Source organism: Cryobacterium sp. Sr3, assembly GCF_004402835.1.
GTDB lineage: Bacteria > Actinomycetota > Actinomycetes > Actinomycetales > Microbacteriaceae > Cryobacterium > Cryobacterium sandaracinum.
Map to the genome: position 1 here is coordinate 1 of NZ_SOFA01000041.1, position 56960 is coordinate 56960.

At 67.5% G+C, this 56960-nt stretch carries 51 protein-coding genes (1 of these 51 running past the window's edge); 17 read left to right on the top strand and 34 right to left on the bottom strand.

All coding sequences use genetic code 11. From position 1 onward, the window contains the following. Positions 1-224: 224 nt before the first annotated feature. The 3 genes from E3N94_RS13125 to E3N94_RS13135 all read right to left on the bottom strand — a co-directional run bounded on the left by E3N94_RS13125 (position 225) and on the right by E3N94_RS13135 (position 3640). Positions 225-1718, bottom strand: coding sequence for an amino acid permease (locus E3N94_RS13125; protein ID WP_134342634.1), 1494 nt, complete (start codon positions 1716-1718; stop codon positions 225-227). A gap of 141 nt (positions 1719-1859) precedes the next feature. Beyond that, the gene (gene manB, locus E3N94_RS13130; RefSeq protein ID WP_134570382.1) at positions 1860-3365 is read right to left on the bottom strand and encodes a phosphomannomutase/phosphoglucomutase; all 1506 of its coding nucleotides are present in this window, start codon (positions 3363-3365) and stop codon (positions 1860-1862) included. Beyond that, a complete protein-coding gene (locus E3N94_RS13135) occupies positions 3362-3640 on the bottom strand; it encodes a DUF3499 family protein (RefSeq protein ID WP_104099183.1) in 279 nt (92 codons plus the stop codon). The genes manB and E3N94_RS13135 overlap by 4 nt, the downstream gene beginning before the upstream one ends. A 43-nt stretch (positions 3641-3683) precedes the next feature. Between E3N94_RS13135 and E3N94_RS13140 the strand changes: the two genes are divergently transcribed. Both E3N94_RS13140 and E3N94_RS13145 read left to right on the top strand, forming a co-directional pair. Next, positions 3684-4136, top strand: a complete 453-nt coding sequence (locus E3N94_RS13140; RefSeq protein ID WP_104099184.1) for a metallopeptidase family protein — start codon at positions 3684-3686, stop codon at positions 4134-4136. Positions 4137-4335: 199 nt separating this feature from the next. After that, positions 4336-5025, top strand: a complete 690-nt coding sequence (locus E3N94_RS13145; protein ID WP_104099185.1) for a hypothetical protein — start codon at positions 4336-4338, stop codon at positions 5023-5025. A 651-nt stretch (positions 5026-5676) separates the two neighbouring features. Here E3N94_RS13145 and E3N94_RS13150 read toward each other — a convergent pair. After that, positions 5677-7146, bottom strand: coding sequence for a glycosyltransferase family 87 protein (locus E3N94_RS13150; RefSeq protein ID WP_166790111.1), 1470 nt, complete (start codon positions 7144-7146; stop codon positions 5677-5679). A 111-nt stretch (positions 7147-7257) separates the two neighbouring features. Between E3N94_RS13150 and E3N94_RS13155 the strand changes: the two genes are divergently transcribed. Together E3N94_RS13155 and E3N94_RS13160 are read left to right on the top strand one after the other, a co-directional pair. Further along, entirely contained in the window at positions 7258-8547 is a 1290-nt protein-coding gene (locus E3N94_RS13155; protein ID WP_104171422.1) for a molybdopterin-dependent oxidoreductase, read from the top strand. 11 nt (positions 8548-8558) lie between these two features. After that, complete coding sequence (locus E3N94_RS13160) at positions 8559-9059, top strand: hypothetical protein (protein ID WP_104099189.1); 501 nt, start codon at positions 8559-8561, stop codon at positions 9057-9059. Here E3N94_RS13160 and E3N94_RS13165 read toward each other — a convergent pair. The 3 genes from E3N94_RS13165 to E3N94_RS13175 are packed head-to-tail and all read right to left on the bottom strand — an operon-like array spanning position 9008 to position 11003. After that, the gene (locus tag E3N94_RS13165; protein ID WP_104099190.1) at positions 9008-9700 is read right to left on the bottom strand and encodes a methyltransferase domain-containing protein; all 693 of its coding nucleotides are present in this window, start codon (positions 9698-9700) and stop codon (positions 9008-9010) included. The two genes, E3N94_RS13160 and E3N94_RS13165, sit on opposite strands and share 52 nt — an antisense overlap. Beyond that, on the bottom strand, positions 9697-10338 hold the full coding sequence (locus tag E3N94_RS13170) for a DUF2064 domain-containing protein (protein WP_134401194.1): 642 nt from the start codon (positions 10336-10338) through the stop codon (positions 9697-9699). The genes E3N94_RS13165 and E3N94_RS13170 overlap by 4 nt, the downstream gene beginning before the upstream one ends. Further along, entirely contained in the window at positions 10335-11003 is a 669-nt protein-coding gene (locus tag E3N94_RS13175) for a glycosyltransferase family 2 protein (RefSeq protein WP_104099192.1), read from the bottom strand. Before E3N94_RS13175 ends, E3N94_RS13170 begins: the two co-directional genes overlap by 4 nt. Before the next feature lie 120 nt (positions 11004-11123). Between E3N94_RS13175 and E3N94_RS13180 the strand changes: the two genes are divergently transcribed. Next, positions 11124-11876 carry a response regulator transcription factor gene (locus E3N94_RS13180; RefSeq protein WP_233191092.1) on the top strand — a complete coding sequence of 251 codons (753 nt, stop codon included), beginning with the start codon at positions 11124-11126 and terminating at the stop codon, positions 11874-11876. Continuing rightward, positions 11873-13039, top strand: coding sequence for a HAMP domain-containing sensor histidine kinase (locus E3N94_RS13185; RefSeq protein WP_134570384.1), 1167 nt, complete (start codon positions 11873-11875; stop codon positions 13037-13039). The genes E3N94_RS13180 and E3N94_RS13185 overlap by 4 nt, the downstream gene beginning before the upstream one ends. A 117-nt stretch (positions 13040-13156) precedes the next feature. Here E3N94_RS13185 and E3N94_RS13190 read toward each other — a convergent pair whose 3' ends face one another. The 9 genes from E3N94_RS13190 to manA form a co-directional block, all read right to left on the bottom strand. After that, positions 13157-14221, bottom strand: a complete 1065-nt coding sequence (locus E3N94_RS13190; RefSeq protein WP_134570385.1) for an NAD-dependent epimerase/dehydratase family protein — start codon at positions 14219-14221, stop codon at positions 13157-13159. Continuing rightward, entirely contained in the window at positions 14218-15168 is a 951-nt protein-coding gene (locus E3N94_RS13195; protein ID WP_134570386.1) for an MTAP family purine nucleoside phosphorylase, read from the bottom strand. The genes E3N94_RS13190 and E3N94_RS13195 overlap by 4 nt, the downstream gene beginning before the upstream one ends. A gap of 25 nt (positions 15169-15193) precedes the next feature. After that, complete coding sequence (locus E3N94_RS13200) at positions 15194-16651, bottom strand: DUF5719 family protein (protein ID WP_134570387.1); 1458 nt, start codon at positions 16649-16651, stop codon at positions 15194-15196. Next, complete coding sequence (locus E3N94_RS13205) at positions 16641-18983, bottom strand: glycosyltransferase family 2 protein (protein ID WP_134570388.1); 2343 nt, start codon at positions 18981-18983, stop codon at positions 16641-16643. The genes E3N94_RS13200 and E3N94_RS13205 overlap by 11 nt, the downstream gene beginning before the upstream one ends. Then, on the bottom strand, positions 18889-19689 hold the full coding sequence (locus E3N94_RS13210) for a glycosyltransferase (protein ID WP_134570389.1): 801 nt from the start codon (positions 19687-19689) through the stop codon (positions 18889-18891). Before E3N94_RS13210 ends, E3N94_RS13205 begins: the two co-directional genes overlap by 95 nt. A gap of 144 nt (positions 19690-19833) precedes the next feature. Next, entirely contained in the window at positions 19834-20154 is a 321-nt protein-coding gene (locus E3N94_RS13215) for a WhiB family transcriptional regulator (protein ID WP_104100299.1), read from the bottom strand. A 158-nt stretch (positions 20155-20312) separates the two neighbouring features. Further along, complete coding sequence (gene galE / locus E3N94_RS13220) at positions 20313-21287, bottom strand: UDP-glucose 4-epimerase GalE (protein WP_134570390.1); 975 nt, start codon at positions 21285-21287, stop codon at positions 20313-20315. Positions 21288-21599: 312 nt separating this feature from the next. Beyond that, complete coding sequence (locus E3N94_RS13225) at positions 21600-22556, bottom strand: hypothetical protein (RefSeq protein ID WP_134570391.1); 957 nt, start codon at positions 22554-22556, stop codon at positions 21600-21602. A gap of 257 nt (positions 22557-22813) precedes the next feature. Beyond that, positions 22814-24166 carry a mannose-6-phosphate isomerase, class I gene (manA, locus tag E3N94_RS13230; RefSeq protein ID WP_134570392.1) on the bottom strand — a complete coding sequence of 451 codons (1353 nt, stop codon included), beginning with the start codon at positions 24164-24166 and terminating at the stop codon, positions 22814-22816. Positions 24167-24299: 133 nt separating this feature from the next. Here manA and E3N94_RS13235 point away from each other — a divergent pair, with 133 nt between their 5' ends. Further along, positions 24300-25478, top strand: a complete 1179-nt coding sequence (locus E3N94_RS13235) for an acyl-CoA dehydrogenase family protein (protein ID WP_134372213.1) — start codon at positions 24300-24302, stop codon at positions 25476-25478. 192 nt (positions 25479-25670) lie between these two features. Here E3N94_RS13235 and E3N94_RS13240 read toward each other — a convergent pair whose 3' ends face one another. Then, positions 25671-25961, bottom strand: a complete 291-nt coding sequence (locus E3N94_RS13240) for a metal-sensitive transcriptional regulator (RefSeq protein ID WP_134570393.1) — start codon at positions 25959-25961, stop codon at positions 25671-25673. Then, complete coding sequence (locus E3N94_RS13245; RefSeq protein WP_134570394.1) at positions 25958-27634, bottom strand: FAD-dependent oxidoreductase; 1677 nt, start codon at positions 27632-27634, stop codon at positions 25958-25960. The genes E3N94_RS13240 and E3N94_RS13245 overlap by 4 nt, the downstream gene beginning before the upstream one ends. Positions 27635-27714: 80 nt before the next feature. Between E3N94_RS13245 and E3N94_RS13250 the strand changes: the two genes are divergently transcribed. Beyond that, positions 27715-29019 (top strand): O-antigen ligase family protein, encoded by a 1305-nt coding sequence (locus E3N94_RS13250; RefSeq protein WP_134570395.1) that lies wholly within the window; start codon positions 27715-27717, stop codon positions 29017-29019. A gap of 19 nt (positions 29020-29038) precedes the next feature. Next, entirely contained in the window at positions 29039-30343 is a 1305-nt protein-coding gene (locus E3N94_RS13255) for an O-antigen ligase family protein (protein WP_134570396.1), read from the top strand. A 24-nt stretch (positions 30344-30367) separates the two neighbouring features. On the opposite strand, the gene E3N94_RS13260 is transcribed toward E3N94_RS13255, so the two are convergent. Further along, on the bottom strand, positions 30368-31402 hold the full coding sequence (locus E3N94_RS13260) for a glycosyltransferase family 2 protein (protein WP_134401202.1): 1035 nt from the start codon (positions 31400-31402) through the stop codon (positions 30368-30370). Beyond that, a complete protein-coding gene (locus E3N94_RS13265) occupies positions 31402-32571 on the bottom strand; it encodes a glycosyltransferase family 2 protein (RefSeq protein WP_241976776.1) in 1170 nt (389 codons plus the stop codon). Before E3N94_RS13265 ends, E3N94_RS13260 begins: the two co-directional genes overlap by 1 nt. Positions 32572-32629: 58 nt before the next feature. On the opposite strand from E3N94_RS13265, the gene E3N94_RS13270 reads away from it, so the two are divergent. The 3 genes from E3N94_RS13270 to E3N94_RS13280 are packed head-to-tail and all read left to right on the top strand — an operon-like array spanning position 32630 to position 35753. Further along, entirely contained in the window at positions 32630-33505 is an 876-nt protein-coding gene (locus E3N94_RS13270) for a hypothetical protein (RefSeq protein ID WP_134570397.1), read from the top strand. After that, on the top strand, positions 33502-34659 hold the full coding sequence (locus E3N94_RS13275; RefSeq protein ID WP_134570398.1) for a hypothetical protein: 1158 nt from the start codon (positions 33502-33504) through the stop codon (positions 34657-34659). The genes E3N94_RS13270 and E3N94_RS13275 overlap by 4 nt, the downstream gene beginning before the upstream one ends. Then, positions 34656-35753: a glycosyltransferase family 1 protein gene (locus E3N94_RS13280; RefSeq protein ID WP_134570399.1), complete on the top strand. Its 1098-nt coding sequence runs from the start codon at positions 34656-34658 to the stop codon at positions 35751-35753. The genes E3N94_RS13275 and E3N94_RS13280 overlap by 4 nt, the downstream gene beginning before the upstream one ends. On the opposite strand, the gene E3N94_RS13285 is transcribed toward E3N94_RS13280, so the two are convergent. Genes E3N94_RS13285 through E3N94_RS13315 form a run of 7 tightly spaced genes read right to left on the bottom strand, consistent with a single transcriptional unit; the run spans position 35729 to position 42795 of the window. Further along, on the bottom strand, positions 35729-36892 hold the full coding sequence (locus tag E3N94_RS13285; RefSeq protein ID WP_166790112.1) for a glycosyltransferase family 4 protein: 1164 nt from the start codon (positions 36890-36892) through the stop codon (positions 35729-35731). The genes E3N94_RS13280 and E3N94_RS13285 overlap by 25 nt on opposite strands. Next, complete coding sequence (locus tag E3N94_RS13290) at positions 36885-38507, bottom strand: DUF2142 domain-containing protein (RefSeq protein WP_134570401.1); 1623 nt, start codon at positions 38505-38507, stop codon at positions 36885-36887. Before E3N94_RS13290 ends, E3N94_RS13285 begins: the two co-directional genes overlap by 8 nt. Further along, positions 38504-39790 carry a hypothetical protein gene (locus E3N94_RS13295; protein WP_134570402.1) on the bottom strand — a complete coding sequence of 429 codons (1287 nt, stop codon included), beginning with the start codon at positions 39788-39790 and terminating at the stop codon, positions 38504-38506. The genes E3N94_RS13290 and E3N94_RS13295 overlap by 4 nt, the downstream gene beginning before the upstream one ends. Then, a complete protein-coding gene (galE, locus tag E3N94_RS13300) occupies positions 39787-40755 on the bottom strand; it encodes a UDP-glucose 4-epimerase GalE (protein WP_134570403.1) in 969 nt (322 codons plus the stop codon). Before galE (E3N94_RS13300) ends, E3N94_RS13295 begins: the two co-directional genes overlap by 4 nt. Beyond that, entirely contained in the window at positions 40752-41135 is a 384-nt protein-coding gene (locus E3N94_RS13305; RefSeq protein WP_134401211.1) for a DUF2304 domain-containing protein, read from the bottom strand. The genes galE (E3N94_RS13300) and E3N94_RS13305 overlap by 4 nt, the downstream gene beginning before the upstream one ends. Positions 41136-41159: 24 nt before the next feature. Continuing rightward, on the bottom strand, positions 41160-41849 hold the full coding sequence (locus tag E3N94_RS13310; RefSeq protein ID WP_134401285.1) for a glycosyltransferase family 2 protein: 690 nt from the start codon (positions 41847-41849) through the stop codon (positions 41160-41162). Positions 41850-41892: 43 nt separating this feature from the next. Beyond that, positions 41893-42795: a glycosyltransferase gene (locus E3N94_RS13315; protein WP_166785384.1), complete on the bottom strand. Its 903-nt coding sequence runs from the start codon at positions 42793-42795 to the stop codon at positions 41893-41895. Between the two features lie 195 nt (positions 42796-42990). Here E3N94_RS13315 and E3N94_RS13320 point away from each other — a divergent pair, with 195 nt between their 5' ends. After that, entirely contained in the window at positions 42991-44382 is a 1392-nt protein-coding gene (locus E3N94_RS13320; protein WP_134420539.1) for a hypothetical protein, read from the top strand. 83 nt (positions 44383-44465) lie between these two features. Here the strand turns inward: E3N94_RS13320 and E3N94_RS13325 are convergent, their stop codons facing one another. After that, positions 44466-46718, bottom strand: coding sequence for a hypothetical protein (locus E3N94_RS13325; protein WP_134401214.1), 2253 nt, complete (start codon positions 46716-46718; stop codon positions 44466-44468). Positions 46719-46919: 201 nt separating this feature from the next. Between E3N94_RS13325 and E3N94_RS13330 the strand changes: the two genes are divergently transcribed. Continuing rightward, positions 46920-47840, top strand: a complete 921-nt coding sequence (locus tag E3N94_RS13330; RefSeq protein ID WP_134420541.1) for an ABC transporter permease — start codon at positions 46920-46922, stop codon at positions 47838-47840. Between the two features lie 4 nt (positions 47841-47844). Beyond that, complete coding sequence (locus E3N94_RS13335; RefSeq protein ID WP_134401216.1) at positions 47845-49071, top strand: ABC transporter ATP-binding protein; 1227 nt, start codon at positions 47845-47847, stop codon at positions 49069-49071. Here the strand turns inward: E3N94_RS13335 and E3N94_RS13340 are convergent. Genes E3N94_RS13340 through E3N94_RS13355 form a run of 4 tightly spaced genes read right to left on the bottom strand, consistent with a single transcriptional unit; the run spans position 49068 to position 53517 of the window. Beyond that, positions 49068-50363 carry a glycosyltransferase family 4 protein gene (locus tag E3N94_RS13340; protein WP_134420545.1) on the bottom strand — a complete coding sequence of 432 codons (1296 nt, stop codon included), beginning with the start codon at positions 50361-50363 and terminating at the stop codon, positions 49068-49070. The genes E3N94_RS13335 and E3N94_RS13340 overlap by 4 nt on opposite strands. A 44-nt stretch (positions 50364-50407) precedes the next feature. After that, positions 50408-51397: a glycosyltransferase family 2 protein gene (locus E3N94_RS13345; RefSeq protein WP_166790113.1), complete on the bottom strand. Its 990-nt coding sequence runs from the start codon at positions 51395-51397 to the stop codon at positions 50408-50410. Continuing rightward, positions 51390-52319, bottom strand: coding sequence for an NAD-dependent epimerase/dehydratase family protein (locus E3N94_RS13350; RefSeq protein ID WP_134570405.1), 930 nt, complete (start codon positions 52317-52319; stop codon positions 51390-51392). Before E3N94_RS13350 ends, E3N94_RS13345 begins: the two co-directional genes overlap by 8 nt. Then, positions 52312-53517 (bottom strand): glycosyltransferase family 1 protein, encoded by a 1206-nt coding sequence (locus E3N94_RS13355; protein ID WP_134401219.1) that lies wholly within the window; start codon positions 53515-53517, stop codon positions 52312-52314. Before E3N94_RS13355 ends, E3N94_RS13350 begins: the two co-directional genes overlap by 8 nt. Before the next feature lie 236 nt (positions 53518-53753). On the opposite strand from E3N94_RS13355, the gene E3N94_RS13360 reads away from it, so the two are divergent. Beyond that, complete coding sequence (locus E3N94_RS13360) at positions 53754-54626, top strand: glycosyltransferase family 2 protein (protein ID WP_134570406.1); 873 nt, start codon at positions 53754-53756, stop codon at positions 54624-54626. Here the strand turns inward: E3N94_RS13360 and rfbA are convergent, their stop codons facing one another. Next, on the bottom strand, positions 54627-55496 hold the full coding sequence (gene rfbA, locus E3N94_RS13365; protein WP_134420549.1) for a glucose-1-phosphate thymidylyltransferase RfbA: 870 nt from the start codon (positions 55494-55496) through the stop codon (positions 54627-54629). Between the two features lie 2 nt (positions 55497-55498). Continuing rightward, on the bottom strand, positions 55499-56107 hold the full coding sequence (gene rfbC / locus E3N94_RS13370) for a dTDP-4-dehydrorhamnose 3,5-epimerase (protein WP_134420551.1): 609 nt from the start codon (positions 56105-56107) through the stop codon (positions 55499-55501). Positions 56108-56179: 72 nt separating this feature from the next. Between rfbC and rfbB the strand changes: the two genes are divergently transcribed. Beyond that, positions 56180-56960 carry the 5' portion of a dTDP-glucose 4,6-dehydratase gene (gene rfbB, locus E3N94_RS13375; protein WP_134420553.1) on the top strand. 206 nt of this gene lie beyond the right edge of the window, so only the first 781 of its 987 coding nucleotides appear in the window; it begins with the start codon at positions 56180-56182; its stop codon lies off the right edge, out of view.

Genomic DNA, 56960 nt, shown 5'->3' on the forward strand with positions numbered 1-56960 from the left:
ATCTTAGGCCTCCCCCACACCCACCTGAAACAGGAACAAGCATGAGACGAAGCGAAAAACTGTGGTTCCACATGAGGCCGGGAAGCTCTGCGGCTTTCCGCACCTGTGGGGTACGTTTGGATACATTACGGCCGACACACCAGGCCGTCAAAACCAGCAACCGCCCGGGCGTGTCACGCCCCAACGGGGCGGAAACACGGCTTCCGTGCAGCCGGGACGGCACCCTATTTCAGCACAGCGGCAGTGCCGCTCGGGGCAAGAGTCTCGGCCTCGTCGTTCTTCACTTCGGCGGAAACCGAGTCATCCGCAACGGGGTGGGCGGCGCCCCTGTCCCCGCGGTACTTCCACAGGCCGATGCCGACCACGACGCCCGCAAGCAGGAGGGACATCAGGAGTTCCATGCGGGTGCGTTCGAGAATGGCCATGCCCGCGAGCAGTGCAACGATGGCGCCGATAGCCAGCCAGGTCAGGTAGGGGAAGGCCCACATCTTCAGGCTCAGGCGACTGGCGGCATCCGTGCCCATGCGCCGTCGCAGGATCAGCTGCGACACGGCGATGACGAGCCAGACGAGAAGCGCGATCGCGCCAGAGGTGTTGACGAGGAGAAGGAAGACCGTGTCGGGCGCGATGTAGTTCAGACCCACCGTGATGAACCCGACGACGGTGGAAGACAAGACGGCGGCGCGCGGCACGCCGCGGACGGAGATTTTCGACCACGCCGGGGGTGCGTCCCCGCGTTCCGACAGGGAGAAAAGCATGCGGCTCGCGGTGTAGAGACCCGAGTTCAGGCAGGAGAGCACACTGGTAAGCACGATGATGTCCATGATCGTGCCGGCCCCGGGGATTCCGTAGAGCTCGATCACAGCGACATAGGGACTCTTGGCCACGGAAGCGCTGTTCCACGGAAGCAGCGTGACGACGACGGCGATGGATCCGATGTAGAAGACGAGGATGCGCCAGACGGTGGATTTGACAGCCTTCTTGACCGCGTCGACCGGGTTCTCGGACTCGCCGGCAGCGATCGTGGCGATTTCGGCGCCGAAGAACGAGAAAACGACCACGAGCACGCCGCCGAGGACGGCGCCGCTACCGCTGGGGAAGAACCCACCGTTGCCGGTGAGGTTGCTCAGGCCGGGGGCCGCGACCCCGGGCATCAACCCGAGGATGGCCACGACGCCGAGCAGCAGGAAGACGGCGATGGCCGCCACCTTGATCGACGCGAACCAGAACTCGAATTCACCGAACATTTTCACGGAGGCGACATTGGTGCCCGTGAGGAGCACCATCAGAAGGAGTGCCCAGACCCACTGGTCGACCTCCGGCACCCAGCGGTGCACGATGGCGGCGCCGGCCGTGGCCTCGATGCCGAGGACGATGATCCAGAACCAGGCGTACAACCAGCCGATGCTCAGCCCCGCCCAGCGACCGAGGGCTTTGTCGGCGTAGGTAGAGAACGAACCGGTTTCTGGATGCGCCGCCGCCATTTCGCCCAGCATCCGCATGACCAGGATAACAAGCAGTCCCGCGGCCGAGTAGGCCACGAGGATGCCCGGCCCGGCCTGCTGGATGGCAGCTCCGGACCCGACGAAAAGGCCGGCTCCGATCACGCCGGCGATTGCGATCATCGAGAGGTGTCGCGGTTTCAGGGACTTGGACAGCTGCTGGCCTCCCCCGCCCTTTTTTGCGGCAGTGCGGTCTGTGTCTGTCTCGTTGGCCATGTCACTCCAGTTTCAGTGGGATGCTGCCACCCCGACGGTGGGGCCGACTGCTATCCATTGGTGCTTCGTGAGTCAGCGTATGACCGGCGATTACCGGCGCCGAAATCAACCCGCGGGTGGAAACGTGCTTGTAACGTGCGATTAATCGGCGGGCATGAGTGCGAGGACTTCGTCGCGGATGCGCACCATCACCTCAGGGGTCCCGGCCTCCACGGTGAGTCGCAGCTCGGGCCGCACCTGCTTCTGTTGCTGCTGCGGCGCTCGCTCCGGCTCGGTGCGCGATGGGCGCACGTTAAACCACCAGAACGGTTCGTCGACGCTCGTGAGGCCGATGACCGTAAGGCCGTCGATCTCCTCGAAGTCGGCGGAACCCGTGTAGGCGTCGACGACGCGCGCGTAGACCCCGGGCAGGTCGTCGACGGCCATGCTGATCTCGCCGGAATGGGCGTAGGGCATGGCATCCGCCGCCAGCGCCGACAACGGGCGGGGCTGGAATCCGAGCTCCGCCAGAACGTGCAGGGCCGCGAGCAGACCGCTGTCGGCGCACCAGAACTGCGGGAAGTAGTAGTCGCCGGAGTACCCGAACCCGAACACTGCCCCGGTGGCCCGCAACTCGGCCCGCATCAGGGATCCGCCGACCGAGGTGGGGACCGCGGCCGCACCGGCCGCCTCGATCGTCTCCGCCACGAAGCGGGAGACGTTGAGGTCGTGCAGAACCACCACATCCCGGCCAGGGTCCTCAATCCGCGCGCTCGCGATGGCGCGCCGGGCGAGCACGGCGCCGATCGCGGACGAGGGCACGACGCACCCGGTCTCGTCGACCACCACGCAGCGGCCGCCGTCGGCGTCGAAGCCGAGCCCGAGGTCGGCCTCGTGCTGGATCACGGCATTCCGCAGATCGGTGAGGGTGGCCGGGTCGGCAGGGTCGATGGTGTGCGGCGGGAGGTCCGGGCCCTGATCGAAGAAGAGCGGGACGATGGTGAGGGCTGCTGCGCGCGGTGTTTCGGCGGGGTCCGCCGCCGCGGAGGCGCCGCCGGCCGGGTCTCCGGCAGCTTCGCGGACATCGTCGCCGAAAACGTAGGGCACCGTGACGGCGGCGGCGCCGCGGCCGGCGTCGACCACGACGGTGAGCGGGCGGATGCCGGTGAGCCCGACGAGCGCGCGCAGCCCGGCCGCGTAGTCGGGCAGCAGGTCGAACTCGCGGCGGCGGCCGGGTGTCGCCACCGGGGCCGGCCCGGCGGCCAGATAGCCGACGGCGCGGTCACGAATGGCGCCGAGACCGTGGTCGTGCCCGATCTCTTGGGCACCCGCCCGAAGCATGGTGAGCGAGGAGGCGGTGATCCGGGCGGCCGGGGCGTTTTGGGCTCCCGAGCCGAATCGAATTTCGTCGGTGGAGCACACGCCGAGGTCGACGACGGTGGCCCCTCGGGCTTCCGCACCCCGGGTGAAGGCGGCCACGACCTCGCCCGCCTCGCCCCGGTCGTGACCGAGGAGTACCTCGCGGCTCTGCGCGCCGACTTCGTCGACGAAGGCAGCGGCAAGGGCAGCCACCAACTGCGCGGTCAACGGTGCGGCGGTCGTGCCGCACACCTCGCCCGGGCCGACGACGGCGCCCAAGCGGGCGGCGGCATCCGTCTGGTCCGTCATTCCGCGGATCCCGACTCGGCGTCCGGCCCGGCGGCCGGCTGTGCGTCCGGCCCGTCGGCCGGCTCGGTCGCCGGCCCGTCGGTGCGGAGGCGCACCAGCTGCCAGCCCTGCGGGGCTGCGGTCAGCCGGGCGTGCCGGGCGCAGAGGTCGAAGGTGTGCGGCTCGCGCTGCACGGCAAGCGGACCGAGGACGGCCATCGCGTCGGCATAGTCGAAAGTGAGAGTCGCGGCGGATTCCTCCGAGCAGGCGACACGGGAGCAGGGCCGGAATGACATTGGCTACAGGATACCCGTCAACGGGTCGAACTAGGATGAGGGCATGTCTCGAGTTCGCCGTTCCGCCGTATCGACGCCGGCCCCCGTTCAGCGCGGGCGAGGTCGGGACCGGCACGGCCGGGGCATCCGCAGCTCGGCGACCGGGCCTTATTTGCCGCCTCTGCAGACGCGCATCGACAACTTCGATATGACCGTGGCGTCAACCGTTGACTACCTCCGCTCGGTCTGGCCGGAGCAGCTGGGTGATGTGAGGTTCGTGGTTGCGGCCGGTCCTTCCTCGGTGCTGCCGGCCATCGGAGTGGAGCGCTGGGCCGTGAACGCCGCGGAGCGTCGCGTGGTCTTCTACCGTTTGCCGATCCAGCGCCTGACGCGGCTGCATCGGAACGACGACCTGCACCGGCGGATGGTGATCGAGAGCTGCGTGTTCCGCGCGATCGCCGAGCTGCTCGGCAAGGACCCGTGGGACCTGGCGCCGGATCGGTTCCGGCACTTCTAAGGTTCCGCTCGCGTCTTTTGCTGGCGGCGGCCGGAGTGCGCTCGGTCGCTTTTTTGTGCCCGGATCCCCGTAATTACGGAGCTTGTGGCCGAAGTTTGCCCCAATTTGAACTAATTCCAAACCGTTTGACGGAGGGGACCGAACCTCATTCAGCACCAAGAACCGCTGAATCCCAACCACAGACCCTAAGGATTTTCTCATGCGCTCATTCACCAAGACCACGCTCAGCCTCGCCACCGCGGGCCTCCTCATCGCCGGCCTCTCCGCCTGCTCGACCACAGCCGATGCGACCGCCCCGGCCGAGAATTCCTCCTCCTCTTCCTCCCCTTCCTCCGAGGGAGCAACCCCCAAGGCCCTCGCTTCGATCCCCGCATTGTCGGGCGTCGACACGTCCGTTCTCCTCGACGCCGACTTCGCTGCGGCGCTGACCAGCCTCGGCCTCACCCCCGGCACCGTGGGCACCGCCACCCTGACCGACGGCAGCCTGCACTTCCCGATCACCGGTGGAAACGTGGACTACTACGACCCCGAAGAGGACTACCGGCCCTTCGTCCAGGGCTCCATCGAGCACGAGGGCTCCGGCTTCTCACTGACCGCCGGCGAGACCACGGTCGAATTGACCAACTTCACGATCGACCCGGGCACCAGCAAGCTGTTCGGTGACGTGAGCGTCAACGGAGAGTCAGCCGCCACCCAGGTCCTCCTCTTCAACCTCTACGGCGGGACCCTGAAGCCGCTCCAGATGGACGGCGATAACGCCATCCTCGAGGGCACCACCGTGCACATCTCGGCTGAGGCCGCCGGCCTGCTCAACGACACGTTCATGACGGATGCTGTCGCTGACCAGCTCCTGGTCGGCATCGCGAAGATCACGGTCGCCACCAAGTAACACCGCTTTTCAGGAAGGGCCCGCTGCGCAGATGCGCAGCGGGCCCTTCCTTGTGTTGCTCGCTGTGGTCGAGACGCTGACCCGGCGGCCCGGCGGCCCGGTTCTGCCGCCCGGTTCTGCCGCCCGCCCGGGGCATCCGGGGCGGCCGCGGTCGCTAACTTCGGGGATTTTCGCAACACGCCGCACACCCAGGCGCCACAACCGGCATTTCGCGAAAATCTCCGCGTTTACGTCACACAGCGGATGCGAGGTGAGGGCCGTGTGACCGATGCCAGCGGCGGACAGTTAAACGGATTGCGCCGTGGCCCCTCTTCTCCTTCACAATATGGGCGTCATCGGGTTATCCACAGAGCGATGACTGGTGCCGATCTGGGGCATGGAATGTCAGTGGATACCCGTAGCGTCTCCCTCATGAAGCCCACTTATAGCGAGAAGTTCGAGGCCCGGGGCGACACTTCGAGGCGATTCAGGCGACGCAGGCGGAGTCCGCCCGAGTCGACGCCCGATTCGCCGCGCAGGTCAATGGAGCCCGCCGGTATTCCGAGATCACGGCCCGGACCGCGACTCGGGGGAGCTCCGTGCACCTGCCCGACGGGACGCTGAAGAAGACGTCACCGACCGGGCGCGCCCTCCTCAGCGAACCAGCCACGATCATCCGCCCGGCGGGGCATCCGGCGGAGAAGGAGGAGAAGGCGGAAGAGTAGAAGGTGAAGAAGGCGCGGGAGCCGGATTCGGACGTGCCGGCGCCGTTCTGATCGGGCGGAACAGGCGTCGTGCCACCTCGGGGCGGGCGCGGTGGATCGACATGACGACGATGACGACGATAGCCGTGGCGATGGCCACCCGGGTAAGCGGAATCGACGGGACCAGCAAGCGGAGGGTGAGGGCCATCGGCACCAGAAGCCACTCCCAGCGGCCGCTGAGGGCGATGAACGGCAGCAGCAGCAGGGCATACCAGGAGTACCGCGGGCTCAGAATGAGCAGCGCACTGCCGATCATGACAAGTTGGCCCAGCCAGGGCTGGTCGGGGTCCGTCTTCCAGATCACGAGCACGGCGATGACGAAAAGCAGCACACCGGCAACGATGACGGCCGAGCCGCCCGGGGCGACCAGCGAGAGCAGGGCGAAGCGGGTGCCGTCCTCGTACCCTTCCTCGGAGAGGTAGCCGGGCAGATAGCCGAGCACTCCGATACCGGTGGTCAGCACATACGGCACGTACAGCAGCAGGAAGGTGGCCACGGCGGCCACGGCGACCTTCCACCCCTGGCGCCGCAGCATGGCAGGGGCCGCGAGCACGGGAATCAGCTTGGTCGCGATCGCCGCGCCGAGCGCGATCCCACCGCTCCAATAGCGCCGGCCGGTGACCAGGAACACCGCGCTCAACGTGAAGACGACGCCGAGCATGTCGATGTGGGAATTCGTGACCGCTTCCGTGGCCACGAGCGGACACCAGGCCCAAAGCGCGGCGAACCGCTGGTCGATGCCGCGGCGGCGCATCCCGACCAGCAGCATCACCGTGGTGCCGACGCTGAGCAGGAGGCCCGTCAGTTGCAGGGGCCAGTACTCCGCATTCGGCCCGGTGACCGCCCGGACGCCGGCGAAGAAGATCTCGGCGGCCGGCGGATAGATCGTGGGCACTCCGGTGCGGTTCAGTGCCGAACAGAGAATCTCGTCGGACTCGCTTTTCAGCGCCGTCTGGATGCGTTCGCCGACGCACATGAGATCGCCGGCCGCGGTCAGCTCCGGAGCCGGAAACAACCAGTCGGGGCGCAGGGCGTCGAGCCGATCGTCGGCCGGCGTGTAGGCATACGGCGAAATGCCCGCGGTGGCGACGATGCCGTCCCAGGCGTAGCGCGCGGAGTCCGTGCTCGTGTTCGGCGGACCGACCATGGCCGCGGCCCCGATCCCGACCGAACCCGCCAGGATCAGCACGACCACGGCCCGGCCCCGCACCCCGCGCAGCAGGACCACGGCGAGCGCGAAAAGCAGCCACAGCCCGCTGGTGCAGATGACCAGAGGCACCGTGTCGCGTCCCGGCTTGAACAGGTCATACGCGAGCACGCTGAAGGCCGTCAGGGCCGCACTGGCGGCAAGGAGGAGGGAGACAACGGCGATACGCACCCTGCCATCCTGACGGAACCCGGGCATTTGGGCCCAACCGTCCCGGTGCGCGTCACCGGACCGTAAGGATTGCGCCGCCTCTCCGGGCACCCCGGATGATGCAATGGAACCATGAGACGAATGATGTACGAGGCCCAGCGCGCGCTGGCCTCCCCGGTGCGCAATCCCCGGCTGGCGGTCGTGATCGGCCGGCTGCTCGGCGCCGCGTTCATCGTCTGCTTCGGCACCGGCCTGTACAGCCATTTCCTGCAGGAGCCGCTGCCGTGGATGCGGTTCCCGACCCGGCCCGCGTCGCTCTACCAGATCACCCAGGGCACGCACATCGTGGCCGGCATCGCATGCTTCCCGCTGCTGCTGGCCAAGCTCTACATCGTCTTCCCCGACCTGTTCCAGTGGCCGCCGGTGAAATCGTTCCTACACCTGCTCGAACGCGCGTCGATCGCCCTCTTCGTGGGCGCATCCCTGGTGCAGATCACCATCGGCCTGATCAACACCTACCAGTGGTACCCGTGGCCCTTTCCCTTCCGCGAGGTGCACTACGCCCTCGGCTGGGTGTTGGTGGGACTGCTGGTACTGCACATCGGCATCAAGCTGCCGATCATCACACGGTTCTGGAACGGGCGCGCCGCTGCCGAGCACGAGGCAACGGATGCCGCGAGCGACGTTGAGTCACCGGCCGACGTCGAGGCGGTGCGGCTCTGGGGCAGCGGACGTCCGTCCGGTGTGACGGGCCGGTTGATCGCCTGGATCGACGCCACGCCCTCGTTCGTGAGCGAGACGAAGACCGTGAGCGAGACGACGACCGTGAGTCGCCGGGGCTTCCTCACCACCGTCGGAATCGCCTGCGCCGCCGTGGTGGGGCTGACCGCCGGCCAGACCTTTGCGCCTCTGGACGCGGTGAACGTGTTCGGTCCGCGCAAGAAGGGCGTCGGCCCGCAGGGCCTCCCGGTGAACCGCACGGCCGAGGAGGCAAAGGTCACCGCGTCGGCCGTCGCCGCCGGCTGGGTGCTCACCCTCGCTGCCGGTGGCGTGGAGCGCAGCTTCAGCCGCGCCGAGCTCGAGGCCCTGCCGCAGACCGAGGTGGAACTGCCGATCGCCTGCGTCGAGGGCTGGAGCCAACTGGCGCTCTGGCGCGGGGTTCGCCTGTCGGAACTGGCCGACCTGGTCGGCGCCGACACCGGCGCATCCTTTCGCCTGATCAGTCTCGAAGAGCGCGGCAGCTTCAAGAAGACCGAGATGGGACCGGAATACGTGCGGGACCCGCTGACCCTGGTGGCGCTCGAGCTGAACGGCGAGACGCTCGACCTGCAGCACGGTTACCCGGCACGCATGATCGCCCCGGGACGGCCCGGAGTGCTGCAAACCAAATGGCTGAGCCGGATCGAGGCGATCACCGCATGAACACCGCAGGTATGACAACAGCACGCGCGACCACCGCGCTCCCCCACGCCGGCGACCGACGGATGCGCGCAGCCCGCACCACGCTGATCCTGCTCGGCACGTCCGGGCTCCTCTTCGGCCTCTACGTTCTGTTCGACACAGTGCGGATCACCCGACTGCCCGGGGTGGCGCTCTGGATCGGCGCGGCGATCGTGCTGCACGACGCCGTGCTGGCGCCCCTGGTCTTCTTCTGCGGCCTTCTGCTGCGCCGCGCGGGGCGCCGCGTCACGGGCACGATCGTGCTGGTCGTGCAGGCCGCCATCGTGGTCGGCTCGATCATGACGCTGATCGTGGTGCCCGCGATCGTCGCCCGGTCGCTCACCTCGAACAATCCGAGCATCCTTCCGCTCGACTACGGTCGGAACCTCGCTCTGTTCTGGGTGGCCGTCGCCCTGGTCGCGACGGTCTGGTCGGTCGTGCTCTACGCTCGCAGCAGGCGCGCGAACCAGCGGCCGTCCAGCCGCCAGTCCTGAGCCACGACCAGACCGGTCGCTCCGGCACGGTCGCGGAGGCCGTTAATGCCGATTTCCGCCCAGGGGAACACGGCGCTGCGGCTCCCGGTTGAATCCTCGATGGTGCCGAGGTAGCTGTCGTCCCGGGCCGGGTCGTGGCTGAGTTCGACCAGGAGAACGCCGTCCGGCGCCAGCAGGTCGGCGCAGCGCGTGAGCAGAACGGATGCGTCGCCGCCGATTCCGATGTTGCCGTCGACGAGCAGCGCGGCCGCCCAGCCACCCTCCAGCGGCAGAGGGTCGAAGACGCTGCCCTGCAACACGTCGAGGCCGGCGTCTGCGGCCATGCGCACGGCGGTCGCCGACACGTCGAGGCCGAGCGCGGTCAGCCCCAGCCCCATGGCGGCCCGCACCATGCGGCCGGGGCCGCAGCCGATGTCGAGCACCGGGCCGGTGATCCCGTCGAGCAGGCAGAGGTCGGTGTCGTCGGCGTCGGCGCTCCACCGACCGGCATCGATGGTGGCGTGCTCGCCGGAGGATATCCGGCGCAGGTAGAGCACGTTGTCGGCGTTCCGCAGCGCGGCGGCATAGGGCTCCGCGCCGCCGGCACCGAAGGTGGTCGGTTCGGCCCACTCCCCCTCGAGTTGTGCGGCCAGCAGCGTCATCGGAAATTGTCCGTCGGGCTCGGCGGCATCATGGCGGCCAGAGCCGTGGCGAATCTGCCGGTGGGCGCGATCCCCGCCACCCGGTGGGCGTCTTCGATGGTGTCCACATCGGTGAGGGTAGGCAGCAGGTTCACGCGCAACCCGGCATCCGTCAGCCGTTTCAGCTGCACAGCGCCAGTATCGTCCCGGGACATCGGCACGCCGCGGATCAGGTCGCCGGTCGGGTCGTTCAGGGCGAGCGCCCAGAAGCCGCCGTCGTTCGCGAAGCCGAACCAGGCATCCACGTCATCGGTCCAGTCGGTGAAGACGGGTTCGAGCAGGGCGGGGGTGACCTGCGGGGTGTCCATGCCGACCAGCAGCATGGGACCCTCGCAGGCGTCGAACACGGCCGCGAGCCGCAGGTCGAGGGTGCCCTCCACCTGTGGCAGGATCTCGTAGCCGGCGGCTGCGTTCGGCGCAATCACACCGTCGAAGGCCAGGATGCGGCGGGTCGCGGGCAGGGTGGCGACCGCGGCGAGAGTGTCGTCGAGGCTGGCCGCCGCCAGATCGGCGGCCTGTTCGAGGCTCAGCGGCGGGTGCAGCCGGGTCTTCACCCGACCGGGAAGGCATTCCTTGGCGATCACGACGATGGTCGTCATCGGCGCGTCTCCCGGAGGAGGGCGGACATGTCATTGACCGCGGTCAGGGTGCCGCGCACGGTTCCGGTCACCTTGCTGCGGCCGACCCTGGGCGAATACGTCGTGTCAACCTCGAGGATGCGCCAGTTCGCCGACGCCGCCTTCAAGAACATCTCCAGCGGATACCCGCTGCGGCGGTCCTGGAGATTGAGGTCCAGCACGGATTCGCGGAGCGCGGCGCGCATGGGGCCGAGGTCATGGATGTTCACCCCTGTTATTCGGCGCAGACGCCAGGACAGACTGGAATTGGCGAGGCGCGCGTGCAGCGGCCAGGATTTGGCGGTCGCGGGCCGGCGGCGGCCGAGCACCAGGTCGGCGGATCCGGCCCGCACGGGATCGACCAGGAGCGGCAGTTCGGCCGGGTCCATCGACGCGTCGGCGTCGCAGAAGGCGACAATCGGCGCGGTGGCCGCCAGGAGGCCCGCGTGAGCGGCGGCTCCGAAGCCGCGGCGCGCCTCGTGCACGACCTGGGCGCCGGCCATGGCGGCGATCTCAGCCGATCCGTCGGTCGAGCCGTTGTCGACGACGATGGCCCGATACCCCTCCGGGAGTCGCGACAGCACCCAGGGCAGGGCGTCGGCCTCGTTCAGGCATGGCAGCACGAGGTCCACCTGGAACACAGTCATGGGTCGACACTATGGGGGCCGGCTCCGCCGAAACGGCCAAAGAGATTACGGAGTGAGGAAGAAACGGTGTCGCCTGCTCCGGCCCGGCACACCCGGTGCCTGCCGCTCTATCCTGATTTCGTGCCTCCTTCCCTGCCCCCGGGCGATTTGCGCCCGCTACCGCCTCTCGAGCGCCGCATCCTCGTCGTCGACGACGACCCGACGGTGTCCGAGATCGTCTGCCGGTATCTGCGGGCGTCCGGGTTCGTGGTCGACGAGGCGGCAGACGGCTTGGACGGGCTCGCGAAAGCCGAACAGCTGCGGCCAGACCTGGTCGTGCTCGACCGGATGCTGCCACTCCTGGACGGAATCGAGGTGTGCCGGCGCATCCGCGGGGACTGGGAGATCCCGGTGATCATGTTGACCGCCCTCAACCAGGAGGAGGACCGCATCGACGGCCTCGAGGCCGGCGCCGACGACTACCTGACCAAACCGTTCTCCCCGCGCGAACTCGTGCTGCGGGTGCAGTCGGTGCTGCGCCGGAGCACCGCGCCCGCCGTGCCGGCCGGTCTGGTCTCGGCCGGCGACTTCGCCCTGGACGCGCAGGCGCACGAGGTGCGGCTGCGCGGCGAGCCGCTGGTGCTCACCGCGCGGGAATTCGACCTGCTGGCCCACCTGATCAGGCGTCCGCACACCGTGCTCAGCCGGGAGGACCTGCTTCGTTCCGTCTGGGGCTGGGAGTTCGGCGACCTGTCCACGGTGACGGTGCACGTGCGCCGGCTGCGGGAGAAGATCGAGGCTGACCCGGCGCAGCCCCGGCTGCTGAACACGGTCTGGGGGGTCGGCTACCGGTTCGACCCGGTTCCGCTGGCTCCCACGGGGCGGCAATCATGACACCGGATGTGCTCCTCACGGTATCGCTGTTCACGCTGGCCTGCGCGGTGGTCGTCGGCGGCGCCGGCCTGCTCACCCTGCGCCTGCTTTCCCGCACCTCCCTCGTACTGCAGCTGATGGTGATCGCCCTTGCCACGGTGGTGTCGGTCGTCGGCGGGATGGCGGCGGTCGCCTCGCAGACATACGTCTCCCGGCACGACCTCACGGTCTTCTACTCCGTGGCCAGTGTCGCCGGACTGGTGTCACTGGCCATGGCCGCGGTGCTCAGCCGTCAGCTCGCCCGGGACAGCCGCTCCCTGCGCTCGGCCGCGGCCAGCATCGTGCGCGGCGAACGGGTCGCGGCGAACGACCGACACAGCAACAACGAGTTCACGGCGCTGGCCGGGGAACTGGCCGCGACCGGGGAACACCTCGCCGAATCCCGTGTCCGCGAGAATCAGATCGAGGAGTCACGGCACGAGCTGATCGCCTGGATCTCTCATGACCTGCGCACGCCGCTCGCGGGCATCCGTGCCATGGCCGAAGCCCTCGAGGACGGCATGGTCGAGGACCCGGAACGGTACTACACGCAGATGCGCGGGCAGGTGGACCGGCTCACGGGCATGGTCGACGACCTGTTCGAGCTGTCGAAAATCCACTCCGGCACCTTGCGCCTGAGGCTGCAGCCGGTCTCGCTCTACGACCTGATCAGCGACACCGTCGCCGGACTCTGGCCGATCGCCCAGGCCAAGTCGCTCGACCTGCGATTCGCCGGAGAGAAGGGGCTGACCATCCTCTCGGACCCGCGCGAACTGTCCCGGGTGGTCGGCAACCTCGTCATGAACGCCATCCAGCATTCGCCGGCCGGCAGCTCGATCGTGGTCTCGGTCACGGCCAGCACCGGATCGGGTGCCGGTGCCACCGACCACGCCGTGATCTCGGTAACGGATGCCGCTGGCGGCATCCCCGAGCAGGACCTCAGCCGGGTCTTCGAAGCCGGCTGGCGGGCGAGCGGTCCGCGCACCCCGGTGGCCGAACCGTTGGGCACCGGCGGCGCCGGCCTCGGCCTGGCCATCGTGCAGGGGATCGTGCGGGCGCACCACGGCGAAGTGCGGGTGCGGAACGTGCCCGGCGGGTGCCGGTTCGAGGTGCTGTTGCCGCGGCATCCGATCGCTACGCGCTGATCCACGCCGGACGCCCCCCCCGAACGAATTCGACGGAGATTTTGACTGGATCGGCGCCAGAAGCGCCGAAAAAGCCGGTTCACACGAAAATCTCCGTCGAATTGGTTCATACCGGGGCTACCGGGTGACTGCGGCGCGCAGTGGCGCGTTCGCGAAAGCGCGCATGCCCTCCTCGAATGAAATGCTGGGTGCCCAGTCCAGTTCGCGGCGGAGTCGCCCCGAGGAGGCAGTGATGTGGCGCACATCGCCGAGCCGGAATTGCCCGGTGACGACGGGGGTCGGTCCGTCGGTGGCCACGCTGAGGGCCGCGGCCATCTCGCCGATGGTGTGCACGACGCCGCTGCCCACGTTGAAGGGGCGGAAAGTGGACGGCTCGATGCCGGCGGTCCAGTCGAGCGCGGCGAGGTTGGCCGAGGCGACGTCGGCGACGTGCACGAAGTCGCGACGCTGGCCGCCGTCTTCGTAGACCCGTGGGGCCTCGCCTCGTTCCAGCGCCGAGCGGAACAACGACGCGACACCCGCGTAGGGCGTGTTCTGCGGCATCCCCGGCCCGTAGACGTTGTGGTAACGGAGTGCCGCGGCCCGGCCTCCGGTGGCGCGCGCCCACGCCGACGCGAGGTATTCCTGTCCCAGCTTGGTGCTCGCGTAGACGTTGCGCGGGTCGAGCGGGTCGTCCTCGGAGATGAGCAGTGGCTCGAGGGCCTCACCGGTGGCCTCATCGACGGGGTCGAACACGCCTTGCAGCAGATCGGCCTCGCGGCGCGGTCCCGGACGCGTGAAACCCTCCGGGCCGCGGTAGCTTCCCTCCCCGTAGACCACCATCGAGGAGGCCAGCACGAACCGGTTGATCCCGGCCTCGGTCATCGCTGCGAGCAGAACGGCCGTGCCGACCTCGTTGCTGTGCACATAGTCGGGGGCGTCGGCGAAGTCCACGCCGAGGCCGACCTTCGCGGCCTGGTGACAGACGGCATCCGTGTCGCGGAGAGCGAGCGCGACGACGGATGCGTCGGTCACGTCGCCGACGATCACGTCAACACCGTACGGCAGCACCGGGAGTCCACCGTGCACGTCACTGCGGAGGGAATCGAGCACCCGTACCTGCCAGCCGCGGGCGAGCGCGTCCCGGACGATCGCGCCGCCGATGAAACCGGCCCCACCCGTGACGAGCAGGCGCCGGGTCACGCGTCGGCTCCGGCCGGCGCGGCAGGGGCAGGTGCAGGACGACGATCGAGCACGACGCCGACCTGCTCGGGGGCGATCAGCTCGCGAGGGGAGAAATTCTCGGGCAGGGCACGCAGGATGCCGTCGATCGCGGCCAGGATCCGCGGCTGGGCGGCCCGGAGACGCGTGAAGACCAGGCTGGCGGAAACGGTATCCGGGTCGGCCTCGACCTCGGCCTGAGGTGTGTCGGTCTGAGCGGTGTCGGTTTGAACGGTGGGCACCGGGGCCAGGCCTGCGTCGGCGTCGGTGACGAAGGAGACATTGACCGTGCCCATGTTGAGTTCGGCGGCCAGGACGACCTCCGGGTACTGCGTCATGTTGACGGTGTGCGCGCCCGCGGCGCGGAACCAAAGCGATTCCGCCCGGGTGGAGAACCGCGGGCCCTGAATCACGACGCAGGTGCCGGTGGGTGCGAAGTTCTCCTCCAGCGTCGCGAGCGCGCCGATCGCGAGGCGGCGCAACTCCGGATCGAACGGGTCGGCCGCGGCCAGGTGCGCGACCGTGCCCTGGTCGTAGAAGGTGTCGGCACGGCCCGAGGTGCGGTCGATGAACTGGTCGGTCACCACCAGCATCCCCGGCGGGTATGCGGGGCTGACGCCGCCGACGGCCGACGAGGAGATGATGGCCTTCACGCCCAGCGACGCGAGCGCCCAGATGTTGGCCCGATAGTTGATCAGGTGCGGCGCCACCGAATGGTCGCCGCCGTGCCGGGCCAGGAAGGCGACCCGCCGGCCGGCCCGCAATCCGATGGAGATCGACGCCGAGGGAGGGCCATAGGGCGTGATGATGTCGACGGATGTCTCGGTGCCGGCGTCGAAGAGCCGGTACAGTCCGGACCCGCCGATGACGGCGACGCCCACGTCGGCGGTGCTGGTGGTGCTAGTGGTGGTGCTGGTGGTCTCGATCACGGGATCTCCAGAGGTTGGAAGACGGTTAGCGGGGGTAGACCCGGATCGGGGCCGCCAGCGGCCCGGCCTGGCTCAGCGGGAATGCCGCGAGCAGCCCGTCGCCCGCGTAGGCCACCGAAGCCACGGTCGAGGTGCCGCCGGACACGAGGTAGCGCTGCGACTGCTCCAACGGCATCGTGGCCGAGCCGCCGGCCGGCACCGCCACTGTGCTGGATGTGCCATTGTCGGGGGTGGCCGTGTAGGTGGCGTCGACGGTGCCCATGTTGACCAGGTTGAGTTGCGGGGACGGGCCGTCGGCGGCGGCCACCAGGAACTCGTCGGCGAGAGCGTCGGACGACGCGAACCAGGCGAAGTCGCGGCCTGCGGAACCCGCCGCGGAACTCTGCGCCGCGGCCACGATCGGCTCGCTGGCGGTCAGTTCCAGCGAGTAGGTACCGGGCACGAGCCCGGTCAGGGGCACCTCGGTGGCAACCCCCGGCTGGATGTCGACCTGGACCGAGGCCCCGGCCGCCTGGCCGGTCGCACCGGTCACACCGACCTGGACCGTCGCCGCCACCGTTCCGGGAACAAGCACCCGCACCGAGGTGACGTCGTCACTAAGACCGCCGACCTCGTCGGGGGCATCCGATCCGGCAGCGTTGGAGACGATCACGCCGGCGATCGCCAGGGCTTCGGCGGGGCCGTTTGAGGGACCGAGGAGGTCGACGCCGCCGGGTTCCAGCCCGCGCACGATGCTCTGCTGCAGCGTGGCCGCCACCTGGCCGCCCTTGGATTGCACGTGCACCACGGGTGAGCGGAGGTTGGGGGCCAGTCCGGCGAGGGAAACGACCCGCTGGGTGCCCGGCTGCACGAGGATTCCGGTGGAGCCGGGGGCATCCACCTGACCGGTCTCGCCGAACACGGCCAGGTCGACGGTGGCCACGACCGTGGTGGGGTTGCTGAGCAGCACGAGGCTGGTGCGGCCGATGTCGGTGGAACCGCCGACGAGCCAGCTATCACCGGCCGCCTCCCCGCAGCCCGCGACGGCCAGGCCACCGAGCGATTCGCCGCCCGCGATCTGGGACTGGCTGCCCGTGACCAGCGGTGCCGCCCCCGACCCGGGCGGGGTCGGAACGCGCAGCAACTGCGGTGCGCCGAACGATTCGGGGTTCGCGTTGTCCGGGGCCGCGATGGCTGTAACCTCCGGTTCGATCCACCCCGGCTCGCCCGACGCCGCATGGGCGCCGAAAACGGCTGCAGCGCTTCCGACGGAACTGGCTGCCTGTGCCTGGCTGGAATCCTCGGCCAGCACGAGGAGCGGCCCCGGGCAAACTCGTTGCTGCTCGCTCGGAGTCGGCGACACGATGATGGACGACGGCCCCTTCTCAACCGTGGGCCAGGTGACGAGGGTTGCCGCGCCGACGGATGCGACGACGACGCCGAGACCGACCAATCCGGCCACCGCCCGCGCCCCGAGCAGGGCGATTCCGCGTTTACTGGGCATGGTCGTGCTCCTCCGAACGGGCGCCGATTTCCGTGTCAGCTCCGGAATCGGGTCCGGTACCGGAACCGACGTCCGGTGACGTTCCAGGGACGGCTTCAGTCGACGTGACCGGTGCGGCTGTGTCGAGGGCGCCCGCCGCCGCGGGCGTCACGGCGCGCTCGGTGGAGGGCCGGAAGCCGGGCGCGGGCTTCCTACGGGCCGCCGCCTTGGCGATACGTTTGTTCTCCCTGGCGCGGGCCTTCGCCGTGTTGCGGATGGCGTCCCGGCTGGCCTGACGCACCGCCTCCGGCCCCGCGCCGGTGGGGATCGACAGGAGCACGGTGGCCCCGACCACAAGCACGGCGATGACGAGGAACACCAGACCGAGAGTGCCGCCGGCGTTGGCCGGGATGGCGCCGTTGGCCGCGGTGGGAACCGGGGCATCCGTCACCTCGTACTGCCAGAGCCGGCCGAAGACCGTGTCTCCCACCGGCGCCAGGGCGGCGTTGCCGTCGAGGGCGGTCGTGGTGCGGCCGGCGGTCTCTTCTGCCGCGGGGGTGACCGGCGCCGTGTTTCCGGGACCGGCCGGTGCGACGGCGGCCGGTCGAAGCAGCACGAAACGGATGCCGAAGTCGGCCAGGCCGGCCGCGGCGTCGAGCCCGCTGCGCGAGGCGAGGTTTCCGGCCAAAGTGGCCAGCTCCTCCTCCCGCGGGCTGAGGGTCACGTCGGTGCTGCTGAGGGTGGACTGGGTGTTCAGGGTGGCGCCGGGACCGCGCACGATGGTCGCGAGGATGCCCCCGTCGGGTTGCGGCACGATCTGCAGGGTGCCGACCCGGGCATCCGTCTGCGCCTCGGCGCTGACGAACGCGGGCTGGGTGCGGTCGATGCCCTCGGCCACGACACTGGTGCCGAGGGGCAGGGCTGCGACCAGCGGCGCCACCACGATCACGAGCAGGGCGACCACGGTGACCGCCGGGGCGATGGCGAAGCGGCGCAGGCCGCGCAGGGCGAAGACGACCGCGCCGACCAGTCCGAGCCAGTACAGGCTGAGCCCGGCGCCGGCCCAGATGCCGACCGGCTGGCCGCCGACCGAGGAAAGGGAGAGCTGGCTGGCGGCGATGGCCGTGCCCGCACCGAGCAGGGCGGTCAGCAGCGCGAAGCTCGCGCCGCGGGCCCCAGGCAGGAAGAGGGCAAGGGCGCCGAGTACGGCCAGCGGGATCAGGAGCACCGGCACGAGCACGGACGCGTCGACACCGGGCAGCCCGAGCGTCTCGAGCAGCGGGGTCCACCCGCCGAGCTCACCGGACGGGAAGCCGAGCAACAGCTGCCACACCGAGACGTCGGGGGCGGGCAGAGGCAGGCCCGGGTCCGCCAGCAGGGCCAGCCAGTTGCCGCGCAGTCCCTGATTCCAGATCAGAGGTGCCGCGAGGGCGAGCGCCGCCAGAGGGATGCCGATGAACCGCATACCGCTGCGCCCACTGAGCAGCATGGCGATCAGCCAGACCACCAGGAGCGCGGGCGCGAGCGACGGCGCCGCAGCCACGATGGCGGCGAACAGCAGGGCCGCGGAGCCGGACGCCGACCACGAGCGGGCGGCCATGAACCCGGCGAAGAACAGCCACGGCAGCAGCAGGTGCACGAGGATCGCAGCCGGACGCCCGGCAGCGAGGGCGCTGAGGAAGGTGGGCGACAGCATCCAGAGCACGGCGGCGATGGCGCGAATGGACGCGCGCTCGGAGAGGCGGGTCGCGGCAAGCCAGGCGCCGAGGGCGGCCAGCGGCAGGGCAAGGAAGTGGAGCAGGACGAGCGAGAAGGACGGCGCCCAGAAGGTGAGCGAGCCCAGCACCGCCAGCACCGTGGCGAATGGGTCGGCGCCGCCGACAAAGCCCAGGCCGATGTCGCGCCAGCCGTAGCCGATGCTCCCCCAGAGTTCGGCGGGGGTGTCCGACAGTGGCAGCAGCGCGCCGCCGGTGAGGGTGCGGGCGCCGATCAGAGGGCCCAGGACGATGAGGCCGGCCACCAGGGCGGCCAACACGGTCCACGCGCCGCCACCGGAGATGAAGCGGATTTCGGGCACCTCGCCGTTCACGCTGGTGAGGCTGGCCTCACGGCGGAGCGCCTGGCGGCGGCGCACCTCGACGGTGGGCACGCGCAGTGAGGCGATCGACGCCCAGCCCAGGGTGCGGGTGGCACCGAAGCGGCGCCGGGCAGCACTCACCCGCAGACCGCTGAAAGCCGCGGCGAACGCGGCGGAGTACTCACCCAGAATCGCCCCGGGTTCCTTCTGCAGCAACTGCCCGAACGAGCGCAGCACCGCGAGGGGAACCAGGGCCAGCCAGTGCAGAGGGATCATCCAGCGCGGGGAGTAGACAAGCCGGCGATGCAGCTGCGCGGCGCGCATGGCACGGAGGCGCTTGCGGCGCGGCGACGCCGGAGACGCGGTAACCGGCCATCCGCACGCGCACACAGAAATCGAGGGAGTCGTCCGCGGACGGCAGGGCCAGGTCGAAGCCGCCGAGCTGCTGCCAGACGAGGTGGCGCACCAGCATGCCGCCGGCGCTCACAGCGAGCACGTCGCCCATTCCATCGTGCTGGCCCTGGTCGAGTTCGCTCTCCACCAGGGTGACGGTCGCACCGCCGGGCGTCAGGGACTGCCCGAATTCGTGGATATAGTCGCCGGCGTCCCAGTCCATGACCTTGGGACCGGCCACGGCAACGGATGGCGCAATCTCCAGTTCGCCGAGCAGGGCCGTCAGGGCGTCGGGTTCCGGCGCACTGTCCTGGGCGAGGAGCCACAGCATTTCGCTATCGGACTCGGCGGGCGCGATGACCCTCTCGGCCGTGACGATGGCCTCGCCGAAGCTGAGTCCGGCATCCGCTGAGATGAAGTGAGTCGGTGCGTAGGCAGCCAGAAGCGCGGCCGTAGTGTCGGTCGATCCGCAGTCGACCGTGATCACGACGTCGGGTTGACGTGTCTGGCGACTCAGCGCCTCGAGAGTGCGGTCGAGGTGCTTGGCGCCGTTACGGGCAACGAGGATGGCGGTGACTCTGGCATGCATATGGAGAACAGCCTAGATTGGTTCGGGCCCGATGAGGAGCAATGGGAGGGGCGAGCCTGAAAAACACTGCTTCGCCTCCGGTGCCGCAGCCGGCGTCGGGTCCGGATTCGCATGCCGTGGGTCGTTTTACGGCCCGTCTGAGGCCTAGCTGGCCCGCTTGCGCAGTTTGCGCCGTTCCCGCTCGGACAGGCCGCCCCAGATTCCGAACCGCTCGTCGTTGGCGAGCGCGTATTGCAGGCACTGGGTTTTCACCTCGCACGAGGAGCAGATCTTCTTGGCATCGCGGGTCGACCCTCCCTTTTCGGGGAAGAACGCTTCCGGATCGGTCTGCGCGCAGAGCGAGTCCGATTGCCACGACAGAAGATCGCCGTCGCCCGCTTCCTTGCGAACCCCGGGAACACCCAGACGAACCGGGTCAATGAACCAGTCCTCCGGTACCCCGGCACGAGACTCTGATAGCGCCATATCGTCATCCACCCCACTGCAAAATGTGCCCAAAATTACGCGTCAGCCCTAATTACAGCCGTGTAATTCCTTGCCGTCAAGTCGCTGATACTAAACCGTCAATATTTGTTGGAGGGTTTCGACTCGCCCAAGAGCGAAAATCGGTGAGATTTGATTGGTCACAACGCTGAGACGGATGCCGCCTGCCGCGATTCCCAGGCGCTTTGCACCATCTCCTCCAGGCTGTGGCGCATGGCCCAGTCCAGATCGCGGGCCGCGAGTTCGCCGGAGGTGACGATCCGGTCGGGGTCGCCCGCGCGGCGCGGACCGATCACGGGCGCGAAGTCGATGCCGGTGACGGCCGCCACGGTGGACATGATCTGCCCCACCGACACTCCGTCGCCGCTGCCGAGGTTGTAGACGGGCAGCACCGGCTCGCCGGCGTCCAGGTGCCGGGCCGCGGCCACGTGCGAGAGGGCCAGGTCTGCCACGTGGATGTAGTCCCGCACGCACGTTCCGTCGGCGGTGGCGTAGTCGTCGCCGTTGATGCTCGGGATGCGGCCCTCCATCAGCGCGTCGAAGACGAGGGGGAAGAGGTTGTGCGGGCTGGTGTCGCGCAGGTCGAGCGCTCCGGACCCGACCACGTTGAAGTAGCGCAGCGCCGTGTAGCGCAGTCCGGCGGCGACGGCCTGATCGCGCAGCAACCATTCGCCGATCAGTTTGGACTCACCGTAGGGAGATTCGGGGTTCTTCGGGGTTTCCTCGGTGACCAGGTCGGTGTGCGGGGTGCCGTAGACGGCCGCGCTCGAGGAGAACACCATCCGTTTGACCTCGCACTCCTGCATGACCGCCAGCAGGGTGGCCATGGCCGTGACGTTCTGCTCGTAGGTGTGCAGCGGGCGCTGCACCGAGACCCCGGCGTACTTGTAGCCCGCGACGTGCACGACGCCGGTCACGGTGTGCTCGGCGAAGGTGCGCATCAGCAGCTCGCGGTCGAGGAGGGTGCCGCGCACAAACGGCACGTCGGCAGGCACGAATTCAGCGTGCCCGCTGGAGAGGTCGTCGATGACGACCACCTCGATGCCCTCTTTCAGGAAAGCACGAACGATGTGGGAACCGATGTATCCGGCACCTCCGGTGACAAGCCACGCCATCTGAACCTCGCAAGATCTGACGGCAATCAAGCACTGCCGCTCTGCAAGCCTAGCCTCGGTGGCGGGGCTGTCACTGGTCGATCAGCGCGGCAGGTCGTCGGGGCGGGTCGCCCGGACGCCCGGCGCAGCCTGCCGCTGCCCGGAGCGAGTTCCCGGAGGGTGGCGGACGCGGGGGCGGGCAGGGTCGGGCAACGGATGGGGCCGTGATCGCGACGCGCGCGGGTGCGCCAGGCGGCTCGACCGCGAGCTGGGCGGTGCTCGCCGCGGCGCAGGGGCGACACCTGATGCGGGGGCCGGGAACCGGCCCGGGCCCTAGCCGAGACGGTGGCGCGCCCGCAGCATCCGCTCGTGGAACGGCGGAAACGCTGCCGACGGCTCGCGCTGGTAGTCGTACTCCAGCGCCGTGACCATCGCCCGCACACACAACCCCCACTGTTTGCGAAGGAGCGTGTAGCTGAACCTCAGGGTGCGCCCGTTCTGGCTTGCAACCAGCAGATCGCGTTCCCGGTCGACCTCGAAGGCGATCGGATCGTCATGCCAGTCCTTCCCATCGATCTCGACGAAGGTCGACGGCCCGATCTGGCCATCGAGATGCCCGACTCCGCTGACGAACGGTTGCGGAACGAAGGGGATGCCCGCGGCCAGGGCCTTGAGTCGGAATTCCGTTTCCCCACCCGCGGCGGCGCGTCCGTCGACCTCGTCGCGCCAGGACTGAACCCGCGGCGGCGCGCGGGCGAAGATCCAGCCCAGGTCGTCGCGGATAATCCCGACGCCGTTTTCCTGGGCGCTGTGCAACGCGGCATCCAGACACACGATTGCGGTGACCCGGTCGTGGTTGTGCAGAATGCGCACCGGGGCCTCGTGCACGCTGGTACGCCACACGCAGTCGCCCCGTCCGTCGATCGCGTCGTCGCTCCACGTCACGCGACACCGCACACCGTCGAGCACATCCAGCCGTGCGCGCATGTCCGTCGGGCGCCGCAACCCGCGCGCGGCGCTGGGGACGCTGACGTGGAGCCTGCCGGTGGTCGGGGTCCAGATCCCGTAGGACTTCAGGCAGCTCAATCCGGCCAGCCGGCCTCCGATCCGGAACGCCTCGACGGCCGACGGCGGCGCCGACGGAACCGAGTACCAGCCCTTGCGCACCCGCACGACCGTTCCCCGGTTGACCTCGCCGCGGAGGTGCCCATCGCTCCAGCCTCGGGCGCGGAGTGCGGCGCGTTTGACGAAGAGTCCGTGGTCGAGGATGTCCCTGGTGGGTGAGCGCATGGCCCGCAGCCTCGCAGCGGAGTCGAAGCCGCGCCGCGGCATCCGTCACCTTGGGGATAACACGCCGCCCCCACCGGATGGGGGGGCACCGTTTCCCGCCCGGACGCTACCGATCAGACCGCCCCAGCACCCCCGCGCTGCTGCGCGGAGGGGCGACCGCGAACGAATTCGACGGAGATTTTGCTCCGAACAGCGCACAAACCGGCAAATAGCTGGTTCGAGCGCAAAATCTCCGTCGAATTGGTGGGGAGCCAGGGCTAGGGGGTCGTGGCCAGGAAGACCTCGCCGACGCCGGCGAACGTGAGCGTGCCTTCGTCGGGCGTGATGTAGACGGACTCGCCGCGCTTGAGGGCGACGGATGCCCCCGCACCGGCCACCAGGAATCCCCCGGCCGTGCAGATGGCGATCGCGGGCCCCGTCAGCGTGAACTGCCGCATCGGCACTCCCGCGCGAGAAGCCGGAGCCGCACGAGCACCCGCATCAGCACCAGCACCCCCGGGAGAAGCCACAGCCGCAGGCGCACCCGCACCCGCACCCCCGGCTTCCGCCGCGATGTGCACGAGCACGAAGTCGTCCACGTCGGGTCGGTACTCCGAGACGCCCGGAGACGACAGCACGGGCGGAAGGTACGGCACGGGCAGCGGCGTGAATTCGAGCACCTCGAGCAGTTCGTCGACGTCGATGTGCTTGGGGCTCAGCCCGCCGCGCAGCACGTTGTCCGAGGCGGCCATCAGCTCCACACCGAGGCCGGACAGGTAGGCGTGGATGTTCCCGGCAGGTAGGTAGAGCACCTCGCCTCGGCGCAGCGACACCCGGTTCGTCAGCAGCGAGATCACGATGCCGGGATCCCCCGGGTAGGCACGGGCCAGGTCCCGCACGGTGGCGAGTTCGAGCGGGTAGTCGAGGATCGCGCCGCTCTCGGCCAGGTCGGCCGCGCTGACGGCGAGGGCAACCACCCGCTCGACCAGCCAGGCCACCTCGCCGGAATCGCCGCCGCGGCCGTCGCGCAACAACCAGTCGACGCAGTCGCGCAGAGCGTCGTCGCCGAGCAGGTGCCGCTCGAGCGCATCGAGCGCGCCGGGCTGCGGGTCGTCCGAGGCCACGTCGAGGGCGCGCAGCTCGCCCAGGATGCCGCGGATCTCGACCGGCTCGCGGAACCCGCAGAGGGCCTCGAAGGTGTCGCTCAGGGCGAAAATCACCTCGGGCTTATGGAACGGGTCGCGGTAGTTGCGGTCCGCCGCATCCTGCGGAATACCGGCCGCGTTCTCCAGGCCGAAGCCGATCCGTGCCCGCTCCGCGGTCGGGTGCGCCTGCAGCGAGAGCGGTCCCGCGGCGGCGAGGATCTTCAGGAGATATGGCAACCGCGGAGCAGCGGGCGCGGCGAGCGCGGCGCCGAGGGCCTCCTCCGGGGCTGCGTGGATCCAGTCCAGGAGGGTGTGGTGGCCGCCGACCTGCTCGGGGTCGGTGATGACGCTCGGCGATCCCGGGTGTGCGCCCAGCCAGAGTTCGGCCTCAGCTGTGCCCGACGGATCGTAGCCGAGCAGACCCGCGATGGCGGTGGTCGAACCCCAGGCATAGTGCCGCGGCGTATTGGTGATGCCCACAAACATGGCGCTCTCCTGCACTCTTAGGTTTAGACCAAACTACCAACCGCTTGCGGCGTGCCGGTTCCGCGACCGTAGGCTGCGAACATCCGCCGACCGCCGCACGCCGGCCGTCGCCACCTTTGCAATGGAGCACCTGATGACCTTCGAGCTACTTCCCAGCGACTTCTACGGCTACGAGAATCTGCTGACCGATCAGGAGAAGACCGCGCTCGCCAATCTGCGCGCCTACCTCGAGTCCGACGTTCGGCCCATCGTGAACGGATGCTGGGAGCGCGCCGAGTTCCCGGCCGAGGTCATCCGGCCGCTGGCGGCGCTCGGGGCCTACTCCTTCGGCTGGCCTGAGACCCGGCCCTTCCAGAACTCCGCGGTGTTCCGCGGCTTCGTGGCCCTGGAGACGGCGCGCGTGGACGCATCCGTCGCCACGTTCGTCGGCGTGCAGAACGGCCTCGCCTGCGGAACCATCTCGGCGACCGGCTCGCCGGAGCAACGCGACGAGTGGCTGCCGCGCCTGGCGAGCGGGGAGCTCGTGGGGGCATTCGGGCTGACCGAGCCGCTCTCCGGCTCGGACGCGGCGCAGGGACTGCGCACGACGGCCACCCGCACCGGCGACACTTGGCTTCTGAACGGCGCCAAACGCTGGATCGGCAACGCCACCTTTTCCGACATCACCATCATCTGGGCGAAAGACACCGCCGACGGCATGGTCAAGGGCTTCATCGTGACCACCGACACCCCCGGCTACAGCGCCACCCGCATCGAGGGCAAGATCAGCCTGCGCTCGGTGCAGAACGCCGACATCGTGCTCGAGAACGTGGTCGTGCCCGAAAAGAACCGGCTGCAGAACGCGAACTCGTTCAAGGACACCGCCAAGGTTCTGCGCCTGACCCGAGCCGAGGTGGCCTGGGCGGCCGTGGGAACGTCGATCGGCGCCTACGAGGCGGCCGTCGCGTACGCGAAGGAGCGCACGCAGTTCGGCAAGGAGATCGGCGGCCACCAGCTGGTGCAGGACCTGCTGGTGAAGTCGCTGGGCAACATCACCGCCAGCCTGGGCATGGTCGTGCGGGTCTCGCAGATGCTCGACGAGGGCAGCCAGCGCGACGAGCACGCCGCCCTGGCCAAGCTCTTCACGACTGCCCGGATGCGCGAAACGGTCGCCTGGTGCCGCGAACTATTCGGCGGCAACGGCATCGTGCTCTCGTACGATGTGGCGCGCTTCTTCTCCGACGCCGAGGCCGTCTACTCCTATGAGGGCACCCGGGAGATGAACACCCTGATCGTGGGGCGCAGCATCACCGGCCAGGCGGCCTTCGTCTAGGCGAGTCAGGGGCCGCGCCCGCCCTAGCCGCGAGTCCCGAACCGCGAGCCCCGAGCCGCGAGCCGCGAGCCCCGAACGAATTCGACGGAGATTTTGGCCAAACTAGTCCCCAGAACCCCGAAAAAGCGCTTTCACGGGAGAATCTCCGTCGAATTGGTTCAACGCCGAGCGGGCCCGACTCGCGTCGGGAGGCTACGCCAGCGTCAGGAAGAGCTTCTCCAGCTCCTCGACCGTGAGGGAGTTCTCCCCCTGCGGGTTGTCGAGGCACTCGCGCATCGCCGTGGAGACGATGACGAAACCGGCCTTGTCGAGGGCGCTGGACACGGCGGCGAGCTGAGTGACGACATCCTTGCAGCTGCCGCCGGCCTCGACGGCGGTGATGACCGCCGCGAGCTGGCCCTGGGCCCGGCGCAACCGGTTGAGGATCTTCTTCTGGTTCTGTTCCCCAGCGACGTCGGCAGCGGTAGCGGTGATTTCGGTCATGCCGGAATCCTTTCAGACTTGGCGGCGATGACGGGCATCAGGCCGAGAGCGGTTTCGCCGGCGATCCAGGTGCGGTAGCCGCCGTCGAGGTTCTGCACGTCCAGCCCGTTCTGGCTCAAAATGCGTGCGGCCGTGTGCCCGCGCTGGCCCACCTGGCAGTGCACGATCACAGGTGCGTCGGGCAGCTCGGCCAGGCGGTCCCGCAGTTCGTCCACCGGAACGTTGATCGCGCCGGGAATGTTCCCGGCGGCGAACTCCGCCGCCGAGCGCACATCCACGAGCACCGCGCCCGCGGCCCGGGCGGCGGCCAGCTCGTGCCACTGCAGCGCACGCGTCGTTCCCGCGGCAAGGTTGTCGGCGACATAGCCGAGCTGGTTGATCGGGTCCTTCGCCGACGCGTACTGCGGCGCGTAAGCCAGCTCGAGGCGGGTGAGAGCGGATGCCGTCAGTCCGCCGGTCATCGCCGTCGCCAAGATGTCGATGCGCTTGTCGACGCCGCTGCCGCCGACGATCTGGGCGCCGAGGATGGCATCCGTCGCCGGGTCGACCAGGAGCTTCATCGACATGCCCTCGGCGCCGGGGTAGTAGGTGGCGTGCGACGCCGGGTGGGTGTGCACGACCCGGTGCGCGCGGCCGCGCTGCACGAGACGCTTCTCGCTCCAGCCGACCATGGCCGCCGTCAGGCCGAAGATGCCGAGGATGGCGGTTCCGAGCACCGGGGAGGCCGACGCGGGCTCGCCGGCGATGCTGTCGGCGGCCGCCCGGCCGTGCCGGTTTGCGAGGCCGGCCATGGTGATCAGGATGCCGCTGTTGTCGACGGCGTCGATCTTCTCGACGCCGTCGCCGACCGCGTAGATCGACGGGTCGTTGGTCTGCTGACTGCCATCGACGGCGATACCGCCGCTCGCGCCGATCGTGATGCCCGCCCGGGCGGCGAGCGAGGTGTCGGGGAGCACCCCGACGGAGTCGATGACGAGGTCGGCCGGAACGACGGATCCGTCGCTGAGCTTGACTCCCGCGTCGGCGGCGGCGACGACGGTCGTGTTCAGGCGTACGTCAACGCCCCGCAAGAGCAGCTCGTCGAAGATCGGCGCGGCCATCTCGGCGTCGAAGGGCCCGAAGACCTGGGAGCCGAACTCGACCAGGGTCACGTGCACGCCGCGGCGAACGAGGTTTTCGACGGCCTCCAGGCCGATGAACCCGGCGCCGATGACGACGGCGGAGGCCTGACCCGTGATGCCGGCCAGCAGAGCGGTGATGTGGTCGACGTCGTCGACCGTGCGCAGGGTGCGAGTGGCGATGCCGGCCGGGGTGATCCCGGTTCGGGCCGTCGCTCCGGCAGCCAGGATGAGGCGGTCGTACGTCTCGGTGGTCTCGGCGCCGGTCTGCGTTTGGCGCACGGAGACCGTCTTCGCCTCCCGGTCGATCGCCGTGACCTCGTGGTCGACGCGCACGTCGAGGCGGAAGCGGGCTTCGAGGGATGCCGGGGTCTGGAGTAGGAGATCGCTGCGGTCCGTGATCACGCCGCCCACGTAATAGGGAAGTCCGCAGTTTGCGAACGAGACATAGTGGCCGCGTTCAAATACAATAATGTCTGCCGTCTCGTCCAGCCGACGCAACCGCGTCGCCGCCGACATTCCGCCCGCAACTCCACCAACAATGATCGTTTTCATTCGAACCTCCGGGATAACCATACCCCAGGGGGTATAGAAATTGATCGGTGACCGCCCCGGCACGCTCTAGCCTTAGACACATGCCCGCCGTCCAGAGCCGATTCGTCGTTCGCACCTTCGCGACGCTCGTCTTTTTCTCCGTCCTGGCCGGCCAGTTCTGGCGCAGCCTTTTCGGCTGGTGGGGCTACGGCGCGATCGCGCTGGTCGTCGTCGTGAGCAGCGTCGTCGCCCTCGTCACATTGAACCCGGACTGGATGTGGTCGCGGTTCCCGAAATCGCTCATCGCCTTCCTCGGTCTGGCCACCCTGTCGCTGGCCTGGTCGTTCTACCTCGGCGCCTCCCTGATCGGAGTCACCCTGCAGTGGGCAACCACGCTGGCCGCACTGTTCCTCGCCCTGTGCCTGAGTTGGGCCGAGCTGCTGCGCACGCTCGCCGCCGCACTGCGCTGGATCCTCGCCCTGTCCCTCGCCTTCGAGCTCATCGTCGCCGTGTTCGTGCGGCAGGCCGTGCTCCCCTTCTGGGTCGACTACGGCACCCGCAACGTGCCGGAGTCGTACTACTGGACCCGCGGTATCCTGCTGCAGGGCGGGCCAATCGAGGGCATCGTCGCCAACCGCAACCTGCTCGGGTTCGTGGCACTGATGGCCGTGATCGTCTTCGCCGTTCAACTTGCCGCCGGCACCGTGAGCCGCAACTGGGGTCTGGCGTGGCTGGGCCTCGGGGTGCTCATGCTGCTGCTGACCCGGTCCGCGACCGTGACGCTTGCTGCTGCCGCCGTCGCCGCAGCGCTGCTTTTCGCCCTCTGGGCCCGCCGCCGGCTCCCCGAGGGGCGCCGGCCGGTGTACCTGGTGGCCGGGGCATCCGTGGTCGTCGGCGGTGTCGGCCTGGTGGCCCTCACGCCGCAGCTCCTCGCCCTGCTCGGCAAATCCGCCGACCTCACCGGCCGCCTCGACATCTGGCGCAGCGTGGCCGGGCTGGCCGCCGAGCGCCCGGTGTTCGGCTGGGGCTGGGTGAGCTACTGGGCCCCCTGGGTCGAACCCTTCGAGGGTCTCGCCGTGCGCCGCGGCGTCGTCTACCTTCAGGCGCACAACGCCTGGCTCGACGTCTGGCTTCAGCTGGGCGTCCTCGGGCTGATCATCTTCGCCGCCGCCGTTTTCTCCACGCTGTGGCGCTGCTGGTTCCTCGCGGTCGACCGGCCCAGGCGCGCCCTCGCCGACACGGAACCCTACGCGGCCTCCGCCCTGCTCCCGCTGCTGCTCCTGGTAGCCCTGATCGCCCAGAGCCTGGCCGAAAGCCGCATCCTGATCGAGTCCGGCTGGCTGCTGCTGGTCGTGCTCGCCGTGATCACGAAGCGACAGCAGGCAACCAATCAACGGATGCCTTAGGCGGTAGCGTGGGAACGTCATGACCTACCGCGCGTATCCCCCCGCCGTGCCGGACCAGTTCACACGGCTGTTCGCCTCCCCCAAGTTCGCCTCCTCGCTGGCGCTGGTCATCATCGGCTTCGCCTTTTCGACCACTGCCCTGCGCGCCGTGATCGGCCCGCCCGGCGTCGTCGGCATTCTCGTGGGCCTCGTCGTGCTGGCCGCGTTCTCGCTCACCGCCCGCTGGGCCGGCGTCGACTGGCACGGGCTCCTACCGATCTCGATCATGGTCTTCGTGGGCTGGTGTGCCCTGTCGGTGCTGTGGTCCAGCTACCCGCTGCACACCCTCAGCGCCTCGCTCTACCAGCTCGCCTTCACCTTTTTGGCCATCTACATCGCCCTGGCCCGCGACACCATCCAGGTCGTGCGCGCCACCGGCGACGTGCTGCGGGTGCTGCTCGGAGTGTCCCTGGCTCTGGAAGTGCTCTCCGGCCTGCTGCTCGACACGCCCTTCGTCTTCCTCGGCATCCAGGGCAACATCGACTCTTTCGGGCCCGTGCAGGGCCTCTTCGGCTCTCGCAACGTGTTCGGGTTGGTCTCGCTGATCGCGGCGGTCACTTTCGCGGTCGAGCTGCGGTCCCGGTCGGTGCGGCGCGGGCTGGGCATCGGCTCCATCGCCCTGGCCGTGTTCGGCCTGCTACTCACCCGCTCCCCCGTCATCCTCGTGGTGGCCCTGTTCGTGGGCCTCGCCGCGCTGGCGCTGATCTGGCTGCGCGCCACGCCCGCCGCGAACCGGTGGCTGCTGCAGATCGGGCTGCTCGGCGGCACCGTCGTGGCCGGCATCATCGCGGTTGCGGCCCGCGCGCGCATCACCGACCAGCTGAACGCGGGCAGCGAGTTCGAGGCCCGCACCACACTCTGGGGCGAAATCTGGCGTCTGGCCATGCTGAACCCGCTCGAGGGCTGGGGCTGGGCCGGTCTCTGGCCCATCGACGTCACGCCCTACGGCTGGCTCAGCTTCGTCACCGGGCGCCCGCAGGCCTCCGCGCTGAACGCGTTCCTCGACGTCTACTTCCAGGTCGGCCTGGTCGGCCTCCTGTCGTTCTTCGCGCTCGTGACGCTCGCCTTCTGGCGGTCGTGGCTGCTCGCCTCGGACAAACGCTCGATGGTCTACGTCTGGTCGCCGCTGGTGCTGGTGACCCTGCTGGTCACCTCGGCGGCCGAAAGCACCGTGCTGGTCGACTTCGGCTGGCTGCTGCTGCTGATCTGCGCCGTGAAGGCCGCGCAGGGCAAGAGCTGGCGAAGCCTGTTGCAGCCCACCCCGCACCGGCACCCGGAGAACTGAGCAAGGGCCGAGCCGAGCGAAAGCTCAGACCGGCTGCACCAGGTCGCGCAGCATGTCCTGCAGGCCGAGGCCGAAGCGACGGTAGTCGCCGGCACGCCAGCCCGCGAAAACGGACGCGACCCGGGCCGCGCGCAGGGCCGGAAGGGTGCTGCGCCGGCGTTCGTGGGCCAGCTTGGCGTCGATCAGGGCGAGCGTTCCGGCTGCCGGCGCAGGCTGCAGCTGCGCCGCCCGCGCCTGCAGCGCCTGAGCTCGGGCCAGCAAACGGGCGTTGCGCGCCGTGCGCGGCGCCCGCAGCCGGCCAAGCCTGCCGGCCGCGTCGAGGCTGGAGGCGCCGATCTGGTTTCCTGCGTGCTGGCGGTAGTCCAGCAGCGGGATTTCAAGCAGGTCGACCTCGCCGGTCGCGGCGGCAACGATCGCCAGCCATTCGTCGTGCACCCACGCCGCCGGAAACGGTCGTGCACGCTGCACCAGCCCGCGGCGCAGCATCACGGTGGCGCCGGTTACGATGTTGCGGCGCAGCAGGATGTCGAAGGCGTTCCCCTCATGCTCCGCGGCACGCTCCGCGGCGGTGACCCCCAGGGTGGCGAGCAGGGTGCGGTCCGTCGGCAGGCCCGCCTCGTCGACGAGTCGGGCATCCGTATGCAGCAGTTGCAGGTCCGGGCGAGCCCGGAACTCGGCGATCAGCAGGGCCAGCCGCTCCGGGGGCCACACGTCATCCTGGTCGCTGAGCGCGATCAGCTCGCCCGTGCAGTCAGTGAGCGCCTGCTCGAAGTTCGCGGTGACGCCCAGCGGCGCAGAGTTGCGGATCAGGCGCAGGGTCACGGCCTGCCGCGGATGCTCTACCTTCCAGGCGGCGAAGACGCTTTCCACCTCAGCCGGGGTGTCGTCAGTGGAGCCGTCGTCGGAGACGACGATCTCGTCGGCGGGCGCGGTCTGGCCGAGGATGCTGCGCAGCTGCTCCTCGATGAACGCGGAGCCGTTGTAGGTGCAGAGGGCCACAGACACGCGCGGCAGGGATGCTCCGGGCGCGCGCGACGAGGAAGCGGTGGAGCGAGCCATCAGCGTCGCTTCAGGCCGACCGACAGCACGCCGAGGAAGAGGCCGCCCATGACCGTCTGCGAGCCCAGCATCATCAGTAGGGCAGATGGGATGGCCACCCGCACGGTGGCACCGGCCTCAAGCGCGCCATAACCGCCCGCCGCCCAGCCGACCAGCTGCGACAAGGCTATGCCCAGGCCGATCAGGAACAGCACGACCCCGAGGATCGCACCGCTCTCGAGGCTGATGCGTTTCTCGAGCCGTTCGAAGTTGCGGCTGCGGGGGATGCGGAACCCCTCGTGCTGGGCGTAGATCTTGGTGAGCAGGGCGAACAGGAAGGCCTGGTAGCCGACGACCGCCAGGGCGGCCAGGTAGATCTGACTGGAGTAGGTGAAGCCCACCTCCCCCACCACGACGGGTCCGAAGCCGAGCAGCACGGTGCCGACCAGGCCGATCAGGAACGCGGAGATGCCGGGGATCAGGAACAGCCAGCGCGGGCTGAAGATGAGCAGGAACCGCAGGTGCCGCCAGCCGTCCCGCCAGCTGCGCAGGTGCGGCGGCCGGCTGCGGCCGTCCTTCTTGAGCGTGGTCGGCACTTCGCTCACCCGGGACCCACCGAGTGTGGACTTGACCACCATCTCGCTGGCGAACTCCATGCCCGAGGTCTGCAAGTGCAGGGCAAGCATCGACTGGCGGTTGAAGCCGCGCAGCCCGCAGTGGAAATCCTTGATCGGGGAACGGAACAGGGAGCGCCCGATCCACGACAGCACCGGGTTTCCGAGGTACCGGTGCAGCGGCGGCATGGCGCCGGGTTCGATGCCGCCGCGAAAGCGGTTGCCCATGACCAGTTCATCGCTCGCACGCAGCCGCTCAACGAAACCGTCGAGTTCGCTGAAGTCGTAGCTGTCGTCGGCGTCACCCATGATCACATAGGTGCCGTGGGCGGCCTCCATGCCTACGATGAGAGCGCTGCCGTAGCCTTTTTCCGTGACATTCACGACCCGGGCCCCGTGCGCCTCGGCGATCTGCTGCGACCCGTCAGTGCTGCCGTTGTCGGCGATCAGGACCTCACCGGTGATGCCGCTTCGCCGCAGATATCCCTGGGCCTTGTCGATGCAGATCGCAAGCGTCTCGGCCTCATTGAGGCACGGCATCAGGATCGAAAGTTCAATGGTTGCGGTGATTGTCATGCTCGCTGCAAGTCCCGTCATTGTTGGTCTAGCCCCCTCATCGTACAGACTGGGTTGTGTGGACCTTGGACTGGTTGTGTCGACGCTCGGCCGTGTCGAGAGCCTCAAGCGACTCTTCGATTCCCTGTCTGGTCAGCTATTGGTGGGTGACACGCTCCTTGTGGTCGCCCAGCGAAACCTGTCTGAAGTGGAGGCCCTCGCATCCGTCTATCGCTCGGAGAGCATGCGAATCATCGTGACGACGTCGCCGCCCGGGGCTGCCCGCGGCCGGAACGCGGGCGTCGCGGCGCTGCCGGCCGACCGGGATCTGCTGCTCAATTTTCCCAATGACACCACCTGGTACCCACCGGGCGCGCTGCAACGAATGAGGCTTCTCCCCGAGAGCTTCCTAGCGGGCGCCCTCACAGTGGTCGACGAGAACGGGCCTAAGTTCGTGCTGCCCGAGCCGGGCGCGGCCCTGACCCGGTGGACGGTCTGGAGCGTGATCGAGATGGGCATCCTGATCCGGCGCAGCGTGTTCGACCGGATCGGGGGCTTCAACCCGGAGATTGGCACCGGCGCCCCGACGCCCTGGCAGGCCGGGGAGGCCACGGACCTGCTCCTGAAACTGATCCGTGCCGGGGAGCACCTCGGCTTCGCCTGGCAGCCGCCCGCGCTCACGGTGGGCGGGATCAGCGACCCGAGCGGGCTCAGCAGCGCGGAACGCCGTCACAAGCTGCGCGGCTACGGCCGCGGGCTGGGACGCCTGGTGACCCGCTGGCGGTATCCGTTGTGGTGGCGGTTCGCGTTCCTCGGCGGCGGTCTGTTCTTCGGTCTGCGCAATCGCGGCACGAACGCCCTCACTGACGGCTGGTGGGTGCTCCTCGGCCGGCTCGAAGGAATGCTCGGGCGCACCCTCGGCCCCGTCGGCACGCTCACCGCGGTGACCCGATGACGGCCGATCTGCCCGCCCCTCTCCGTCTGCGCCGGGCCACACTCAGCCTGATCACCCTGCTCGGGGGTGTATCGCTGGCCGTCATCCCCGCAGCAACGGTCGCCATCTCGTCCCGACTGTTCAGCCGGCCGGAGCAGGGCGTCATTGCCGTGGCGGTGATGGTGGCCACCTTCGCCGGCCAGCTCACCTTCGCGGTCGTGCTGGAATCCCGGCTCAGCTCGGCGGCAACCGACCGCCGGGTGGTGTTCCCGCTCTGGCTGGCCGGCCTTGCCCTGGTCGCCGCCGTGGTGATCGCCCTCAACGCCACGAACCCGGTCGTGCTCTGTCTCGGCCTGCCTCTGCTGATCGCCGCGCTGGAAGTGGGCCGGGGCGTCTCGGTCGCCGAGCGTCTCGACCTGCGGGAGATCTGGGCATCCATCGCCGTGGGGCTCGGTGCCCTCGCCGGTGTGGCGGCAGCGTTCACCGGCCAGGACTGGGCGCTGATCCCGCTCGTGGCCGGAATCGCCCTGGCCACCCTGGTGCGCTGCTTGCCGGTGACGCACCGGGCCAGTCGCCCCGAGCCGGCCGTGATGAGCTGGGTGGTGGCCGACACGGCGATCACCGGGGTGATCTATCCGCTCCTGAATGTCATGATCTTGACACTGATCGGGCCCGGCGGCGCAGTGCTGTTCACGGCGATCGCGACGGTGTCCGGCCTGCTCGCGATCCCTCTGAACTTCATGCGACTGCGGCTGCTCAAGGAGCATTCCCGCCTCGACATCGTGGTGTCGGCCGGCGCGGTGGTCGCAGCCGTGGTGGTGCTGATGATGCTGGAGCTCACCGGAGTGCTCGGCTTCATCTTCGGCGGCGTCTGGACCGGCTCGGCCGCCGTCCTGCCGCTGGTGCTCGCGTGCGGCTGGCGGGCCGCGTCGCTCGCGACGACGATTCCGTTCGCCGCGCTGCGCCGGATGGGCGAGGTGCGGCTGCTCACCGGGCTGCGCGCCGCAGTCTCCGTCATAGCGTTCGTCCTCGCCGGGATCGGCCTGGCGCTGAACAGCCTATCCGCCGTGTTTCTAGGGCTGCTCATCGCTGAGCTGGCCTCGGCAGTGGTCTACGAGCTCGCGCGACGCCGCCGGGTGCGCGCCGCCGCGCTGGTCGTGGCGGCCGCCGCGTGAGCCGTGTCCTCGTCGATCTGCTCTTCTACACCGGCCGCAAGGGCGGCATGGAGTCGTACGTGCGGGAGGTGTACGGCCGGATCGAACCGGATGCCGGCGGGATCGAATTCATCGGCCTCGCGTCGAGCGAGCTGGCCGGCTCGGACACGTCCTGGTTCCCCGGCGAGATCGTCGACTCGGGCATCAGCGGTGAGAACCGGATCGCCTGGGCCCGCGGTGAGCTCGTCACCGTCGCCCGCGCGGCCCGCCGGCTGCGCGCCGATCTGGTGCACTGTCCGGCAAACCTCGGCCCGGTCTGGTCGCGGGTGCCCGTGGTGCTCACGGTGCATGACCTGCTGCCGTTCCGGCATCCGGAATACGTGCCTGGGGTCTACTCGCGCATTCTCCGCACCATGATCCGGGTGGCCGCGCACGGCGCCCGCCGCGTTCTCACCGTGAGCGTCGCCTCGGCAGAAGACATCGTGCGCTACCTGCGGGTTCCGGCCGCCCGCATCGACGTGGTGCCGCTCGCGGGCAAGGACCCGGCTGCGAACCCGGACCCTGTGCCTCTCCCCCGGTTGCCTGGCCGGCTAATGGCGGTGGGCAACCGGATGCCGCACAAGAACTTCCCCCTGCTGCTGGAGGCCCTCGCCCTGGTCCCCGCCGAGTCCCGGCCGCACCTTGTGATCACCGGCAGCCACGGCGACGACCCGCTTGCCCCCGCCGTTGCCCGGCTCGGTCTGGAGGCGTGGGTGTCACTGCGGGGCTGGCTGAGCGCCGAGGAACTCGACCGGTGCTACGCCGAGTCGAGCCTGATCGTGTTCCCGACTCTGTTCGAGGGCTTCGGCCTGCCGGTGCTGGAGGCCATGTCCCGAGGCTGCCCCGTGGTCTGCTCCGATATCCCGGTGCTGCACGAGGTCGCCGGCGACGCGGCCGTGTACGTGACGCCGCAGGATGCCGCCGCCCTCGCGGCGACGCTGTCCCGCCTGCTCGACGACCCGGCCGAGCTGGCGCGCCTGTCAGCACAGGGCCGTGACCGCGCCCGCGCCTTCTCGTGGGCGAAGACCGCCCTGGACACCCTGGCGTCGTTTCAGCGGGCCCTCGCCGAGCGGTAGCGCGCCAGGATCTGGTCGACCGAGGCGCTCAGGCCGTGGCTGACCCGCTCGCGCCGGAACCAGTCGAGCGTGGAGCGTCTCAGGGGCTCGCCGGCCTCGACCGCTCGCACGATAGCCCCGCCAAGTTCGGCGGGCGCCACGGAAAGGGCCACGTAGCCGTTGACGCCGTCGACGACCAGCTCCGCTGCGGCGTTGTCGGGGCCCGCCACCACCACGCTGGGTGTGCCGAAGGCCGCCGCCTCGGCGATGACGAGCCCGAACCCCTCCCGGGCCGACGGGTTGACTAGCACCCGAGCACCCTGCACGAGGCCCCTCAGCTCGTCATCGCCCACCCGGCCGAGCAGCTCGACGGCGGAGTCCAGGCCGAGTTCGGTCACCCGGGCGGCCACGCGGGGCGTTTCCGGGCCGGTGCCCACGATAACCGCGCGCAGGGCCGGAACCTGGCTGCGGGCCTCCCGCAGGGCCGGAATGAGATCGATCACGCGTTTGTCGGCGATGTGCCGACCCACGAAGACCAGGTACGGGTCTTCGGGCCGTTCGATCGTGGCATCGGGCTCGTCGCCGACGAGGTCGACCAGGCCCAGGGCGACCGGCTGGGCACGGCGCCGATAGCGGCGAAGCCGGGCACCGGTGAACTCGCTGTTGACGGTGTGCAGGTCACCGAGGCGGATGCCCACGGTCTGCAACAGGAAGGCGATCGTTCCCGGCAGCGCGCCGGCGTACTCCCGCCACTTCGGCCACGGCCAGACCTCGAGCCAGTCGGCGACCACGAGTGCCGGCGTGCCGACGAGGGCCAGCCGCACCGCGAACAGGTTCAGCACTGGCAGGGTGCTGACGACCACGACGTCGTAGCTCCCGCGCCGACGGAGGAAGTGGCGAAACAGCGCCGCTGCGAAAGCGATCGCGCTCCGTGGCGTGCGGGTGCCGCGGGCATCGTAGATGTCGCCCTGCCACACCGGCACGATGGTGAAAGGCACCGCCGGGGGCGCATCCGTCGGCCATTGCCGGCGGGTCACGTAGTCGACCGGGCACCGTCGGGCCCCGAAAAGCTCCGCCAGGCGGCGGTACACGCGTTCGCCGCCACCGGTGTTGACCGGGTAGAGGCAGTCGAAGGCGACCGCCACCCGCGGTTCAACCACGGACGGTCTCGGTCTCAGGCTCGGGCAACGCGGATGCATCGGTGTTGGTTTCTGCCACGGCGGCATCGTCGGCCCGCGCGGATCTGACCGCCAGCCGGCCCGACCACATCACGAAAAGGAGTGAAACGAGGCCGTAGAGGGCCACCAGGGTCATCGCGCCGAGCGGTGGCTCCCAGTCGGGGTTCTCCCACATTGTGCTGAACGATTCGTCCGTGCCGACCACGTAGCGCCGCAGCACCAACAAGAACGCCCCCAGGCCGTAGACGGCGACGAGGGTGACGCCGATCCAGGTCAGGCGGGTGGACAGGAACGCCAGACGCCGCCCCGAGCGCCCGGACAGGAGCCAGGCGGCCACGAGCGTCACCCCCACGTAGAGGAAAAGCCCGTAGCGGCCCTGCCAGATGATGCCGGTCTGGTGCACGCTGTAGCCCTGAACGAGAGCGGGGACCAGCACCGCGGCAGCCGCAACGACACCCATGGTCACTACGCTGCGTCGGTCCAGTCCGGTGCAGGCGAGCGCCACCAAGATGGCCGTGGCGGCCACGAACGGCCAGTAGTTCGGCCCGGAGAGGGGCGTGTCGAGCCAACCGAAGAATCCGATGGCCTGATGAAAATAGTCCGGCGTCAGGCGGATGACATAGGCGAAGCCCTGCACGAAGGAGGCCCCCACCTGGGGCGCATCCGAGGCATCCGCCTGGCCGGAGAGGCTGCCGCCGCGGAGGGTCCAGAGGATCGAGAACAGCCCGCCGGCCGCCACGAAAGCCAGCCCGAGATAGGAGGAACCCGTCGTGAAAAGAGTCTTCACCGCCCGCCAACCTGTGGCCGCGAAGCACAGCCCGACCACGACCACGAGCCACAGCGGCCCCGTCGCTCGAGCGGTGACCAGCACGATCGACGCAACCGTGACGATGAGCCAGAGGTGGCGACGGGATAGCGACGACACCACTCCCGGGTCACGGCCGTCGAAGTGCTGCAGCAGCCGGAGCAGGGAGATCCAGAGCGCGCCGGCCGCAGCGATCTCGATGCCGTTGGGATTAACAGATCCGAAGAGGTACACGACCATGGGCGCCGCGAGAAAGGCCTGCCCGAACGGCAGCCAGCGGGAACGCCGCACCGACATTGCGGATTGGAAGGCCCAGGCCACGAAGACCGAGCACAGCAGGCCGCTGATGATGCGCATGGAGTAGATCCCGGCCGATCCGTCGAGCAGGAGAGTCGGCCAGCCGACGAGGTAGTAGTAGATCGGGTTGTACGCGCTCACCCAGGTGTTGAACGAATCGTTGCCGCCTTCGTCCCCGAGTTCGAACCCGCAGTCTGCGGTCATCTCCGAGTGGAAGAGGTAGCAGACGATCTGCTGGCTGTAGGAATACTCCTCCGGCAGGTCGACGACGGAGTGTTTGACCCCTTCCACGGCGTGCCCGGTGAGGTCACCCCGAACCTGTGCGATGGCCTTCGTTGCGTGGGCGTTCTCGTCGGGGACGGAGAAAATCGGGCTGGCCAGCGACCACAGGGTGGCGAGCGTCGCCATCAGGGCGAAGGCCGTCCAGAAGACGGACCGGGTGTGCGCTGGTTCGTGGCGGACGCGGGGCGCCGTCCGGGAAGACAGCGCCCTCATGACACGTCTCGTGGGAGGTGGTCTCGCCGTTGCGCAGACGCCCGCACGACAGACGTGATGTGAATGAACAGACCGGCGGCGGGCCCGATGACCAGAGCTGCAATCACGCGATCACCGATGGCCCAGGGCATCAGCACCGCGCCCATGGCGATGACGGCCGCAACGACCCACCCGGCCGTGTAGGCGGTGTGACTGTCACGGGAAAGAACGGCCGGCCCGGTCACGAAGAGCCCGGCGATCATCCCAGATGCGAACACCAGCGGAACCAGGAGGTCGCTCACCTGCCTCACCGTGTCGCCGAACAGCCAGACGAAGACCTGTTCGCCCCAGAGCGCCGTCATCCCCGCGAAGACCGCAGTACCGATCGCGACGACCGTGAGGAAAAGGACCAGAGCGCGGATGATGTTCGCTTCACGGGACGCAAAGAAGACCAGCAGGTAACTCTGAAATGCAGTGAGTGGCACGAGCAGGGGCGCCCGGAGGAGTGTGATAGCCAGAATGAGAGCGCCGAAATAGGTCCGGTCGACTCCGTCAGCGAACAGCGCGAGGAGCGCCGGGAACCCGGTGACCATCGCCGCCATGGCCGCAGCCGCCAGCATGGTGCGGGAACTGTTCCAGAGCAGGCCGCGATAGGTGCCGTCGACGTACCGTGCACGTGCCAGCCGCTTGCGGGCAACCAGCAGGGCGATTCCCATCGTGATCGGGAACGGTGCGATCACGGCCCAGGCCAGCCAGGTCTGGTCACCGCCGAGCGCGAGCACCGTCAGGACCGCTGCGAGGCGCAGAGCGCCATCCAGGCCCACGATCAGAGCCAGGTCCGCCCAGAGTCCCAGTCCGGAGAGGACCCCGCTGAGGGAGGCGACCGCGACACAGGCCACCGCTCCCACCGCCAACGGCACGACCAGTCCGAGCTGACTCGCCCCGAAAGCCGGGAGCGCCCAGAGCGGGAAACTCACCGCGATCACGATACCGACGATCCCGGCCGCGAGAAGAACGAACTTCGGGACCGGAACGCGGGGCTGCCCCGGTGCCTCGGCGGTGGTGCGTGCGCGGGTGCGCGCCGATACGGCTCGGGTCATCTCCTGTTGAAGGCCGAAGAGACATCCCACGATGAAGTAGAGAACGGCCCAGAAGACAGCGAACACAGAATAGGCAGCGAGGCCGGCCTGCTGGGCCACCGCCAAGGTGACGAGATAGCCGGAAACCCCGGCCACCACGGCCGCTCCCCCGATGAGGAGGATGCTGAGCTTTCCCCGCCGGCCGCTGCCGGTGGATTCACTCACCGAAATGATTCCTGGGCGCTCCAAGCTGAGCTCACCATGTCGCTCAGGGAGCGGGTCGCTGACCATCCCAGGACTCGACCGATCTTGTCGACCTCGGCGACCACGGAGGCAGGGTCGCCCGGGCGGGGAGACTCGACGGACGGGTGCAGGTCGGTACCGGAGACAACGGCAACCTCGTTGACCACATCACGCACCGAATACCCCCGTCCTGTCCCGACGTTGAAAACGTCGAAGGCATCGGCCTGCACCTGGAGCCGGGACAGTGCCGCGATGTGCGCATCCGCGAGATCGGCTACATGGATGAAGTCCCTGACACACGTGCCGTCGGCCGTGTCGTACGTGTCACCGAAGATGACGGGGTTCTTACCCTCGGCCATCTTCTGGAAGACCATCGGTATCAGATTGAGCACTGCTCGGTCGGCCAGCTCGGGCCGGGCGGCGCCCGCCACGTTGAAGTAGCGCAGGCTGATCGCGCGCAGTGGCCGCGCCGCTGTCTCGTCTCGGATCATCCACTCGCCGACGAGCTTGGTCTCGCCGTAGGGGTTCACCGGCCGTGTCTCGTCCGTTTCCAGGAGCGGGACCCCGGCACCGTTGCCGTACACAGCGGCCGAAGATGAGAAGACCAGGCGGGACACCCCCGCCTCGCCCATGGCCGCCAACAGATTGGCCAGACCACCGAGGTTCTGCTGGAAATACCATGTGGGGCGCTGCACCGACTCGCCGACCTGCTTACGCGCGGCCAGGTGCACGACCTCGTCCACATCGTGCTCGATCATCAGGTCGCGAAGGCGTGCGACCGCGGTGTCTTCGGACAACTCCAAACGCACGATCGGCACGCCGGGCACCCGGCCTTCGATGCCGGTGACGACGTCGTCCGCGATCACGACCGACCGCCCCTGCTTGCACAGAAGATCCACGATATGAGCTCCGATGTAGCCTGTGCCACCGGTCACCAGGGTTGTCATGCGGGGTTGACATCTTCCGTCGGGGTTCGGCCTTCGCGCGCCGTGATTGCTTCGGTCAGTGCGATCTGGCGGGCCAGGTCGGTTATCTGCCGGTCGAGTCGCCGGTTGTGAGCGGATGACGTGACGGCGAAGCCGAGGAAGACCACGATCAGCCCGTAGAGGAGCAGGTCCGTTCCGCGGCCGACTCCGAGCACGGCAGCGACCGAGTTGGTCAGGTTCGGGAAGATGACGGCGATGACCGCACTCACCATGACCAGCAACAGAGTCAGACGACGGATGGCCATTCCACGCGCACCGCGGCGGGGCAGCAGGATCACCAGACCCAGAACCGCGAAGACTGTGATCAAGACAACCTTGATCAGGATTTGATTAGCGTCCATGGGGTTCCGTCCCTCGCAGTCCGGTCATTTGAAGATGAGGTCGCTGATAATGTTGACGGAGTTCCAGACGGACTGGCCCTTCGACCTCGAATAGTCCGTATAGATGATGTGCACCGGCTGCTCGGCGTACCGGAGTCCCAGCCGCCCGATTTCATTGACGATCTCGGAGGCGTGGGCCATCCGGTTCTGGGTCACTCGAATCGAACTCGCCGCCTGGCGAGACAGGGCCCGAAGTCCGTTGTGCGCATCGGTGAGGCGCACACCGGACGTGACGTTCTGGAAGACGACGGCGGCCTTGAGCACCAGCCGTTTGATCGCGCCGGGTTTCGTGCGGTCGTCGAGGAAGCGCGACCCCACCACGATATCCAGCGGCTCCGTCGCCAGGCGCCTGACCATGTCCAGAGCATCCTCGACCCGGTGCTGCCCGTCGGAGTCAAAGGTCACGAAGTACTCTGCCCCCGGGTCGGTGAGCGCATACCGCAGGCCGGTCTGCAGCGACGCGCCCTGGCCCAGATTGATGGGGTGATGCACGACGTGGGCACCGGCCCGCCGTGCCGCCTCGGCGGAGTCGTCGGTGCTGCCGTCGTCCACGCACACCACGTGGGGGAAAGTCTCCCTGGCGTGACGGATGACGTCCCCCACCACGGCTGCTTCATTGAAGAGCGGGATGACGAGCCACGTCTTTTCCGCGACCATCCGGTCCGCTTCGCTCATCGCCGCATCCGTCGGACTAACGCCCTTGGTCGTATCATCTGCCTTATAACCCATCGGACTTGGCTGTGCCTTTCCCACTCGCTCTCGAGCCTAGGCCCTTGCTCCCTGGGGGACGGACCCGGAACAACAGTGCGTAGGCGACCCTTAATGCGCGTTGCGGGAGTGCCCTGAACGCACTTCGGACCAGCAGGTTCGCATACATTCGAGGCGTTCTGATCAGACCGTACGAGCGCAGGTTGCGCTGCATCTGCACCTCCGCGGCGAACATCCCTCGGGCGGACCGACGCTTGAACATGGCCGGGTCGGCCCGGAATAGGAGCAGCGGCTCCGCGAGATTCAGCATCGGATAGCCCCCGGCAGCCAGCCGGGCGAACAGGTCGTAGTCCTCCATATTGGGGACATGACGCACGCCGCCGACCGCCAGGGCCGCGTCCCGGTCCAGGAAGAGCGTCGGATTGTTGATCGGGCTGTTGGTCAGAACGTATCGCCGGATCCGTTCTTCCGTGAGCGGCATAACCCGCAGTCCGACGATGTTCTCCTCGTCGCCCTCGAATTCCAGCATGGCGGCGCCGATCGCCGCGTAGTGCCCACCGGAGGCGGCCTGCGCCTGCATTTCCAGCCGGTTGGGCAGGGAGACGTCATCGGCGTCCATCCGGGCGACCCAGCGGTTTTTCGCCGCTTCAATGCCGGCCTGCATCGCGTAGGCCACGCCCCGATTCTGCGCCAGGGAGATTCGGCGCACCCGGGAGTCGACCCCGCCGAGTTCGGCCACGACCGCGTCAAGGCCCGCGCCCAACGGCCCGTCCTCCACGATCAGGATTTCGTCGGCCGGAAGAGTCTGTTCCTGCATACTCCCGAGGGCCCTGCGCAGGTGGCCGGGCTCGACTCCGCTGTAGACGGGGATCACCACGGTGATCGGTTCGAAGGATTCGCCGACTGGGCTCACGGTGCTATCCATCCTTCTGTTCGTTGTACCCCGCTGCCGGGGATTATCTGCGCTCCCGACTAGGGTCGAAGTACCCATGGTACGTGGCCCACTAGATGGAGCGCGCACCCGTTCACGCCCCATCCGTCTTCCAGATATCGGGGCTGCCGGTATTCTCGACGGAATCCGGGTCGCCTCCGAGAGATTGATATGACCGTGTCACACGAGCAAACCATCACCCCCGCCGCCCCGCCCCAGTCGCGATGGAGGCGCCTCTTCATCGCCCTCTGGGTGCCAGTCGTTCTGGTCATTGCCTCGTTCGGGATGTCAGCCGTCGTGACCGCGAACCACGGACCGGCTCTCTCCCCTGTTGACGAGTGGGTCTATGTCGACTACCTGTTCAAACTCCCCGTTCAGGGCATCGTGCATGAGGGCGAGAAGATCGGCAAGGAAGCCCTCGTCATCATGTCGTGCGACGGCGTCACGCCGTACGGCCCGATGGGCCCGGCGTGCGGCAGCAGCGTCGCAGACCTGTCGACATTCCCGTATAAGGGCGTCACGTCGGCCGATGCTTACACTCCCGCCTACTTCGCGGTGACGCGTGTGATCGGAGACGCCGTCCACACGCTCACGGGCATCAGCCAGCTCTCGTCATGGCGGGTCACCGGGGCGCTCTGGCTCGGGCTGGCCTCCGTGCTTCTGCACCTCCTACTTCGGCAGTGGCGCATCCGGCGCCCGGTCATCCTCGGCCTTGGGTTGGCCCTGATCGCATCGCCGTTCGCCTGGTGGACCTATACGTATATCAGCACGGACGCTCCCTCCCTCGCCTTCGGCATCCTCATCCTCCTGGCGGCGGTAAAGATCGGCCGGGGCCAGTGGTCCGGGTGGTGGCTCGCGGTGATCTCAACGGCGGCGGTTCTCTTCAAAGTGACGAATGTTCTCGGCGTCTGCCTGGCTGCTCTGTACTTGCTCATACTGTGGCTGCTGGAGCGGAAAGAAACACAGTGGGCAGGCTGGAAGACTCGCAGACCATATCAGCGGAACCGGTCATCGCTCGGGCTACTTTTCTTCGCCGTCCTCGCGCTCGGCGCGTCGGTGGGCGCCCAGCTGGCCTGGCTGGCATTCCGCTCAGCAGAAGCGGTCGGCATCCCCGTCGATCAGGCGATCGGCATTCCGCTCACGCCTGAGGAGCTCGTTTCTCAGGTCGCGACGTTCCTTCCCGGCACAATCACCTCCAACGTCAATATCTCGGGCTCGTCCGACCTTGCCTATGCGATTCCCGGCTTCGTGGTTGCGCCGCTTTCATGGATTTGCGTGGCCGGGGTGCTGGGAGCCTTTTGGGCCCTGCGCAAGGGATCGAAGCTCACCCCTATGGTGGTGTCTGTGACGATGGCCGCTCTGTTCTTCGCGCCCATGCTCGCAATCATGATCCATGTGACGACCGGCAACTACTTTCCGCTGCCGCCGCGGTACGGAGCCTCGATCCTAGGGTCGTTCCTGCTGCTGGCCGGTCTCACGATCCGGAACCGCTGGGCTGTTGGCATCCTCGTAACCTACTCAGTCGCCCTTTACGCTTACGTTCTCGTCAACGCACCGTTGCTTGCCTGACACGGGCCCGGCGGCAGAGAACTGGCCCCGTGCGCTGTGCGCGCGGGGCCAGTTCTCTGGAAACCACGAAACGGCGGTTCCGGTCAGCTCCGCGTTCCACCGGTTCCAGGCGTCCAGGTGAGAACGCCACCGGAGAACGACTGAGTGCACACCGAGGCTCCGTCGCACGTCATCTCAGTCTTAGGCCAACCGATCGAGCCGCCCAGGCCTCCGAGCGCGTTGTAGTACGTGCGCATCTCGCCTCGGAGGGCATAGGCGCCGAACTGCTTCGACGCGGCGATGGCCCCCTTCTCGAAGGTCTGCACCGATCCTCCCCCGTTCGCGGCGACGAAGATCTCGCCACTGGTGGGCCATCCCAGGGCGCCTGTGGGTCCACCGGAAGTCGTGTAGGCACCGTTGATGGCGGTCCCGACGATCGATGCACCCTGTGTCGACGACCAGTACAGCGTGCCGCCCACGAACATCTGTGAACACCGCGAGGCATCGCTGCAGGACTGATCCCCGGTGGGCCATCCCAGCGTTCCGCCTATGCCACCGGCCTGATTGAACGCGGTGCGGATGTCCCCGGTAAGAGCGTGCGCTCCGCCGTTCGCAGACCAGGCGATGGCGCCCTTCTCGAATGCTTCAACCACACCGCCGCCGTTGGCTGACAGTGCCACGACGCCGGACGTCGGCCGGCCGAGTGAGCCGCTTGTGCCACCCAGCTGGTCGTACAGGCCCACCATCCTGGCGTCGACGTAGGCCCCCTGACCAGCGGTCGTCCAGTAGAGCTTCGCACCCTGGAACGATTGTGAGCAGTCGGCTTGTCCGCAGACCTGGTCCGACGTCGGCCAGCCGGCCGATCCGCCGATTCCGCCGACTGTGCCGAAGTAATCGCGCAGGGCACCGGAGAGTACGTGCGCCCCGCCGTTCGGGGACCAGGCGATGGCACCCTTGGCGAATCCCTGCACGCGCCCGCCACCGTTGACGGTGAGCGTCGATGGCGCCGTGGTCGGCAGGCCCAGGCTTCCCGCCGGACCACCGGCAGCCGTGTAGGCCCCCAGCAGTGCGGTCGGCACGAAGCTGCCGCCCGCGGCAGGCGAGGCATAGAACGTGCCTCCGGTAAAGGCCTGCTTGCACAGACCCGTCCCGTCGCAGGTCTGGGCGGCGGTCGCCCACCCGGGTTCGCCGGTGATTCCACCGGCTCGCGCCAGCTGGTTCCGGATCTCCCCGGTCAGGAGCCACGCTCCGGCCTTGGAGGACACGATGGCGCCCTTTTGGAAGCCCTGGACCGTGCCGCCACCGTTCTCAGCGACAACGTTAGGGTCTGTGATCGGCCATCCCAGCGCGCCCGTGATGCCCCCCGCCGCTCCATAGGCGGTGCGGATGGCGCCCGTGAGGACGTACGCGGTGGTGCCGGTTGACCAGGCGATGGCGCCGTTGACGTAGCCGCGAACGTAGCCGCCGCCGTTTGCCGTGTATTTGGTGACGCGCGTCGTCGGAGCACCCAGGTACCCGCCAGAACCGCCGGTACGCTGGTAGGCCCCTTCAATGTAGGTCTCGGGTCCTTCGATCGGAGATCCGAACCAGTCCGAGTACATGCGCCAGAAATTGCGGTTGCCGTACGAACTGCAGGTGTTGCCCGAGCCGTAGAGATTCGAGAGAGCCGGCCCGTTGGGCTGGTACGGCGTGTAGTTGTAGAGCCCGGCCGTGGCCTGGTTCCTGATGTAGACCGAGCTACTTCCGCACGCGGTATTCGGGTGGTACCACACGGCGTTCCAGCGATCAGGAGCGTGACGCCACCGGGTCGGATTGTTGGCGTAGTACTGGAATTGCAGCGCGGCCGCGTAGACTTGGTTGAAGAAGCCGTAGTAACTCGTGTCACAGTCGGCCGTGTCAGGGCATCCGTAGCCGGTGGCGCTGCGATACTGCCGCGCCGACGGCCAATCGTCCGTCACGATCCCCTGTTCCTTTTCGAGCAGAACGATTATTGCTTTCTGGCTGATATCACAAGCAAGGCCCACCTTGGCAATGATCTGCGCGGCGGACTCATTGGCTTGGCCCACATAAGCGGCGCAGTCGTCGGAGACCGCGGCGCGCGTTGGCGTGTCCTGTCGATAGTCCTTCAAACAGACGTAGCCAGCACGACACGTCGGCACCCTCTCATTAAGGAATTGCTGAACCTGGGATGCGCTCATGGCGGACCCGTCGAAGAACAGGTTGTCGCTGATGATGTATGCCGGATCAAAAAAAGAAGCATCGGCAGCCTGGGCAGCTGGCGGCGGAGCGACTGCCATAAGAAGTGCGCCGGCAAGGGCCACCGCCAGCGTCAGCCCAGTCAGGCGTTTGAATCTCACAGGATCTCCATCTTGGTCGGCATGACGCCGGGTTGGCCAGGCGATCCCAGCAGCGAGAGATTCAGGCTCTCGTCGGCTACACCATTCCCCTGGAGGTAAGCAGATCCCAAGGCTATCGACTCACAGGGGATGCGGAGCCTGCAACACGACACGATTTCGCCTAGACTTGTCCAAGTCCGGCCCCACAATCGAGAGTTGTTCATGTCATTGGCACAAGCCCGCGATCGCGAACAGCGAGTTGCAAGGGAGAACCTCAAACCGGTCGGGCAGTCGACACATTTTGTGACCGGCACCTGGGCCTCCCTCAAGGACGTCTGGGGCAGCCGCGAGCTGACCTCCCTTCTGGTGCGACGAGAGCTCAAGGCACGTTACAAAGACAGCTCGCTCGGCATTGTCTGGAGCCTCGTCCGACCTCTCGCCCAGCTGCTCATCTACTACTTCGCTATCGGCCAAATCCTGGGCGTAGCACGCAGCATTCCGAGCTTCGCGATCTTCGTCTTCGTCGGGCTCACCACATGGGGGCTATTCGTCGAGATCGTCCAAGGCGGAACGACCTCCATCACCAACAACTCCGGCTTGATCAAGAAGATCTACTTGCCACGTGAGATCTTCCCGCTGGCAAGCGTCGGCGGTGCCCTCTTCAATTTTGGCGTGCAACTCATCATCCTCATTTTGGCCACGATAGTGGCCGGCCAGATTCCTCTTGACTTCAATCTGTTGTACGCCCCACTCTCGCTCGCTGTCCTCATCTCCTTCGCCACCGGGTTGGGGATACTCCTCGCCGGTTTGAACGTCTACTTGCGTGACGTGCAGCACCTTGTCGAGGTGGCGATCATGGTTCTCTTCTGGGCTTCGCCGATCGTTTACTCATTCTCTTTCGTGCACGACAAGCTCCAGGGAAACTGGCTCGAACAGATGTACCTAGCCAATCCGATTACCGTCGCCGTGCTCGGGATGCAGCGTGCATTCTGGGTGGCCGGCACCACCGAATCCACCTCGCAGAACTGGCCGGACGACCTGGCCATCCGGCTGTGGATCGCCCTGGGCATCAGTATCGTGATCCTCTGGATCGGCCAGCGCATCTTCTCGCGCATTCAAGGCAATTTCGCACAGGAGCTGTAACCCGATGACCACGCCGACAATCATTCACGTGGAAGATGTCTCCAAAAGATTCGTCATGCACAAAGACAAGTCCATCAAGGAACGCATCCTCAACTTTTCCCGGGCGCGTAAGCACCAAGACGATTTTTGGGCCCTCAAGGACATATCCCTCGATATCACCATGGGCACAACCGTGGGACTCGTCGGTCACAACGGATCGGGCAAGAGCACGCTGCTGAAGGTCGTCGGCGGGATCATCCAGCCCACGACTGGCAATGTCAGCCGGCGCGGGCGGATGGCTGCTCTCCTCGAGCTGGGTGCGGGGTTCCACCCGGATCTCACCGGCCGGGAGAACGTGTACCTTAACTCCGCCATCCTCGGACTCAGCCGCAGCGAAACCGACAGGTACTTCGATGAGATTGTGGACTTCTCCGGCATCGAGGACTTCATTGACACCCAGGTTAAGTTCTACAGTTCGGGCATGTACGTCAGACTGGCGTTCGCCGTGGCCGTGCACGTCGACCCCGACCTGCTCCTCGTCGACGAAGTTCTTGCCGTGGGAGACGAACCGTTCCAGCGCAAGTGCATGGCCAAGATCGCGCAGTTCCAAGCCGAAGGCCGAACGATCGTCCTGGTCAGCCACTCCGCCGAACAGGTCGGTGCACTCTGCGACAGAGTCGTCGTACTCGAACACGGTGAGATGCTCCACGACGGCGACCCGGCACAGGCGCTGCGGGTGCTCCGAGGCAGTTTCTCCGACGAGCAGGTCCGGCATGAGGAGAAACTCGAGGCCGAAGGCAGGCCAGAGCACCACGTCGTCGCGGTCCCCCAGGTCAGCGTGACCGCATCGCGGTTGGACGCAGCCAGCGTCATTGCTCCGGGCTCCGACATCCACGTGAGCGTGCAGTACGAGGTTCTCGAAACCATCGACCCCTGGCTGATCGGCGTTGCCCTCGAGACCGCGGTCGGCAATGTGGTCTATCGGATGACAACCCGTGAACTCGGTGAGAAACTCCCGCTGGAACCCGGCACCTATAAGTTGAACGTGACGTTCAAGAATCACAATCTGGGTGGGGGTTCGTACTCCGTCAGCGTTGGCCTGGCCTATGAGGCCGGCGAAACGATCCTGGTCGTGAACCCTGCCGCCACGTTCGAGGTCGCCGACTACGGCATCGGGCGTGGCGCGATCCGTCTGGATGTCGAATCCAGCGTGCAGCGGCTAGAGGCCGCCCGGGCCGCCGGCCTCACCTAGAGACCGCCCAGCATCGAACGCAGCTTCCGGAAGGTCCGGTTCACCCAGCTGTGCCGGATTCGGCTCAGGGTGCGGAAGAGCTGGCTCGAGTAGAGCTCGGCCTGTTCCTGCCTCATCGTGGTGAGCGCGTCTTCCTGCTCGAGTAGCTCTGCCTCGAGCTTGATTGTGGCTGCCTCGAGCTCGATCGCGGCCGCCTTGAGCTCGTTGGAGAGTGCCTCCATCCGGATCCACTCACGCACGTAGGAGCCGAAAGCGGCCTGAACGTTCTCGTGTCCCTGAATCTGCTGAGGGGTGAGCTTACTGACCGGCCTGCGCCGTTCCGAGACGAACTCGAGCAGGTCCTCGAGCCGTTCCGGTAGGAGATACACGCGAGTCCAGTCGCGACGCACCAGGGCCGCCTCCGCGACCGCGTCGTCGAATCCTTCGGAGATCTCTACGACGATTTCCGCAGCCGTCTTTGTGCCCGCTCGCCTGCCGGAAAAGTTCTCCCAGCGGGCGTCCTCGATGTTCGCCCGGGTGATCCAGCCAGGGCCTCCGAAATGGTCGTAGCAGTACACGGGGACGCCGGCGACGATCGAGTACTGCACCGTCTTGCCGATGGAGATCATCGCGTCGGTGCCGGCCAGGGTATCGGGCGTCACCCGACGCGGCGTGGCGCCCAGCTCGGATTGGGAGCCGATGACGACCAGGTCGAACCGTTCCCGGATCCCCTCAAACGCGGCGACGAGTTCGGGCGGGATGTGATTGGAGACCACCGTGATTCGACGCTCGTTGTTCGGGGTCGGTGAAACGTCGCCGAATCGGGCTGGTGCAGCGTTCCCCATGACTTGGAGACGATCTGGGTCCACATCCTCGTAGACCCCCGTCGCCCGATGGATTTCAAGCGATCGCGGTGACTCGAACAGAACGGCGGTGGCCAATGCCGATTCCAAGACCGCAGCCATCGTGAACTCAGCCGGGAGAATCGATGACATGTGGTGGAACACGAACAGGATCTCGTCGGCGTGTTCCAGTACGACCACTGGAATAATGGAGTGCTGAATCCAAGCGAGGTCAGGAAGCCGCTCCTGAAGGTTCGCAGCGAGGGCGTCCTCCCACAACTCAAACACCGTGACACCCTCAATCCGGTCGAACTCCTGGCGGATGGGATAGCCGAAGGAGTGGGTCGCGATGACGACCTCCACACCTTGCCCGGCAAGATACTCCGCCAGCTCCAGGGTGACGATCTCGGCGCCCATGTAGCGCAGCAGGTGCGCCTGAGTGATTAGGAACTTCGACCCTTTTAGCTGCATTTCAGATCCTTGGAAGTCGTGGAGTCGGGCCAGACGAGAGTCACTCAGATTTTCCGCGACTTCTCCAGCGATCCCGAGTCCAGGGCAGCCTGGTCGGTGAGATCCGTCAGCGTCGCCGCTCGGTAACTCGTCCACTTCCGCACCTGGTAGCGCGGGTTCATGGCGAGCCAGAAGAGCCGTCGCTTCCAGCTGAAGTCACGATCTCTGAGGATGCGCAGCGTGTCGCCGACGACTCCCCGAGTGGTGAGGCGAAGTTGCGTCCGACCCGTCATGGGCGGAATCGGGAAACCGATCTGTCGTAGGCCGATGGTCTCGTCGAAGATCCGCTTGCCGTACTCGGACAGAGTGAGGTCGTTGGAGTGCTCGACTGCTGCGCGACCGGCATACGCTTTGCGATAGCCGGCCTCGATCAGGTCCTTGCCGAAAAGCTGGTCCTCCGCGTAGCGAACATCGCGGTAGGGGATGGTGTTGAGCAGGAAGTCGCGCCGCGCGGCCGAATTGACGTCCGAGTAGAAACTGATGGCGTTCAGCACGCCCTCACTCTGCACGAACGCGTCCTTGTAGAACACAGAGGTGCCGAAGTCCGGCCCGAAGCCCGCGAATACGCCCTGGATCTCATACTTGAGCAGAGGGAAGCAGCCGGCGCGCGGAAGCTGCTTGCCCATCACGGCGACGATACGCTCGTCGAGCCGGAACGGTTCCAACAGTTCGCGCAGCCACTGACGCGAGGCCGGGATGGCGTCGTGGGTCAGGTAGGCCACGAACTCGCCGGTCGCCAGCTGTGCGGCCAGGTTGCGGGTCTTGCCGTGGCCGAACTCCGAATTCGGGATCTCGTGCAGGCGCACCGAAGGGAATCGGCGCACGATGTCCAGGGTCGAATCCGTCGACCCAGAATCGATCACGAGCACCTCGACGGCACCGTCCAGCTCCTGACCGAGTACTTCGGTCAGGATGCGTTCGAGGTAGTCCTCGCCGTTGTAGGTGAGGATCGCGACCGTTGCACGGATCGGGGTCGCGGCGGTTGGATCAGTCATTCGGGTGGTCTCGGATCTCTTCGTAGGTCAGCCTGACGCCCTCGTCAAGCTCGGTCATGTCTGTGGTTCCGAACTCCGCCCGGTAGCGCTCAGTGTCCAGCACGACCCGGTCGACGAACGTGGGCGGGGCCGGTCGTTCCTCGACAGCGAAGTCGATTCCGGTGACCCGGTGCAGGGAGTTGATGATGTCGGTCACCGAGTAGCCGATGCCGCTGCCCAGGTTGTACAGGTCGAATTCGGTGTCCACGCCCACCATCGGCGTCACCATCCGAACCAGGTCCTCCACATAGACGTAGTCGCGCACCATCAACCCGTTACCGAGCCGGATCACCGGCCTGCCCAAGGAGATCTGGCGCAGGGCGATCGGGATCAGACCCTGCTTCTTGTTGGGCTTCTGGCGCGTGCCGTAGGGGTTCGAAATACGCAACGCGGTGGACTCGAGGCCGTGCGTGGCCTTGAAGTAGTGCAGGTAGTGCTCAATCGACAGCTTGCCGATCCCATACGGGGAAATCGGCAGCGCCCGGTCCATCTCGGAATACTCGGCCTTGCCCTGCGGACCGTAGATGGCACCGCCGGTCGAGGCGAAGTAGAACCGCTTGATCCCCGCGGTCGCGGCCGATTCGAGGAGTTCAACGGTCTGGGCGACATTGGTGCGGATGTCCAGGGTCGGATCGCTCTCCGCGGTCGCCGGGCTCGTGGTCGAGAGGAAGTGGAAGACGTAGTCCTGGCCGTCGACGGCCTCCTCGAGATCCGAGCGGCTGAGGAACTCACCCTGCAGGACCCGAACTCCCGGGGCGGTGAAGGTCGGCTGCTGCGAGCTAAACCGGTCGAAGGCGGTGACGGAGTGCCCGCCGTTGGCGAGAGAATCGACCAGGTGGGAGCCGATGAAGCCGTTGGCGCCGATGACGACTGTCTTAGCCACGCATGGCCCCTTCGAACGCCGCGAGGAATTGCACGCCGGAATCCGACCAGTTGACCTGGGCGACCGACTCCGACATCGCGATCGATCGTGCGACCGCATCGGGGTGGTCGAACACCTCGGCCATCTTGCGCGCGATGGCCAGCGGCGAGGCAGGCACGTACTCGATGAAGGGGTTGTCCGAGACCATCCGGTTGTTCGGCCCGTCGTTGACCACGGGAGTGACACCGCTTGACAACAGTTCCAGCGGAAGCAGGGACATATTGGACAGCGACATCACCAGACCCGCGGCGCAGCGGTTATACACGGCGTTGAGTTCGGAGATGTCGAGGCTCGAGAGGTTCGTGTACTCGAACGGGATGTTCCAGTTCGAGACGTCCCAACCGGCCAGGTTGATGCGCACCTCGGGCTTGAGCCGGGCGAACTCCGTCAGGGCGAGCAGCCCGAATTCGAAGGCGCGGCGTGGTGTGACCGGGCGGGCATAGAAGAAGACCTCAGTGCGCCGTCCCACATTCGTGACGCTGTAGTGGGTCTTGTCCACCGCGAAATCGAAGTGGTCCGTGGTCATGCCATATTCGGTGGCGAGCTTGTGGGCCAGCCACCCGCCGGCGGTGATGCCGTGAAAGCCGAATTTGTAAGTGTTGCCAGCTAGCAGGGATTCGGTGCCAAGCGGGTAGAAGCTGGCCTCGTAGTCCTGCACGAAATAGAACCGGCGAGCATCAGACTTGTCAAGGTAGGTTGGATAGGCGGTCTCCCACCCGGTGGCGACGAGGGCTTGGGTACTCGCGTCGACGCCCTGCTCGCGGTCGTACATCGTGATGCGGGCCGCTACTTCCGGGTATGCCCCGGCAGACTTCAACATCGCGCGGATGTCGGGGATGCTCACGGCGGCGGCACTCGTCGTGTAGAGATAGATCGAACAGCGGTGCCCGGCTTTCTCGGCGATGTCGATGAACCGGAACAGGTTTTGGTGCCCCCCGCTCTCGAGCCCGGGAGGCGACATGATCCAGGCGATGTCCACAGGGCCCTCTTCGACTACGGTCGGCGAGACGCGCCAATGCGGGGACTGGGTCCAGTCCAGCTCCGCCGCATCCTCGTTCGCGACGAGCATGACGGTCTCATGGCGCGCGATCTTCGTGCTGGCCTTGGTCAGGCTGCGCACGATGAAGACGCGCGGGCCCTCCGCGCGCAGAACACGCACGGGTCGAAGGGCGATGTGCAGCGCCTTGCCAACATAAACTCGGAGACCCTGTTCGCGGATAATACGAAGGCTCCTGCGGAACACGGTCAAGAGATCCCCTTGTGGGTCGGCATCGGATCGGTGTCAGTAGATGTAGGCATAACAGGATGAGTCTATCAACCGGCTCGGGGCAGGTGATCCCGGCCCAGTCCCGCGACGGCCCGGGGCAACACGGGCACTGAGTATGCTTGACCCTGATGTCTAGCCCTCTCCTCGAGTCCACGGTAGTGGTCACAGTCACCTACAATTCGAGCTCCCACCTGCCGAAATTCCTCGACTCGGTGCGGACCAGCGAGGACCTTCAGCTCACCGTGATCGTGGCCGACAACCACTCATCAGACCTCGAGGCTACAACGCACATCGTCCGGCTACAGGGCGCGCGCCTGCTGGCCCTGGGCGAGAACCGGGGCTATGGCGGTGCCATCAATGCGGCAATCTCGTCCCTGCCACCCCACGTCACGTCGATCCTGATCTCGAATCCGGATGTCGAACTCAGCCATGGCGCGACCAGTGCACTGCTCGCTGAGCTGGCGGCTGATCCTCTCGTAGGCTCGGTCGGACCGAGAGTCCTCAACTCCGACGGCACCACGTACCCGTCCGGGCGAGAGCTTCCCTCGCTCCGAACCGGTGTGGGACATGCGCTCTTCGCCCGCATTTGGCCCGCCAACCCGTGGAGCCGCTCCTACCGGGCCGAGCGACAGGGTTCCGACGTGCGGCGAGCCGTCGGCTGGCTGTCCGGTTCCTGCCTCCTCGTTCGTCGCACCGCGTTCGAGGAGCTGAACGGTTTCGACGAGGGTTTTTTCATGTACTTCGAAGACGTCGATCTGGGCTACCGGCTGGGAAAGGCGGGGTGGAAGAACATCTACACGCCCGAAGCGTCGGTCGTGCACACCGGTGCGCACTCGACCAGCACCGAGTCCGGCAAGATGGTGCGCGCCCACCATGACAGCGCGTACCGCTACCTCGAGAAGAAGTACTCGGCTCCCTACCTGGCTCCCGTGCGCTGGGCGCTCAGGCTCGGCCTGGCGGTGCGGGCCCGCGTCTTGGCCCGCACCGGCCGGCTCGGCTGATCAGTCGTTCGTGGCGATGAGCCCGGTCAGATAACGCCCGTATCCGCTCTTCTGGAGCGGCTCCGCCAGCGTCTCGAGTTCGGAATTCGAGATCCAGCCGGCTCGCCAGGCGATCTCCTCAATGCAGCCGACCTTGAATCCCTGGCGGTCTTCGATCACGCGCACGTACTCGGATGCTTGCATCATTGACTCGAACGTGCCGGTGTCCAGCCACGCCGTGCCCCGGTCGAGAACCTGAACGTGCAGGTTGCCCTGGGCGAGGTAGCGCTCGTTGACGGTGCTGATCTCGAGTTCGCCGCGCGCGCTGGGCTCGATGGTCTTCGCGATCTTGACAACCGAATTGTCATAGAAGTAGAGGCCGGGAACCGCGTAGTTGCTCTTCGGCTTCGTCGGCTTCTCCTCGATCGACAGCGCGGTCATGCTGTCGTCGAATTCCACCACGCCGTAGGCGGTGGGATTGCTCACGTGGTAGGCGAAGATCCGGGCGCCCACCAGATGGGCGTTGCCGCGCAGGGCCGAACCCAGCCCGGCACCATGGAAGATGTTGTCGCCGAGCACGAGAGCGACGCTCTGGTCCCCGATGAATTCCTCACCGATGATAAATGCCTGGGCGAGCCCGTCCGGCGACGGCTGGGAGGCGTACTCGATCCGCAGGCCGAGGTGAGACCCGTCGCCGAGCAGCGCCCGGAACTGGTCGTTGTACTCGGGAGTGGTGATGATCAGGATCTCGTTGATGTCCGCCATCATCAGCGTCGACAGGGGGTAGTAGATCATCGGCTTGTCGTAGATGGGCATCAGCTGCTTGGAGATGGCCTTGGTAATGGGCCACAGCCGGGTGCCGGAACCGCCGGCGAGGATGATTCCGCGCATTGTTACTTTCCTTCGTTCAGGGAGGTGTAAAAAGCCCGGGCGTCAGCCCAGGTGGGCAGCAGGCCGTTGGCGGCGGCTTCGGTCAGGCTCGGGGCATCCGTGTCCTTCGGAGACAGGAGCAGTTCGCCGGCTTCGGGCGGGAAGACCAGGCCGATGTCGGAGTCGAGCGGGTTGATGCCGTGTTCGCGTCCCGGATTGAAGGGCGCGGTCACGAGGTAGCTGACCGTGGCATCGTCGGTGAGTGCCACGAAGCAGTGGCCGAGGCCCTCGGCGATGTAGATCGCTCGACGGTCGGTGTCGTCGAGCAGAACACTGTCCCACTGGCCGAACGTCGGGGACCCCACGCGGATGTCGATGACGAAGTCGAGCACCGCGCCGTGCGTCGCCGTGACATACTTCGCCTGGCTCGGCGGGATGTCGGCGAAATGGATGCCGCGCACGGAACCGCGCTTGGACACCGACGTGTTGGCTTGGGCGATGTCGAGGCGGTGCCCGATCGTCTCCTCGAGACGGTCGAAGCGGTACCACTCGAGGAAAACTCCCCGGTTGTCTCCGAACTGCTTCGGAGTGATTTCATAGGAATCGGGGATGGAGAGTTCGCGAATCTTCACCGAGTAAGCCTACCAAGCGCGTTCCGGTAGAATCGCGGGGGCACTTTCATCAAACGGAACGGTTACCTCCATATGAAGATCCTCGTCACCGGCGGAGCCGGTTTCATCGGCTCGAACTTTGTTCGGCGCACCCTCGAAGACGCCTACCCGGGCCTCGAAGGAGCCGAGGTCGTCGTGCTCGACGCCCTCACCTACTCGGGCAACCTCGAGAACCTGGCCCCCGTCGCCGGGTCTCCGCGTTACTCGTTCGTGCACGGCGACATCCGTGACGCCGCACTGCTCGACGAGCTCTTCCCTTCTCTCGACGCCGTGGTGCACTTCGCCGCCGAGTCCCACGTGGACCGCTCGGTGCGCGACGCGTCGATCTTCGTCGAGACGAATGTGCTCGGCACGCAGCAGCTGCTCGACGCGGCGCTCCGCCACGACCTGGCCCGGTTTGTGCACGTCTCCACCGACGAGGTCTACGGCTCCATCGCCGAGGGATCGTGGAACGAGGAGCGCGCGCTGGAGCCGAACTCCCCCTACTCCGCGTCGAAGGCCGGCAGCGACCTGCTCGCGCGCAGCTACCACCGCACGCACGGTCTGAATATCTCGATCACGCGCTGCTCGAACAACTACGGGCCGTACCACTTCCCGGAGAAGGTCATCCCGCTGTTCGTCACCAACCTGATCGACGACTTGCACGTTCCCCTCTATGGCGAGGGAAACAACATCCGTGACTGGCTGCACGTGGACGACCACACTCGCGCCATCGCGATGGTGCTCGTCGGCGGCCGCGCCGGTGAGATCTACAACATCGGCGGCGGCACCGAGCTGACCAATAAGGAGCTCACGCAGATACTGCTCGACTCCA

Coding starts and splice junctions, on each gene's coding strand:
- E3N94_RS13175 (WP_104099192.1), bottom strand. CDS start 11,003: ATGACTGTGTTCCAGGTGGACCTCGTGCTGCCATGCCTGAACGAGGCC.
- E3N94_RS13360 (WP_134570406.1), top strand. CDS start 53,754: ATGTCTAGCCCTCTCCTCGAGTCCACGGTAGTGGTCACAGTCACCTAC.
- E3N94_RS13140 (WP_104099184.1), top strand. CDS start 3,684: ATGTCTCGAGTTCGCCGTTCCGCCGTATCGACGCCGGCCCCCGTTCAG.
- manB (WP_134570382.1), bottom strand. CDS start 3,365: ATGACGGACCAGACGGATGCCGCCGCCCGCTTGGGCGCCGTCGTCGGC.
- E3N94_RS13125 (WP_134342634.1), bottom strand. CDS start 1,718: ATGGCCAACGAGACAGACACAGACCGCACTGCCGCAAAAAAGGGCGGG.
- E3N94_RS13170 (WP_134401194.1), bottom strand. CDS start 10,338: ATGACGACCATCGTCGTGATCGCCAAGGAATGCCTTCCCGGTCGGGTG.
- E3N94_RS13340 (WP_134420545.1), bottom strand. CDS start 50,363: ATGCAGCTAAAAGGGTCGAAGTTCCTAATCACTCAGGCGCACCTGCTG.
- E3N94_RS13240 (WP_134570393.1), bottom strand. CDS start 25,961: ATGACCGAAATCACCGCTACCGCTGCCGACGTCGCTGGGGAACAGAAC.
- E3N94_RS13305 (WP_134401211.1), bottom strand. CDS start 41,135: ATGGACGCTAATCAAATCCTGATCAAGGTTGTCTTGATCACAGTCTTC.
- E3N94_RS13310 (WP_134401285.1), bottom strand. CDS start 41,849: ATGAGCGAAGCGGACCGGATGGTCGCGGAAAAGACGTGGCTCGTCATC.
- E3N94_RS13145 (WP_104099185.1), top strand. CDS start 4,336: ATGCGCTCATTCACCAAGACCACGCTCAGCCTCGCCACCGCGGGCCTC.
- E3N94_RS13275 (WP_134570398.1), top strand. CDS start 33,502: ATGACGGCCGATCTGCCCGCCCCTCTCCGTCTGCGCCGGGCCACACTC.
- rfbA (WP_134420549.1), bottom strand. CDS start 55,496: ATGCGCGGAATCATCCTCGCCGGCGGTTCCGGCACCCGGCTGTGGCCC.
- E3N94_RS13185 (WP_134570384.1), top strand. CDS start 11,873: ATGACACCGGATGTGCTCCTCACGGTATCGCTGTTCACGCTGGCCTGC.
- E3N94_RS13135 (WP_104099183.1), bottom strand. CDS start 3,640: ATGTCATTCCGGCCCTGCTCCCGTGTCGCCTGCTCGGAGGAATCCGCC.
- E3N94_RS13225 (WP_134570391.1), bottom strand. CDS start 22,556: ATGCGCTCACCCACCAGGGACATCCTCGACCACGGACTCTTCGTCAAA.
- E3N94_RS13265 (WP_241976776.1), bottom strand. CDS start 32,571: ATGACAATCACCGCAACCATTGAACTTTCGATCCTGATGCCGTGCCTC.
- E3N94_RS13160 (WP_104099189.1), top strand. CDS start 8,559: ATGACAACAGCACGCGCGACCACCGCGCTCCCCCACGCCGGCGACCGA.
- E3N94_RS13250 (WP_134570395.1), top strand. CDS start 27,715: ATGCCCGCCGTCCAGAGCCGATTCGTCGTTCGCACCTTCGCGACGCTC.
- galE (WP_134570390.1), bottom strand. CDS start 21,287: ATGGCGTGGCTTGTCACCGGAGGTGCCGGATACATCGGTTCCCACATC.
- E3N94_RS13210 (WP_134570389.1), bottom strand. CDS start 19,689: ATGCATGCCAGAGTCACCGCCATCCTCGTTGCCCGTAACGGCGCCAAG.
- E3N94_RS13335 (WP_134401216.1), top strand. CDS start 47,845: ATGACCACGCCGACAATCATTCACGTGGAAGATGTCTCCAAAAGATTC.
- E3N94_RS13260 (WP_134401202.1), bottom strand. CDS start 31,402: ATGGCTCGCTCCACCGCTTCCTCGTCGCGCGCGCCCGGAGCATCCCTG.
- E3N94_RS13200 (WP_134570387.1), bottom strand. CDS start 16,651: ATGCCCAGTAAACGCGGAATCGCCCTGCTCGGGGCGCGGGCGGTGGCC.
- galE (WP_134570403.1), bottom strand. CDS start 40,755: ATGACAACCCTGGTGACCGGTGGCACAGGCTACATCGGAGCTCATATC.
- E3N94_RS13165 (WP_104099190.1), bottom strand. CDS start 9,700: ATGACGCTGCTGGCCGCACAACTCGAGGGGGAGTGGGCCGAACCGACC.
- E3N94_RS13205 (WP_134570388.1), bottom strand. CDS start 18,983: ATGATCCCTCTGCACTGGCTGGCCCTGGTTCCCCTCGCGGTGCTGCGC.
- E3N94_RS13155 (WP_104171422.1), top strand. CDS start 7,258: ATGAGACGAATGATGTACGAGGCCCAGCGCGCGCTGGCCTCCCCGGTG.
- E3N94_RS13290 (WP_134570401.1), bottom strand. CDS start 38,507: ATGAGGGCGCTGTCTTCCCGGACGGCGCCCCGCGTCCGCCACGAACCA.
- E3N94_RS13255 (WP_134570396.1), top strand. CDS start 29,039: ATGACCTACCGCGCGTATCCCCCCGCCGTGCCGGACCAGTTCACACGG.
- E3N94_RS13345 (WP_166790113.1), bottom strand. CDS start 51,397: ATGACTGATCCAACCGCCGCGACCCCGATCCGTGCAACGGTCGCGATC.
- manA (WP_134570392.1), bottom strand. CDS start 24,166: ATGTTTGTGGGCATCACCAATACGCCGCGGCACTATGCCTGGGGTTCG.
- E3N94_RS13215 (WP_104100299.1), bottom strand. CDS start 20,154: ATGGCGCTATCAGAGTCTCGTGCCGGGGTACCGGAGGACTGGTTCATT.
- E3N94_RS13330 (WP_134420541.1), top strand. CDS start 46,920: ATGTCATTGGCACAAGCCCGCGATCGCGAACAGCGAGTTGCAAGGGAG.
- E3N94_RS13235 (WP_134372213.1), top strand. CDS start 24,300: ATGACCTTCGAGCTACTTCCCAGCGACTTCTACGGCTACGAGAATCTG.
- E3N94_RS13245 (WP_134570394.1), bottom strand. CDS start 27,634: ATGAAAACGATCATTGTTGGTGGAGTTGCGGGCGGAATGTCGGCGGCG.